This window comes from Isoptericola sp. NPDC058082, from assembly GCF_042885055.1.
Classification (GTDB): domain Bacteria; phylum Actinomycetota; class Actinomycetes; order Actinomycetales; family Cellulomonadaceae; genus Isoptericola.
The window spans coordinates 1-57,671 of the sequence record NZ_JBHVSQ010000007.1 but is presented as its reverse complement, the minus strand read 5'-3'; the positions used below and the strand labels follow the sequence as shown (position 1 = coordinate 57,671).

At 74.7% G+C, this 57,671-nt stretch carries 48 protein-coding genes; 21 read left to right on the top strand and 27 right to left on the bottom strand.

The genetic code is table 11. The features are described 5' to 3' along the window. Positions 1-15: 15 nt before the first annotated feature. Positions 16-600: a hypothetical protein gene (locus ACFVS0_RS11510; protein WP_430551559.1), complete on the bottom strand. Its 585-nt coding sequence runs from the start codon at positions 598-600 to the stop codon at positions 16-18. Positions 601-837: 237 nt separating this feature from the next. Here ACFVS0_RS11510 and ACFVS0_RS11505 point away from each other — a divergent pair, with 237 nt between their 5' ends. Further along, positions 838-2,577 (top strand): pyruvate dehydrogenase, encoded by a 1,740-nt coding sequence (locus tag ACFVS0_RS11505; RefSeq protein ID WP_430551558.1) that lies wholly within the window; start codon positions 838-840, stop codon positions 2,575-2,577. Here the strand turns inward: ACFVS0_RS11505 and hisC are convergent, their stop codons facing one another. Both hisC and ACFVS0_RS11495 read right to left on the bottom strand, forming a co-directional pair. Further along, positions 2,578-3,666, bottom strand: a complete 1,089-nt coding sequence (gene hisC / locus ACFVS0_RS11500; RefSeq protein WP_430588040.1) for a histidinol-phosphate transaminase — start codon at positions 3,664-3,666, stop codon at positions 2,578-2,580. It lies immediately after the preceding gene. 21 nt (positions 3,667-3,687) lie between these two features. Then, entirely contained in the window at positions 3,688-4,644 is a 957-nt protein-coding gene (locus ACFVS0_RS11495) for a RimK family alpha-L-glutamate ligase (RefSeq protein WP_430588039.1), read from the bottom strand. A 107-nt stretch (positions 4,645-4,751) separates the two neighbouring features. Between ACFVS0_RS11495 and ACFVS0_RS11490 the strand changes: the two genes are divergently transcribed. Further along, positions 4,752-5,150 carry a phage holin family protein gene (locus ACFVS0_RS11490; RefSeq protein ID WP_429765549.1) on the top strand — a complete coding sequence of 133 codons (399 nt, stop codon included), beginning with the start codon at positions 4,752-4,754 and terminating at the stop codon, positions 5,148-5,150. Between the two features lie 26 nt (positions 5,151-5,176). On the opposite strand, the gene ACFVS0_RS11485 is transcribed toward ACFVS0_RS11490, so the two are convergent. From ACFVS0_RS11485 to ACFVS0_RS11475, 3 genes are all read right to left on the bottom strand, one after another. Beyond that, positions 5,177-6,907 (bottom strand): hypothetical protein, encoded by a 1,731-nt coding sequence (locus tag ACFVS0_RS11485; protein ID WP_430588038.1) that lies wholly within the window; start codon positions 6,905-6,907, stop codon positions 5,177-5,179. Further along, positions 6,904-7,143 carry a hypothetical protein gene (locus tag ACFVS0_RS11480; RefSeq protein WP_430563462.1) on the bottom strand — a complete coding sequence of 80 codons (240 nt, stop codon included), beginning with the start codon at positions 7,141-7,143 and terminating at the stop codon, positions 6,904-6,906. The genes ACFVS0_RS11485 and ACFVS0_RS11480 overlap by 4 nt, the downstream gene beginning before the upstream one ends. A 162-nt stretch (positions 7,144-7,305) precedes the next feature. Next, on the bottom strand, positions 7,306-8,235 hold the full coding sequence (locus tag ACFVS0_RS11475; RefSeq protein WP_430588037.1) for a sigma-70 family RNA polymerase sigma factor: 930 nt from the start codon (positions 8,233-8,235) through the stop codon (positions 7,306-7,308). Positions 8,236-8,340: 105 nt separating this feature from the next. Here ACFVS0_RS11475 and ACFVS0_RS11470 point away from each other — a divergent pair, with 105 nt between their 5' ends. The 3 genes from ACFVS0_RS11470 (at position 8,341) to ACFVS0_RS11460 (ending at position 12,760) form a co-directional block, all read left to right on the top strand. Next, a complete protein-coding gene (locus ACFVS0_RS11470; protein ID WP_430588036.1) occupies positions 8,341-9,705 on the top strand; it encodes an FAD-binding oxidoreductase in 1,365 nt (454 codons plus the stop codon). Between the two features lie 95 nt (positions 9,706-9,800). Beyond that, positions 9,801-11,306, top strand: a complete 1,506-nt coding sequence (purB, locus tag ACFVS0_RS11465) for an adenylosuccinate lyase (RefSeq protein WP_430588035.1) — start codon at positions 9,801-9,803, stop codon at positions 11,304-11,306. Positions 11,307-11,407: 101 nt separating this feature from the next. After that, positions 11,408-12,760 (top strand): glycoside hydrolase family 6 protein, encoded by a 1,353-nt coding sequence (locus tag ACFVS0_RS11460; protein WP_430588034.1) that lies wholly within the window; start codon positions 11,408-11,410, stop codon positions 12,758-12,760. Positions 12,761-12,797: 37 nt separating this feature from the next. On the opposite strand, the gene ACFVS0_RS11455 is transcribed toward ACFVS0_RS11460, so the two are convergent. The 3 genes from ACFVS0_RS11455 to ACFVS0_RS11445 form a co-directional block, all read right to left on the bottom strand. Next, positions 12,798-13,868 (bottom strand): hypothetical protein, encoded by a 1,071-nt coding sequence (locus ACFVS0_RS11455; protein WP_430588033.1) that lies wholly within the window; start codon positions 13,866-13,868, stop codon positions 12,798-12,800. Continuing rightward, positions 13,865-14,251 (bottom strand): PadR family transcriptional regulator, encoded by a 387-nt coding sequence (locus ACFVS0_RS11450; RefSeq protein WP_430551547.1) that lies wholly within the window; start codon positions 14,249-14,251, stop codon positions 13,865-13,867. The genes ACFVS0_RS11455 and ACFVS0_RS11450 overlap by 4 nt, the downstream gene beginning before the upstream one ends. Positions 14,252-14,372: 121 nt before the next feature. Beyond that, entirely contained in the window at positions 14,373-15,242 is an 870-nt protein-coding gene (locus ACFVS0_RS11445) for a helix-turn-helix transcriptional regulator (RefSeq protein WP_430551546.1), read from the bottom strand. A gap of 113 nt (positions 15,243-15,355) precedes the next feature. Here ACFVS0_RS11445 and ACFVS0_RS11440 point away from each other — a divergent pair, with 113 nt between their 5' ends. Beyond that, positions 15,356-16,129, top strand: coding sequence for an SDR family oxidoreductase (locus ACFVS0_RS11440; protein ID WP_430588032.1), 774 nt, complete (start codon positions 15,356-15,358; stop codon positions 16,127-16,129). 9 nt (positions 16,130-16,138) lie between these two features. On the opposite strand, the gene ACFVS0_RS11435 is transcribed toward ACFVS0_RS11440, so the two are convergent. Then, positions 16,139-17,101: a peptidoglycan DD-metalloendopeptidase family protein gene (locus ACFVS0_RS11435; RefSeq protein ID WP_430551544.1), complete on the bottom strand. Its 963-nt coding sequence runs from the start codon at positions 17,099-17,101 to the stop codon at positions 16,139-16,141. A gap of 174 nt (positions 17,102-17,275) precedes the next feature. On the opposite strand from ACFVS0_RS11435, the gene ACFVS0_RS11430 reads away from it, so the two are divergent. Continuing rightward, positions 17,276-18,904, top strand: coding sequence for a family 10 glycosylhydrolase (locus tag ACFVS0_RS11430; protein WP_430588031.1), 1,629 nt, complete (start codon positions 17,276-17,278; stop codon positions 18,902-18,904). Between the two features lie 18 nt (positions 18,905-18,922). Here the strand turns inward: ACFVS0_RS11430 and ACFVS0_RS11425 are convergent, their stop codons facing one another. Further along, entirely contained in the window at positions 18,923-20,485 is a 1,563-nt protein-coding gene (locus ACFVS0_RS11425; RefSeq protein ID WP_430551542.1) for an AbgT family transporter, read from the bottom strand. A gap of 145 nt (positions 20,486-20,630) precedes the next feature. Between ACFVS0_RS11425 and ACFVS0_RS11420 the strand changes: the two genes are divergently transcribed. Beyond that, positions 20,631-22,007: a M20 family metallopeptidase gene (locus tag ACFVS0_RS11420; RefSeq protein ID WP_430588030.1), complete on the top strand. Its 1,377-nt coding sequence runs from the start codon at positions 20,631-20,633 to the stop codon at positions 22,005-22,007. A 19-nt stretch (positions 22,008-22,026) separates the two neighbouring features. On the opposite strand, the gene ACFVS0_RS11415 is transcribed toward ACFVS0_RS11420, so the two are convergent. Continuing rightward, positions 22,027-23,967, bottom strand: a complete 1,941-nt coding sequence (locus ACFVS0_RS11415) for a calcineurin-like phosphoesterase C-terminal domain-containing protein (RefSeq protein WP_430588029.1) — start codon at positions 23,965-23,967, stop codon at positions 22,027-22,029. A gap of 279 nt (positions 23,968-24,246) precedes the next feature. Here ACFVS0_RS11415 and ACFVS0_RS11410 point away from each other — a divergent pair, with 279 nt between their 5' ends. The 6 genes from ACFVS0_RS11410 to ACFVS0_RS11385 all read left to right on the top strand — a co-directional run bounded on the left by ACFVS0_RS11410 (position 24,247) and on the right by ACFVS0_RS11385 (position 32,113). Then, positions 24,247-25,605 carry an acetamidase/formamidase family protein gene (locus tag ACFVS0_RS11410; RefSeq protein WP_430588028.1) on the top strand — a complete coding sequence of 453 codons (1,359 nt, stop codon included), beginning with the start codon at positions 24,247-24,249 and terminating at the stop codon, positions 25,603-25,605. A 53-nt stretch (positions 25,606-25,658) separates the two neighbouring features. Further along, a complete protein-coding gene (pgm, locus tag ACFVS0_RS11405; protein ID WP_430551538.1) occupies positions 25,659-27,350 on the top strand; it encodes a phosphoglucomutase (alpha-D-glucose-1,6-bisphosphate-dependent) in 1,692 nt (563 codons plus the stop codon). Between the two features lie 13 nt (positions 27,351-27,363). Beyond that, positions 27,364-28,215, top strand: a complete 852-nt coding sequence (locus tag ACFVS0_RS11400; RefSeq protein ID WP_430588027.1) for an SDR family oxidoreductase — start codon at positions 27,364-27,366, stop codon at positions 28,213-28,215. 69 nt (positions 28,216-28,284) lie between these two features. Next, entirely contained in the window at positions 28,285-28,749 is a 465-nt protein-coding gene (locus ACFVS0_RS11395; protein ID WP_430551536.1) for a MarR family winged helix-turn-helix transcriptional regulator, read from the top strand. 47 nt (positions 28,750-28,796) lie between these two features. Continuing rightward, positions 28,797-31,292: an MFS transporter gene (locus ACFVS0_RS11390; protein ID WP_430588026.1), complete on the top strand. Its 2,496-nt coding sequence runs from the start codon at positions 28,797-28,799 to the stop codon at positions 31,290-31,292. Between the two features lie 5 nt (positions 31,293-31,297). After that, complete coding sequence (locus tag ACFVS0_RS11385; RefSeq protein ID WP_430588025.1) at positions 31,298-32,113, top strand: YceI family protein; 816 nt, start codon at positions 31,298-31,300, stop codon at positions 32,111-32,113. A 9-nt stretch (positions 32,114-32,122) separates the two neighbouring features. On the opposite strand, the gene ACFVS0_RS11380 is transcribed toward ACFVS0_RS11385, so the two are convergent. The 4 genes from ACFVS0_RS11380 to ACFVS0_RS11365 form a co-directional block, all read right to left on the bottom strand. After that, complete coding sequence (locus ACFVS0_RS11380) at positions 32,123-33,394, bottom strand: glycosyltransferase (protein ID WP_430588024.1); 1,272 nt, start codon at positions 33,392-33,394, stop codon at positions 32,123-32,125. 65 nt (positions 33,395-33,459) lie between these two features. Then, positions 33,460-34,461, bottom strand: a complete 1,002-nt coding sequence (locus ACFVS0_RS11375; protein WP_430588023.1) for a DUF1524 domain-containing protein — start codon at positions 34,459-34,461, stop codon at positions 33,460-33,462. Further along, positions 34,458-34,778 (bottom strand): GNAT family N-acetyltransferase, encoded by a 321-nt coding sequence (locus ACFVS0_RS11370; RefSeq protein ID WP_430551531.1) that lies wholly within the window; start codon positions 34,776-34,778, stop codon positions 34,458-34,460. The genes ACFVS0_RS11375 and ACFVS0_RS11370 overlap by 4 nt, the downstream gene beginning before the upstream one ends. Positions 34,779-34,840: 62 nt before the next feature. Continuing rightward, positions 34,841-35,512: a YitT family protein gene (locus ACFVS0_RS11365; RefSeq protein ID WP_430563479.1), complete on the bottom strand. Its 672-nt coding sequence runs from the start codon at positions 35,510-35,512 to the stop codon at positions 34,841-34,843. 91 nt (positions 35,513-35,603) lie between these two features. Between ACFVS0_RS11365 and ACFVS0_RS11360 the strand changes: the two genes are divergently transcribed. Beyond that, a complete protein-coding gene (locus ACFVS0_RS11360) occupies positions 35,604-36,908 on the top strand; it encodes an MFS transporter (protein WP_430588022.1) in 1,305 nt (434 codons plus the stop codon). A gap of 21 nt (positions 36,909-36,929) precedes the next feature. On the opposite strand, the gene ACFVS0_RS11355 is transcribed toward ACFVS0_RS11360, so the two are convergent. The 5 genes from ACFVS0_RS11355 to ACFVS0_RS11335 form a co-directional block, all read right to left on the bottom strand. Then, on the bottom strand, positions 36,930-37,898 hold the full coding sequence (locus ACFVS0_RS11355; RefSeq protein WP_430588021.1) for an NAD(P)-dependent alcohol dehydrogenase: 969 nt from the start codon (positions 37,896-37,898) through the stop codon (positions 36,930-36,932). A gap of 91 nt (positions 37,899-37,989) precedes the next feature. After that, the gene (locus tag ACFVS0_RS11350; protein ID WP_430551527.1) at positions 37,990-39,312 is read right to left on the bottom strand and encodes an MFS transporter; all 1,323 of its coding nucleotides are present in this window, start codon (positions 39,310-39,312) and stop codon (positions 37,990-37,992) included. Between the two features lie 256 nt (positions 39,313-39,568). Beyond that, positions 39,569-43,315: a beta strand repeat-containing protein gene (locus tag ACFVS0_RS11345; protein WP_430588020.1), complete on the bottom strand. Its 3,747-nt coding sequence runs from the start codon at positions 43,313-43,315 to the stop codon at positions 39,569-39,571. Positions 43,316-43,467: 152 nt separating this feature from the next. Then, entirely contained in the window at positions 43,468-45,291 is a 1,824-nt protein-coding gene (locus ACFVS0_RS11340) for a hypothetical protein (RefSeq protein WP_430588019.1), read from the bottom strand. 150 nt (positions 45,292-45,441) lie between these two features. Continuing rightward, positions 45,442-46,581, bottom strand: coding sequence for a VIT1/CCC1 transporter family protein (locus ACFVS0_RS11335; RefSeq protein ID WP_430551524.1), 1,140 nt, complete (start codon positions 46,579-46,581; stop codon positions 45,442-45,444). Positions 46,582-46,786: 205 nt separating this feature from the next. On the opposite strand from ACFVS0_RS11335, the gene ACFVS0_RS11330 reads away from it, so the two are divergent. Together ACFVS0_RS11330 and ACFVS0_RS11325 are read left to right on the top strand one after the other, a co-directional pair. Further along, the gene (locus ACFVS0_RS11330; RefSeq protein ID WP_430584794.1) at positions 46,787-47,401 is read left to right on the top strand and encodes a ribonuclease H; all 615 of its coding nucleotides are present in this window, start codon (positions 46,787-46,789) and stop codon (positions 47,399-47,401) included. Then, positions 47,394-48,365 carry a DNA-3-methyladenine glycosylase family protein gene (locus ACFVS0_RS11325; RefSeq protein ID WP_430588018.1) on the top strand — a complete coding sequence of 324 codons (972 nt, stop codon included), beginning with the start codon at positions 47,394-47,396 and terminating at the stop codon, positions 48,363-48,365. The genes ACFVS0_RS11330 and ACFVS0_RS11325 overlap by 8 nt, the downstream gene beginning before the upstream one ends. Before the next feature lie 3 nt (positions 48,366-48,368). Here the strand turns inward: ACFVS0_RS11325 and ACFVS0_RS11320 are convergent, their stop codons facing one another. From ACFVS0_RS11320 to ACFVS0_RS11305, 4 genes are all read right to left on the bottom strand, one after another. After that, positions 48,369-48,548, bottom strand: a complete 180-nt coding sequence (locus tag ACFVS0_RS11320) for a hypothetical protein (protein ID WP_380244887.1) — start codon at positions 48,546-48,548, stop codon at positions 48,369-48,371. A 154-nt stretch (positions 48,549-48,702) separates the two neighbouring features. After that, positions 48,703-49,374, bottom strand: a complete 672-nt coding sequence (locus tag ACFVS0_RS11315) for a DsbA family protein (RefSeq protein ID WP_430551521.1) — start codon at positions 49,372-49,374, stop codon at positions 48,703-48,705. A gap of 83 nt (positions 49,375-49,457) precedes the next feature. Further along, positions 49,458-50,927 carry a flotillin family protein gene (locus ACFVS0_RS11310; RefSeq protein WP_430551520.1) on the bottom strand — a complete coding sequence of 490 codons (1,470 nt, stop codon included), beginning with the start codon at positions 50,925-50,927 and terminating at the stop codon, positions 49,458-49,460. A 56-nt stretch (positions 50,928-50,983) separates the two neighbouring features. Continuing rightward, the gene (locus ACFVS0_RS11305; RefSeq protein ID WP_430551519.1) at positions 50,984-51,457 is read right to left on the bottom strand and encodes an NfeD family protein; all 474 of its coding nucleotides are present in this window, start codon (positions 51,455-51,457) and stop codon (positions 50,984-50,986) included. A gap of 146 nt (positions 51,458-51,603) precedes the next feature. Between ACFVS0_RS11305 and ACFVS0_RS11300 the strand changes: the two genes are divergently transcribed. Next, positions 51,604-52,242, top strand: a complete 639-nt coding sequence (locus tag ACFVS0_RS11300; RefSeq protein ID WP_430551518.1) for a histidine phosphatase family protein — start codon at positions 51,604-51,606, stop codon at positions 52,240-52,242. 64 nt (positions 52,243-52,306) lie between these two features. Further along, on the top strand, positions 52,307-52,840 hold the full coding sequence (locus ACFVS0_RS11295) for a PH domain-containing protein (RefSeq protein ID WP_430588017.1): 534 nt from the start codon (positions 52,307-52,309) through the stop codon (positions 52,838-52,840). Between the two features lie 64 nt (positions 52,841-52,904). On the opposite strand, the gene ACFVS0_RS11290 is transcribed toward ACFVS0_RS11295, so the two are convergent. Then, entirely contained in the window at positions 52,905-53,753 is an 849-nt protein-coding gene (locus ACFVS0_RS11290) for a type II CAAX prenyl endopeptidase Rce1 family protein (RefSeq protein ID WP_430584796.1), read from the bottom strand. Positions 53,754-53,921: 168 nt separating this feature from the next. Here ACFVS0_RS11290 and ACFVS0_RS11285 point away from each other — a divergent pair, with 168 nt between their 5' ends. Further along, positions 53,922-55,202, top strand: a complete 1,281-nt coding sequence (locus ACFVS0_RS11285) for a sensor histidine kinase (RefSeq protein WP_430588016.1) — start codon at positions 53,922-53,924, stop codon at positions 55,200-55,202. A gap of 4 nt (positions 55,203-55,206) precedes the next feature. Continuing rightward, positions 55,207-55,896 (top strand): response regulator, encoded by a 690-nt coding sequence (locus ACFVS0_RS11280; protein WP_430563490.1) that lies wholly within the window; start codon positions 55,207-55,209, stop codon positions 55,894-55,896. A 37-nt stretch (positions 55,897-55,933) separates the two neighbouring features. Here the strand turns inward: ACFVS0_RS11280 and ACFVS0_RS11275 are convergent, their stop codons facing one another. Continuing rightward, positions 55,934-57,361 carry a DUF222 domain-containing protein gene (locus ACFVS0_RS11275; RefSeq protein WP_430588015.1) on the bottom strand — a complete coding sequence of 476 codons (1,428 nt, stop codon included), beginning with the start codon at positions 57,359-57,361 and terminating at the stop codon, positions 55,934-55,936. Positions 57,362-57,671: the final 310 nt, after the last annotated feature.

Here is a 57,671-nt window from a genome sequence, read left to right as displayed (position 1 = left end):
ACGCGGCGACCTCGCTCAGGAGGGCTCGGGGGAGATCCGGTCCTGCAGGTCGAACAGCTCGTCGGCCGCGGTCGACGCCTCGGGGTCGGTGTCGACGTCGTACGCGGCGCTGGTGCGCCAGGCGAGGTCGTGCACGCGGGGCTCCTGCGCGGCGTCCGCGGCGACGATCGTGCGGACCGCCTCGACGGTCCCCTGCTGCGGGATGCGGACCAGGGAGCGCTCGGCGATCGCGGCGTCGCGCGCCGCGTCGTCGGCACCCTCGACCCGTGCCTGCCGGCGGGCCACGGAGGCGAGGACGCCGCCGGTGATCGGCCCGAGGACGGCGGCAAGGAGCACGGAGTAGAGCAGCGTCCGGGTCACGGTCAGGTCGGACGCCACGGTGAGCACGGCGAAGGCGAGCACGGCGACGAGCACGTACCAGACGTAGCCCAGTCGGGAGACCGCCCGGTACCAGCCCGGCTGGGGTGGGGCGGTCATGACGGCCGAGACGCCGTCGAGTCGTCCGAGGGCCTCGCGGATCGCGGCGGGGTCGCCGTCGGGGCTGGTGAGGAACGTCAATCCCGACCGCTCACCGGTGACCAGCCACGCGATCTCTGCCATCGGGCCACTCCTCCGTCTCGGGATGCCGCCGTGTCCGCGACAACGGCGCGCGGCGAGGCGGCCGACGGCAGCCCGCCAGGAACCTAGCAGAGCGGGTCGTTCCCCGGACGCGGGCAGGCAGGGGGACGACGCGCGCTCCAGGGACGGTGTGCCACCTCACGCCCCGACGTCCTGCGGAAACACGGCGTCGGAGGCAGGATCGAGACGGACCAGCCGCCGTCATCAGGAGGTCTCGTCATGGCCCGCACCGTCGCCGAACACCTCGTCGACCAGCTCGTCGCCGCCGGCGTGAAGCGCATCTACGGGATCGTCGGGGACTCCCTGAACCCCGTGGTCGACGCCGTCCGCCGCACCGACGGCATCGACTGGGTGCACGTGCGCCACGAGGAGGCGGCGGCGTTCGCGGCCGCCGCCGACGCCGAGGTGACGGGCGAGCTCGCCGTCTGCGCCGGGTCGTGCGGGCCGGGCAACCTGCACCTCATCAACGGCCTCTACGACGCCAACCGGTCGCGGCTGCCCGTGCTCGCCATCGCGTCGCACATCCCGAGCGCGCAGATCGGCACGCAGTTCTTCCAGGAGACGCACCCGGACCGCATCTTCAACGAGGCGTCCGTGTTCTCCGAGCTGATCTCGTCGCCGGCCCAGCTGCCGCGGGTCACACGGTCGGCCATCCAGCACGCGCTCGCCGCCCCGGGCGTCGCCGTGCTCACCCTGCCGGGCGACGTCGCCGACGAGCGCGTGCCCGACGACGACGCCCCGATCCTCGTGCCCGGCGCGTGCCCCGCGCGCGTCGTGCCGAACGACGGCGACGTCGAGGCCCTCGCCGACGCCATCAACCAGGCCAAGAAGGTCACGCTGTTCGTCGGCGCCGGGGCGCGCGACGCCCGCGACGCCGTCCTGGAGCTCGCCGACCTGGCGGCCGCGCCGGTCGGCCACTCGCTGCGCGGCAAGGAGATCATCCAGTACGAGAACCCCCACGACGTCGGCATGTCCGGCCTGCTCGGCTACGGCTCCTGCCACGAGGCGATGCACTCGGCCGACCTGCTGGTCCTGGTGGGTACCGACTTCCCGTACGACTCGTTCCTGCCCGCCGACGTGCGCACCGCGCAGATCGACGTCGACGCCTCCCACCTCGGCCGCCGCACCCGCCTCGACCTGCCCGTGCACGGCGACGTCGGCGAGGCCCTGAAGCTGCTCAACCCGCTGATCAAGCGCAAGAAGGACCGCAAGTTCCTGCGCTCCATGGTCGACAAGCACGCCGGGATCATGACCAAGGTCGTCGGCGCGTACACCCGCAACGTGGAGAAGCACACGCCCATCCACCCCGAGTACGCGGCCGTGCAGCTCGACGAGACGGCGGCCGACGACGCCGTGTTCACCGTCGACACCGGCATGAACAACGTCTGGGCGGCGCGGTACCTCACGCCCAACGGGAAGCGGCGCGTCATCGGGTCGTTCATCCACGGGTCGATGGCGAACGCCCTGCCGCACGCCATCGGCGCCGCGTTCGCGGAGCCCGGCCGGCAGGTCGTGGCCCTCGCCGGCGACGGCGGGCTGTCGATGCTGCTGGGCGAGCTCATCACGGTCCGCACCTACGACCTGCCGGTGAAGGTCGTCGTCTTCAACAACGCGACGCTCGGCATGGTGAAGCTCGAGATGCTGGTCGAGGGACTGCCCTCGTACGGCACCGACTCCCCGCCCGTGGACTACCGCAACATCGGCCTCGCCGTCGGCATCCCGTCCGTCCGCGTGGAGCGCCCCAAGGACCTGCGCCGCGCCCTCGCCGACGGCCTCGACCGCAAGGGCCCGGCGCTCATCGAGGTCGTCACCGACCCCAACGCCCTGTCCATCCCACCGTCCATCACGTCCGGCCAGATCCGCGGCTTCGCCACCGCGATGACGAAGCAGATCTTCGGCGGCGGCATGGGCGAGGTCATGTCCATGGCCCGCTCGAACCTGCGGAACCTGCCCCGCTAGCTAGTCGCGCCAGGTCGCGGCGACGGCGAGGAAGGCGTCGTTCGCCTCGACCTCGCCGATGCTGACCCGCAGGCCGTCGCCGGCGAACGGGCGCACGAGGACGCCGGCGGCGGTGGCCTCGGCGGCGCGGGCCAGGGTCTCCTCGCCGAGGGGGAACCATACGAAGTTGGCGTGCGTCTCGGGCAGGTCCCAGCCCTGCGCGCGCAGGGCGGCGGTGACACGGTCACGCTCGGCGACCAGCGCGTCCACCCGCTCGCGCAGCTCGTCCTGGGCCACGGGCTCGAGGGACGCCAGGGCCGCGCGCTGGGCGACGTGGTTGACCCCGAACGGCGTGGAGACGGCGCGGATCCCTGCGGCGAGGCGCGGCTCCGCGACGGCGTACCCGACGCGCAGGCCCGCCAGCCCGTACGCCTTCGACAGCGTGCGCAGCAGCACGACGTTCGGGTGCCGGCGCAGCAGGTCGACGCCGTCGGGCGCCTGCGGGTCGCGCACGAACTCCAGGTACGCCTCGTCGACGATCACCAGCACGTCGCGCGGGACGGCGGCGAGGAACTCCTCCAGCTCGTCGGCGTGCACCGCCGGCCCGGTCGGGTTGTTCGGCGTGCAGACCATGACCACCCGCGTGCGAGGCGTGACGGCGGCGGCCATGGCCGGCAGGTCGAGGCGGCCGTCCGCGCGCACCGGCACCGTCACGGCGGCGCCGCCCGCGACGGCGACGACGATCGGGTAGGCCTCGAACGACCGCCACGGGAACACGACCTCGTCGCCGTGCTCGACGACGGCCTGCAGCACGTGCCCGAGCACGGCCACCGAGCCGTTGCCCACGACGACCTGGTCGGCCGGGACGCCGACGTGCGTGGCGAGCGCCTCGACCAGCTCCGTGGCGTACATGTCGGGGTAGCGGTTAGTCTCCTCCGCCGCGCGCGTGATCGCCTCGAGGACGGACGGCAGGGGCGGGTACGGGTTCTCGTTCGACGACAGCTTCCACAGCTTCGCGCCCTCGGCGGGCCGCGCGCCCGGCACGTAGGCGGGCAGCGCGGCGACGGCGGCGCGCAGGGGGACGGTCGACGAGTCAGCGGGGGTGGTCACAGCGTTCAAGGATGCCACCGCTCAGCGCGCGCCCGACGCACCCGCCGTCACCGGCTCGCGGACCAGGCCGGCGAAGAACCGGGCGATCGCGTCCGCGGCCGGCACCTCGACGGCCCCCTCGACGTCCGGGCTGTAGTTGGTGTTCGTGTTGATGTCGTACGGCACGGTGCGGCCGTCGACCGTCTCGAAGAACTCGACCCCGGCGATCTCGATCCCCTGCTCGGCGAGCAGCCGCTCGAGCCGCGCGACGAGCGGGTGCTCGGCCGTGATCTCGGGCCGCAGGGCGAAGAGCGGCGGCGGGGCGACGCCGTCGGCGCCCGGCAGCGCGCACGCCTCGGCGGGGCACAGCTCGAACCCGGTCGAGGTGTCCACGCGGACGGCGTAGTGGAACCGGCCGCCGACGAACTCCGCCCGCGTGACGAACGGCTCCGGCGCGACGAGCAGCTCCTGCAGCAGCCACACGCCGTCGACGGGCTCGTCGAGGAGGCCCGCGTCCAGGGCGGCGGCGAACGTCTCGACGTCGTCGAACCGCTGCACCCCGAGGCCCTTGCCGCCGCGGTTGTGCTTGGTGATGAACGGCGCCCCGAACCGCTCGGCCGCCGCGCGCAGCGCGGCGCGGTCCGTGACGGCCGTCGTGCGCGGCACGTCGAGCCCGGCGGCCCGCAGCAGGGCGTACTGCCGCACCTTGCTCACCTCGAGCGCAGCGGCCCGCGTGCCGTTGACGACCCGGCGCCCGGCGGCCTCGGCGCGGGACAGCACCGCCTGCGCGGCCTCCGGCGCGTGCGGCACCCCGCGCGTGTGCGCGGACGCGCTGAGGCGCGACCAGTGCACGGCCCGGGGCGGCTCCTCGGCGAGGTCCAGGGCGACGGCGCCCAGGTGCACCGGTTCCAGCGGCACTCCGGCGCGGTCGAAGGCCCGCTCGAACGGCGGCAGCCAGTCGGGGTTGTCGTGCAGGACGAGGACGGAGGACTCGCTCACCCGGCGAGCCTACGCGCGTCGTCCGCGCGCCGGGACCCGGACGCCGAGCCTCGCGCCGCCGAGCGTCGCGCCAGCCTCGCCGGGGGATGACGTGCCACGATGGCGGCATGAACTTCATCGTCCGCACCCTCGTCACGGCCGTGGCGCTGTGGCTGAGCGACCTGATCTTCACCAACCTCGAGATCCTGCCCCCGTACGACGGCGACAACGTGCTCGAGTACATCCTGGCGGTCCTCGGCGTGGCACTGGTGTTCACCATCATCAGCAGCTTCGTGAAGCCGATCGTCAGCATCATCTCGATCCCGCTGCTCATCCTCACTCTGGGCCTCTTCTACCTGGTCATCAACGCCGGCGTGCTGTGGCTCACCACCTGGATCACGGACCAGGGGTGGTTCGGCGACTGGGGCGTCGACGTCAGCGGCGGCTTCTGGTGGTTCGTGTGGATCGCCCTCATCCTCGCCGTGCTCCAGGCGATCATCGGCGCGTTCGCGCCGAAGAAGGGCTGACGCAAGGCATCCTCAGCACGGCACGCTCAGTGCAGCATCGCCCCCGTCGGGTTCCCCGGCGGGGGCGACGTCGTCCCGAGCACGGTCGTCCCCTGGCCGGGGCCCGGGCCGGGCGCCAGGACGAGGGGCGGCTCCGGGTCCACCCGGCGCACCGCGAAGAACCTGGTGCGCGAGCGGGTGCCGTCGAGCAGCCGTTCCAGCCGGCCCGTCACCCCCGCCACCTGCACGTTCCCGGAGCGCTGCGCGGCCGACAGCGTGCGCAGGTGCGTGGGCATCGCGTGCGCGAGGGAGACGCTCCCGGCCGCCGCGACGTCGACCGGGTCGGCGGAGTCCAGCAACCGGCGCCCCACCGTGACGCGGTCCACCGTGGCCGGCCCCTCCCCGCGGGACCGGCCGTCGACGTTCTCGACCAGGCTCTCCTCGTTCTCCACGTGCAGCGCCGGCACCCCGCCGGGGATCGCGAACGTCGCCGTCGGCGACCCGGCGGTCACCACCCCGCCCACCGGGTGCCTCGCGCGGAACCCCGGTGACGCCGCGAGCGCCGCCGCGGAGATCCCGCCGAGGCTGTGCCCCACCAGCACGACAGGCTCGTCCGGAGCCGCGCCCGCCGCGTCGAGGGCCTGCTCCACGGCCACGGACACGTCCGCCGTCTCGTGGGCCATGAGGCTCAGGTCGGTCGCCGCGTCGAACGGGTTCGAGGACGACAGGAACCGCTGCGTGCCGGGGATGAGCACGGTCCACGACGTCGTGCCGTCGCCGTGCACGACCTCCTCCACCGCGAGCGTCCCGGCGGGGACACCGGCCGCGGGCCGGTCGACGAGGCCGCTGCCCTGGGGGTAGAGGTCCGCGGTGCGGGCGAGCGCCTCCGCGACGGAGCCCGCCGGCCGGTCGGCCCACCGGGGCCGCGGGCCGGCGAGGTCGGTGTCGGTCAGGGCGACCACCTGCGGCACGGAGTCCGGCAGCAGCGCGGCCACCACGTCGGACAGCGAGGCCGCGCCGCGCGTCACGGGGTCCAGCGCGGCGGCCGGGCCCTCCTCGATCCCCCGCCGCAGGTCCTGCCAGGTCAGCGGCCGGGTGGCGCTCAGCCCCGCCGCGAGCCCCGCGACCGCCTCGTCGGAGAGCGGCGCGACGGCCCGCCAGACGTCCGAGGGGCGCCCGCCGGCGTCCGCCGTCACGGGAGCCGTCGGCGGATCGGGGGGCCGGGCCGCCGTCGGCGCGGCCACGGCCGGAGCCGGGGAGCCGTCGCGCGCAGCCGCACCGTCCAGGGCGTCCGCCACGGACGCTACGGCGAGCACCGGCCTCGCCCCGAGCCCGAGCACGACCCCCGCCGCACCCGCCAGCAGCGTGACCGCACCGTCGGTGACACGCTGCGCCAGGCTCTCCGCCTCCCGGTACAGGCCGGCCGCGATGCGCAGCCGGCGGGCGCACCGCTCCGCCGTCGATCCCCGCCCGCGCAGCCGGGCGCCCGCCTCGTCCAGCCGGGCCGCCGCCGTCTCCCGGCGCGCGGCAGCCGCGACGTCGTCCTCCGGGACGCCGGGCAGCGCCAGGGCCGGTCGTGACCACGTGTCGGGGGCCCACACCGCGCCCCGCAGGGCCCCGGCGGCGCCGAGGCACCGGTGGGAGGCCTGCAGCAGCCGGTCCGCCGCGGCGTCGAGCAGCACGGCAGCGCCGTGCACGGCCTCCGCGTCGACCCGGGAGACGGCCCGGCCGCCCCAGACGTCCAGGGTCTCCTCGGGCGGCAGCCCGCGCGTCGTCACCGGGCCAGCACCTCGGCCGCCTCCTCGAGGAGGCGCAGGTCGGCGTCGAGGCCGACGAGCAGGGCGGCGACGTCGTCGCGGAACCGGTCCGCCGCCGTCGACTCCCAGGCCACCGCGAGGCTGCGCCGCGCGCTGGCCGTGGCGTCGAGGACGTCGCGGTGCGCCGTGAGGACGGTGGCACGCGCGGCACCCGTGTCGGGGGCCGGGGACGAGAAGGGCGGAGCCGGTGAGGTCATGCCCGCGACGCTAGGCCGCGCCCTCGCCACGCCCGCCCGCCGCCCCCGACCCTGTGGACGACGTCGGCCTGGGGACAGGCTCCCGACCGCACGACACGTGCCGGCGCCGTCAACCGACGGTCGATGCCGACGGTCGATGCCGACGTCCGATGCCGACGTCCGCTACGACGGCAGCACCCCGACGAGCCGGTCGGCGTCGGACAGGATGTCGATGCCGACCACCCGGCCGCCGCGCACCGTGAACGCGAGCAGCGAGTAGACCGTGCCGTCGTCGAGCACCGTGACCAGCCCCGGCGACCCGGCCACGAGGGCGAGCCGCGAGAACCGCGCGGTGCCGAAGTGCAGACGGGCCTGCTCCGCCACGGCCCGCGCGCCGCGCAGCACGCGGGACAGGTCCCCCGGCCCGTAGTCGAGACGCACCACGACCTCGGGGTCGAGCAGCGCCACGAGGCGGTCGAAGTCGCCCGTCTGCGACGCCGCGAGATAGGCGGCGACGACCTCCCGCCGACGCGCGACGTCGTCCTGCGCGGGTACCGCGTCACGCACCTTGCGGCGCGCGCGGCTGGCGAGCTGGCGCGTGGCGGGGAGCGACCGGTCCAGGAGCGGCGCGATCTCCTCGAAGGGGACCGCGAACTGGTCGTGCAGCACGAACGCGACGCGCTCGGCCGGCGCCAGCGTGTCCAGCACGACCATCAGCGCGGCGCCGACCTCGTCCTGCTCGACCGCCCGCCGCTCGGGGTCCTCCGGCCCGTCGACCGGCGCCACCTGCAGGTCCGGCAGGCGCCCGTCCCACGCCGGCCCTTCCCCCGCCGATCCGTCCCACGCCGTCTCCCGGCGCGTGGCCCGCGAGCGCAGCAGGTTGAGCGCGACTCGCCCGACGATGGTGGTGAGCCAGCCGCCGAGGTTCTCCACCCCCGCGCTGCCCGCCGCGTGCGCGCGCACCCAGGCGTCCTGCACGGCGTCCTCGGCGTCCGCCGTCGAACCCAGCACGCGGTAGGCGACCGAGCGCAGGTGCGGCCGGAACGCCTCGAACTGGTCCGCCGTGAACTGGCCTGCCGCGAACTGGCCTGCCGCGAACTGATCCGTGCTCACCGGTCACACTCCTTCGTCGGGCCGTGTCAGAGAGGTGACAGCGCACGCTGCCGGTGACACCGAACCACGAGAGTGCGACACCGGCCCGACGGACCAGGAGCCCGCATGACCTCCCTGACCTCGAACGATCTGGCCTCGACCGACACCTTCTCCCACGCCCTCGCGAGCGACCTCGGGGGCCGGCTGCTCCTGCCCGGCGACGAGGGCTTCGACGCCGCCGCCACGCCCTGGAACCTCGCCGTCCGGCAGCCCGTCGCGGCCGTCGTCGAGGCGGCCGACGCCGACGACGTCGCCGCCACCGTGCGGCACGCGCGCGCCGCCGGGCTCACCGTCGCCGCGCAGTCCACGGGGCACGGCGCGTCGGGCGACGTGGCGGGCACGGTCCTGCTGCGCACCCGGGCGCTCGACGCCGTCGAGGTGGACCCGGCACGCCGCACCGCCCGCGTCGGCGCGGGGGCGTCGTGGGGCGCGGTGCAGGCCGCCGCCGCGCCGCACGGCCTCACCACCCTGCTCGGCAGCGCGCCCGGCGTCGGCGCCGTCGGCTACACCCTCGGCGGCGGGCTCGGCTGGTTCAGCCGCGCCCACGGCCTGGCGGCCGACCACGTGCGGTCGTTCGACGTCGTCTCCCCCGCGGGCGAGCAGGTCACCGTCACCGCGGCCGACGACCCCGAGCTGTTCTGGGCGCTGCGCGGCGGGGGCGGCGACCTGGCCGTCGTGACGGCGATGGAGATCGACCTGGTCGAGCTGCCCGCATTCTCGGGCGGCAAGGTCGCCTGGCCGGCCGCGCGCGCCGCCGAGCTGCTCGCGGTGTTCCGCGAGGTCACGGCCGCCGCACCGCCCGAGCTCAGCGTCTGGCTGTCCCGGGTGGAGGCGCCCGGCGCCCCGGCCGTCGTCGTCGTGCACGCCGCCCACCTCGGCGACGCGGCCGAGGCCCGGACCCTGCTCGCACCGTTCGCCGCCGTCCCCGACGTCCTCGGGCCAGGCGTCCACGCCGCGATCGGCCCGGTCGCGTTGGCCGACGTCGGCGACATCGCCGCCGACCCGACCGACCCCGCGGCGGGGAAGGGGCGCGCCGAGCTGCTGCGCGGCATCGACGACGAGGCGGTGGAGCGCCTGTTCACGACGTCGGTCGCGCCGCTGCTCATGCTCCAGCTGCGGCACCTGGGCGGCGCCCTGGCCGCGCCGGCGGACGACGCGGGCGCCCTCGGCGCGATCTCGGAGCCGTACCTGCTGTACGCGTTCGGCCTGGCGTTCGAGCCCGGCCTGGCGACCGCCGTCGGGCACCGGCTGGAGGCGCTGCCGGCCGAGCTCGCGGGGAACGCCACGATGCGCAAGCCCGCCACGTTCCTCGCCCCGGGCGAGAGCGCGGCGGCCGCGTACGACGGCGCCGCGCTCGCCCGCCTGCGCGACCTCAAGCGGTCCCGCGACCCGCTCGGCACGGTCCGCGGGAACTACCCGCTCCTCGGCTGACCACCCCGACCGCTGCGAGCACGAAGACGGCCCGGTTCGCGGACTCGGACCGGGCCGTCTTCGTGCTCACAGCACCTCGGTGGGCCCGTGGGAGAATGTGGGCCGTGACCTCCCCCGCGCCGCAGACCTCGCCGTCCGACGTCCAGACCCGCGTCAACCTCGCGGACGTCACCCCGCCGATCGCCCTCGGGCCGCTCGACGGCCGCTACCGCGGCGCCGTCGCGCCGCTGGTGGACCACCTCAGCGAGGCCGCGCTCAACCGGGCGCGCATCCACGTCGAGGTCGAGTGGCTGGTCACGCTGTGCAACGGCCCGTCGACGAACGAGGGCACGGCCCCCGGCGCCGTCGTCCCCGGCGCCCCGACGCTGACCGACGCCGAGATCGCCTACCTGCGCCGGATCCCCGCCACGTTCGGCGCGGACGAGATCGCCGAGCTCGCCGCCATCGAGCGCGAGACCGTGCACGACGTCAAGGCCGTCGAGTACTTCATCAAGCGCCGCATCGCCGCCGCGCCCGAGGCCCTCGGCGAGACCAGCCTCCCGGCCGCGAGCGAGCTGGTGCACTTCGCGTGCACGTCCGAGGACATCAACAACCTGTCGTACGCGCTCATGGTGCAGGGCGGGGTGCGCGACGTGTGGCTGCCCGCCGCGACCGCGCTGACCGACCAGCTCGCCGACATGGCGCGCGAGCACGCCGCGGTCCCGATGCTGAGCCGCACGCACGGGCAGCCGGCCACCCCGACGACGATGGGCAAGGAGCTCGCCGTCCTCGCGCACCGCCTGCGCCGCCAGCTGCGCCGCGTCGAGGGCGCCGAGTACCTGGGCAAGCTCAACGGCGCGACCGGCACCTACGGCGCGCACGTCGTCGCCGTCCCCGGCGCCGACTGGCCCGCGGTCTCGAAGGCGTTCGTCGAGCACCTGGGCCTGGTGTGGAACCCGCTGACCACGCAGATCGAGTCGCACGACTGGCAGGCGGAGGTCTACGCCGACGTCGCCCGCTTCAACCGCATCCTGCACAACCTCGCGACCGACGTGTGGACGTACATCTCGCTGGGCTTCTTCACGCAGATCCCGGTCGCGGGTGCCACGGGCTCGTCGACGATGCCGCACAAGGTCAACCCGATCCGGTTCGAGAACGCCGAGGCGAACCTCGAGATCTCGTGCTCGCTGCTCGACACCCTGTCGGCCACGCTCGTGACGTCCCGCCTGCAGCGCGACCTCACCGACTCCACCACGCAGCGCAACATCGGTCCCGCGTTCGGCCACTCGCTGCTCGCGATCGACAACGTCCGCCGCGGCCTCAAGGCGCTCAACGTCAACGCCGCGCTCATGGCCGACGACCTCGACCACAACTGGGAGGTGCTCGGCGAGCCCGTCCAGTCGGCCATGCGCGCCGCGTCCGTCGCCGGTGTCGAGGGCATGGAGAACCCGTACGAGCGGCTCAAGGAGCTCACCCGCGGCCAGCGCGTCGACGCCGCCCGGATGCGCGAGTTCGTCGCGGGCCTCGGCCTGCCCGACGACGTCGCCGCCCGCCTCGCGGACCTCACGCCCGCGTCGTACACCGGCGTCGCCGCGCGGCTGGTCGAGGACTACCTCGCCTGACGCGGCGTCCTGCGCCGTCCGAAGCGTTTAGGAGCTCCCAGGCCGCGCCGGCGCGCTCCTAGCGTGGCCCCGTCCGCACCCACGACGCGACGGAGCCTCGCATGCGCACCGAACGACGCCCTCGACCGACCTCCCGGGTCGCCGCCCTCACCGCGGCCGTGCTGGCGGGCGGCGCCGGCCTCACCGCCGGCGCCGTCACCCTCGCCACGTCCGCCGCGGGCGCGACGACGGCCTGCGAGGTGGACTACGCCGTCACGAGCTCGTGGCAGGGCGGGTTCCAGGCCGACGTCACGCTGACCAACCTGGGCGACGCCCGCTCGGGGTGGGAGGTCTCGTGGCAGCAGGCCGACGGCGACCACGTCTCCCAGGTCTGGAACGGCCGGCTCGCGCAGGACGGCGCGCAGGTGCGCGTGGCCGACGCCGGTTGGAACGGCACGCTGGCGACGGGCGCGACGGCGTCCTTCGGGCTGATCGCGACGTCGGCGGGGGCGGCGAAGGTGCCGGCGAGCTTCAGCCTCGACGGCGTCGCCTGCACGGGCGACGTCCCCACGACGGACCCCTCGGACCCGCCCACGGAGCCGACCGACCCGCCCACCGACGAGCCCGGCGGGCCCGCCGACGCGACGTTCTTCGTCGACGAGGGCACGCAGGCGTGGGACGCCTGGCAGGCGGCGTCCGGCACCGACCGCGCGCTGCTGGAGAAGATCGCCACCACGCCGCAGGCGTCCTGGGTCACCGACGCCGACCCCGCCGAGGCGAGTGCCGGCGTGGCCGACTACACGGGCCGGGCCGCCGCGGCGGGCGCGACGCCGCTGCTGGCGGTGTACGCGATCCCGGGCCGCGACTGCGGCTCGCACTCCGGCGGCGGCACGGACGAGGCCGCGTACCGCGCCTGGGTCGAGCAGGTCGCGGGCGCGATGGTCGGCGAGCCGTGGGTGGTGCTGGAGCCGGACGCCCTCCCGCAGCTCGGCGACTGCGACGGCCAGGGCGACCGCGTCGGGATGCTGGCCGACGCCGCCCGCATCCTCGACGAGGCCGGCGCCCGCGTGTACCTCGACGTCGGCCACTCGGCCTGGCTGCCCGCCGCGGAGGCGGCGTCGCGGCTCCAGCGGGTGGGGCTGGAGCACGTCGCGGGCTTCGCGCTCAACGTGTCCAACTACCGCACCACCGACGAGTCGCGCGCCTACGGCGAGGAGGTGTCCGCCCTGCTCGGCGGTGTCCCGTTCGTCGTCGACACGTCGCGCAACGGCAACGGCTCGAACGGCGAGTGGTGCAACCCGCGCGGCCGTGCCCTGGGTGAGCGGCCCGCCGTCGTCGACGACGACAGCCACCTCGACGCGCTGCTGTGGGTCAAGCTGCCCGGCGAGAGCGACGGCGCCTGCAACGGCGGCCCCGCCGCCGGCGCGTGGTGGCAGGAGATCGCCCTGGAGCTCGCCCGCAACGCGAGCTGGTAGCAGCCCCGCCCTCTCGCCGAACAGGCGGTCGACACCGTTATGGGCCTCCGACGACGCCCGTTCCGGGACCGACCGCCTGTTCGGCGTCGAGCTGGAGGCGGGCCCGCACCTCCGCGAGCTCACCGATCCGGTTCACGACCCACCGGGCCGAGCACGCCGCCCCGAGCGAGAGCGCGAGCAGACCGAGGACGTTGCCCAGGTCCACGGTGCTCGGGTCGACGGAGCCCGACCAGAAGAACTGCGACCTGCCCAGCACGATCCCGGTGAGAACCCCCGCCATCAGCGGCACGGCCTGCCGAGTCCGCGCCCAGAGCGTCGCGGCCAGGCCCAGGACCATGAGCGGCGCGACGAGGGCCTCGGTCGACCACGTCGTCGAGGCGACCGACGACCACCACGGCAGGCCGAGGTGCGCCGCGTCCGAGACCGTGGCCAGGACGTAGGCCACCACGGCGAGCGCCATGCCCGCCGCGGTGATCACGGCGAGCCGACGGTCGTGCTCGGACGCTCGGCAGCGCGCGTGCTCGACGACCACCAGGGCATGCGCGGCGAGCCCGACCGCCCATCCCGTCTCCAGGAACGCCGCGTGCGCCTGGCCGACGGCGAGGAGCGCACCGACGGTGAGGGCCGCGACCACGGCGGCCGCGGCCACGAGCGTCCGGCCTGCCCGGCCCGCACCCGTCAGCAGCGCGACGACCCCGAGGGCCCAGATCGCCCAGGCCACCACCATGGGCACGGTCGACAAGAGCGGCGGTGCCCCGTCCTGGGGGACCAGCGAGGCCGCGTGGCCGCCTGCCCTGACGGCCGGGACCGCGAGCAGCGCCGGGAGCGCGACGCACAGCAGCCCGGTCCCGGCACGCCGCTCCGGCGCCGTCGACCCCAGGGGCGCGAGCGCCCATTCCCGCGCGGCAGCGCGCAGCAGGTCGACGACGTCCCCGCGCGCGGGCCGCGACTGCCCGGGCGCGGCGGCGTCGAGCAGGTGCCCGAGCATCTCGGCGCCGTGCGCGCGCCGGTACGCGAAGGGGAACAGCCGCAGCAGCCGCCGGTAGTCGCGCACCAGCGCGGGGACGGCGGCGGTCGCCTCCGCCTTCTCGGGACGGTCGGCGCTCATGCCGGCACCTCCCCCAGCCCGCCGGCGACGGCGCGACCCGGTCGCGACGTCCGCCGCGCCGCGAGCCTGTCGAGCGCCTGGCGGGCCTGCGCCTCCGACCGGCGGGCCTCGGCGTCGAGCCGGGCGCCGCCCTCGACGGTCAGGCGGTAGTAGCGCCGCAGCCGGGAGTCGACCACCTCCTCGTGGTCCACCTCGACCAGGCCGGCGGCGACGAGCCGGTCGATCGCGCCGTAGAGGGTGCCGGCGCGCAGGGTGACACGGCCGCCGGAGCTCTCCTCGACGTCCTTGGAGATGCCGTACCCGTGGGCCGGCCCCTGCGCCAGGGCGGACAGGACGAGGAACGCGGGTTCCTGCAGCGGTCTGGGTGCGGGCTTCGATGCCATGCCGAGGACCATACTCTCGTCACAAGGGTATGCACCACGACGCGCCGGTCGCCGAACATGCGATGTCGCACCGAATACCCGTCGACTCCGTGCGCAACCGCCGTTCGGCGACGGGCCGGGGTCAGCGCGCCATGGCCTGCTGCCCGACGACGGCGAGCAGGGCGAGCTTCTCCTCCGCCTCGGAGCGCGGCGGCGCGGTGAGCACCAGCAGCGCCTGGGTCTGGTCCTCGGTGAACAGCACCTGGCAGTCCAGCTCGATCGGCCCGACCTGCGGGTGCACGAGCGTCTTGTGGTCGGCGAACCGCTGGTGCACCTCGTGCCGGTCCCACAGCTCGGCGAACTCGGCGCTGCGCGCCCGCAGCTCGCGCACCAGCTCGCCCGCGCGCGAGCGCGGCCCGAGCATCCCGTGCGCCACGCGGAGCGTGGAGACGAGCGAGCGCCCCTGCCGGTCGCGGTCGTCCTCGGGGTACAGAAGCCGCTCGGAGGGGTCGGTGAACCAGCGGTAGACGTCGCTGCGCGCCCACCCCGTCAGCGCCGACCGGTCGCCCAGCAGCGCCACGGCGAGGTCGTTGGCCACGAGCGTCTCGCCGAGCGCGGACAGCACGAGGGCGGGCGTGTCGGACAGGCGGTCGAGCACGCGCAGCAGCGCGGGCGACACGTGGGACGACATCGTCACCCGGTCCGGCGTCCCCCGACCGGCCACGCGGAACAGGTAGTCGCGCTCGTCGTCGGTGAGCCGGAGCGCCCGAGCCAGCGACGCGAGCATCTGCTCGCTCGGCTGCGGGCCGCGCTGCTGCTCCAGCCGCGTGTAGTAGTCGGCGGACATCGCCGCGAGCGCCGCGACCTCCTCCCGCCGCAGCCCCGCGGTCCGACGTCGCGCCCCGGCGGGCAGGCCGACGTCGGCGGGCTGCACCGCCTCCCGACGACGTCGCAGGAACTCGGCCAGCTCTCGACGGTCGGCGGCACGCTCGGTGCGTCCTTCATGAGCCATGCGCCCATCGTCCGCCGACGACGCCGGTCGAGCCAGGCCGTAGCCAGGGATCGCCGGTCCCCCGACGACCGCTCCTCTCCCGCCCGGGCGGCGGCCCGCGCAGGGTGGTGGCCATGGACCTCACCCGCAGCACCGTCTTCGTCCCCGGCGCGACCAGCGGCATCGGCCTCGCGCTCGCCCTCCGGCTCCAGGCCCACGGCAGCACCGTGATCGTGGGCGGCCGCCGCACCGCCCTGCTCGACGAGATCGTCGCCGCCCACCCCGGGATCGACGCCGTCCGCATCGACACCGCCGACCCGGACAGCATCGAAGCCGCACGACGCGAGGTGCTCGGGCGCCACCCCGACCTGGACGCCGTCGTCGCGATGGCCGGCATCATGCAGGCCGAGGACTGGACCTCCGAGGACTTCCTCGCCACCGCCGAGCGCACCGTGACGACCAACCTGCTCGGCCCGATCCGCCTGGCCGCCGCGTTCCTGCCGCACCTGCGCGCCCGCGCGGGCTCGGGCGCGGGCGCCGCGTTCGTCACGGTCTCCTCCGGGCTGGCGCACGTGCCGCTCGCCGTGACGCCCACCTACAACGCGACGAAGGCCGCGATCCACCGGCTGAGCGAGGGCATCCGGCTCCAGCTCGAGCCGGCGGGGGTGCGGGTGATCGAGATCGTGCCGCCCGCGGTCCGGACGGCCCTCATGCCGGGGCAGGAGGACAACCCGGTCGCCATGCCGCTGGACGCGTTCGCGGACGAGGTGGTCGAGCTCCTCGCGGCCCGGCCCGACGCCCACGAGATCCTCGTCGAGGGCGTGAAGCCCCTCCGCTTCGCGGAGACCTCGGGCGCGTACGACGCGACGGTCGCGCGGCTCAACGCCACCGACCGTCACGCCGCCTGACGCCCGCGCTCAGGGCTTCGTCGACCCGACGTACTTCGACGCGACGTAGCCCTGGTGGCCGTTGACGAAGACCTTGACCCACCCGCCGGAGGAGTCCCAGATCTTCTTGACAGCCTTGCCCTTGTTGAGCGTGTCGATCGCCTTGTAGCCGGTGCCGGGGCCCGAGCGCAGCCGCAGGCCGTCGACCTTGACGTAGCGGGTGCCCAGCGAGGTGAGCCCCGGCGAGACGTAGTTCGCGTGCATCCAGCCGGTGGTGCCGCCGTAGGTGACCTTGCGCCACACGCCCGAGCCGGCGCCGGGCTTGGCGGTGAGCCAGCGGTTGACCTTGACGGTCTTGAGCGTGCGGTAGCCGGTGCCCGGGCCCGAGCGCAGGTTGACGCTGGTGGTCGTGTAGTAGGTGCACGACTTGGGCACGACGCGCTTGTTGGCCCACGCCGCGCCCGTGCTGAGGTTCGCGCCGTGGTTCTTCATCCACGGCAGCGGGTCGGTGGTGCTGCCCGACCCCTTGTACGCGCCCTTCCAGATCTCCAGGTGCAGGTGCGGCGCGGTGGAGGTGCCAGAGCTGCCGACGTCGGCGATGCGCTGGCCGCGCTTCACGTACTTGCCGGCCTTCACGTACTTGTCGCCGTCGACGACGTGGCCGTAGACGGCGAAGACCTTGCCGCCGTCGGCGTTGGAGCGCACCACGACGACCTGGCCGAAGCCCGGCGCCGAGCCCGCCTTGATGACGGTGCCCGGCGCGACGGACTTGATCGCGGTGCCCTTCTTGGCGCTCATGTCCTGACCGAGGTGGTACGTGGACGCCGCCTTGATCGGCATGCATCTCGGCCCGTAGTAGGACGAGAGCCCGTAGCTCTTGTCAGGGAGCGGCCGGACGGCGGCCGTCGCCGCCCCCGCTCCCGCGATTCCGGTCGTGAGCGCCACGGCCGTGGCGATCCCCATGGTGACTCCGGTCGTGATGATGCGTCGCACGGTGCGCATGGTGGTGCCCTCTCAGCGTCAGGGTCCTGAGGCATCGTTGCCCAGCCGCACGGTAAGCACAGGGTGCGGGGTGGCGCGCGCGGTGCCGCATCCGCGACACTCGTCTTCACAGGTACCCGTGAGCGTGAAACTCTCTTACCCACGCCTGACCACCGGAGGTCTGCAATGACGCACCCCGATCCGACCGGCCGAGCCGACCACAGTGCGAGTTCCCGCGCCCTCGGCCGCCGCGGCTTCCTCTCCCTCGCGACGGCAGGTGTCGCCGGCTCGGCGCTGTCCGTGACCGTCGGCTCGATGGCCCCCGCCGCCGCGGCGACGGCGGAGGCGGCCGGTCCCACGGCCCGCAAGCGCGAGCTGCGCGCGATGTGGATCTCGTCGGTCGTCAACATCGACTGGCCCTCGCGCACCGGACTGACCGCCGACGAGCTGAAGGCCGAGTACCTCCACTGGCTCGACGTCGCGGTGGGCATGAACCTCAACGCCGTCTTCGTCCAGGTCCGGCCGACGGCGGACGCCTTCTGGCCCAGCCCGTACGAGCCCTGGTCGCAGTACCTCACCGGCACGCAGGGCGGCGACCCGGGCTTCGACCCGCTCGCGTTCGTCGTCGCGGAGACGCACGCCCGCAACCTCGAGCTGCACACCTGGTACAACCCCTACCGGGTCTCCATGCAGGCCGACCCGACGAAGCTCCTGCCCGAGCACCCGGCCCGCCAGCACCCGGACTGGGTGTGGCCGTACGGCGGCAAGCTCTACTTCGACCCGGGCCTGCCGGAGGCGCGCGAGCACATCTACGCCGCGATCCTGCACAGCGTCGAGCACTACGACATCGACGGCGTGCACTTCGACGACTACTTCTACCCGTACCCCGTGGCGGGCCAGACCCTGCCCGACGCCGCCACGTACGCCGAGCACGGCGGCGGTTTCGCGACGATCGAGGACTGGCGGCGGCACAACGTCGACGAGTTCGTCCGGACGGTCTCGGAGCGCATCAAGGAGCTCAAGCCCTGGGTCAAGTTCGGCATCAGCCCGTTCGGCATCTGGCGCAACGCGTCGACCGACCCGCGCGGCTCCGACACGGGCGGCTCGCAGAGCTACGACCTGCAGTTCGCCGACACGCGCAAGTGGGTGCTGGAGGGCTGGCTCGACTACATCAACCCGCAGATCTACTGGCAGTTCGGGCTCGCCGTCGCGGACTACCGCAAGCTCGTGCCGTGGTGGGCCGAGGTCGCGGCGACGTCCGGCACCCACCTGTACATCGGGGAGGCGCTCTACAAGGTGACGTCCGGCGTGTTCACCGACCCGGCGGAGCTGAGCAACCACCTCACGTTCTGCGCGGAGGTGACGGCGCAGGGCACGCCGGTGCTCGGCAACGTGTACTTCTCCGCCGTGCACGTGCCGCAGGACCCGCAGGGCTCCATGTCGCGCGTGCGCGCCGACCACTACGCGCACCCCGCGCTGGTCCCGACGATGCCGCACCTGCCCGGCACCCGCGTCCAGCCGCCGGTGCTCACGCACGCCCGCCCGGGCGGCGACGGCGTGGAGCTGCGCTGGGTGGACGCGGCACCGCACCGTCGTCGCGCGACGTCGTTCGCCGTCTACCGGGCCGCCGGGAAGGGCGCCCGGGTGGACGTCGAGGACGCCACGCAGCTCCTCGGCACGGTCCGCTCCGACGGCGGCGTGCTGCACGGCTTCACCGACGCGACCGCGGTACGCGGCGAGCGCTACGCCTACGCCGTCACCGCCCTCGACCGGCTGTGGAACGAGTCGGCCCCGAGCCGCACGCAGCGCGCGTGAACCGTCCCGGCGACGGGATCATCCGTCCAGGAAGATCCCGTTGCCGGGCCCCACGGGCAGGTCGAGGAAGAAGAACACGCTGAGGATGGCCGCCCACACCAGCCAGAAGCAGACGGTGAACGGCAGCAGCCGGGCCATCACGGTGCCGAGCCCGGCGCTCGGCTCCCACCGGCGCAGGTAGGCGAGCAGCACGATCATGTACGGGTTGAGCGGCGTGATGATCTGCGTCGCGGAGTCGCCCACGCGGAACGCGGCCTGCACGAACGCGGGCTCGTACCCGATGAGAGCGAACATCGGCACGAAGACGGCGGCCATGAGCGTCCACAGCGCCGAGCCCGAGATGATGAACAGATTGAGCAGCGACGCGACGACGAGGAAGCCGAGGATCGCGCCGTAGCCGGTGAGCCCGATCGACTCGAGCGCGGAGGCCCCGGACACCGCGATCCACTGCCCGACGCCGGACCAGTTGAACAGCGCGATGAACTGGCCGAGCACGAACGCCAGCACGACGAACCCGATCATGTCCTTGAGCGCCTGGCCGAACATGATCGGCACGTCCTCGATGCGACGCACCGTCCCGACCGCGCGCCCGTAGACGATCGCCGGCACCAGGAACATCGTGAAGACGATGAAGACGATCGAGCTGAGCAGCGGCGACTCGGGCAGGAACGCCCCGTCCTCGTTGCGCCACGGCGACGCCGGCACGAGCACGGCGGCGACCATCACGGCGGCCACGCCGAGGGCCACGACCAGGGCGTTCCGCAGCCCGCGCCGCTCGTCGTCCGTGGTGGCGGCGGACGCGTTCGCGAGCGGGTCCTCCCCGTCCTCCACGACCTGCTCCATGGGCACGCCCTGCCGGCGGATGCGCGGCTCGAGCACCTTGTCGATGAGGAAGCCCGCCAGCAGGGCCAGGGCGATCGACGAGACGGCGTTGAAGAACCAGTTCGACAGCGGGTTCACGGGCGAGCCCGGGTCGGGCAGGATCTGCGCGACCGAGCTGGTGATGCCCGCGAAGAGGGCGTCGAGGCTGGTGACGAGGATGTTCGTCGAGTACCCCGCGCCGGCCGCCGCGAACCCGCCGAGCAGGCCCGCGACCGGGTGCCGACCCGCGGCGCGGAACACCATCGCCGCCAGCGGCGGGATGATGATGAACGCGGTGTCCGACATGATGCTGCCCATCACGCCGACGAAGCCGACGGCGTAGGCGAGCGCCCACCGCGGCGCGGACCCGAACGCGTACCGCACGGCGGCCCCGAGCAGCCCCGACTTCTCCGCCACGCCCACCGCCATGAGGATCGGCAGCACCGTGACGAGCGGCGGGAAGCCGAGGAAGTTCTCGCCGAGGTTCTCGGTGAGCCAGGTCATCCCCTCGGCGGTGAACAGGCCCTTGACCTCGACGACCTCGTCGCTGCCGGGCATCTGCACGGTGACCCCCGCGAGCGCCATGCCCGTGGACGCCAGCGCGATGACGCCGAACAGGATGAGGAACAGGGTGAACGGCTCGGGCAGCTTGTTGCCGACCCGTTCGACGAACGCCAGGAACCGGTCGGTGCGGGATCGTGCGTCGACGGAGGTGGTCACGCGGTCTCCTCGGGTCGGCCCGCCACCGCGGGCGTGTCCGCCCGAACGTAGTGGCCCCGGTCATCCGTCGCGAGGCATTCGTCCGCATCGTGAGATTCGCGTCGTTCCTCCCGTCCGCCGCGACCGCATCCCTACGATGCCTGACATGACCGTGCCCGACGCCGTGCCCCACGAGGACCACGTTCCCCCCGCCCGCCCGAGCACCGCCTACCTCGACCACCTGTTCCACGAGAGCGAGGAACGCCGGCGGGCGGCCCCGCCGTCCGACGTCGCCCCCTCCCTGCTGCCCGACGCCGTGGCCGACGCCGTCGAGCGCGCGGCCGAGGCGCTCGAGCCCGACCTGCGCGACGTCGTCGAGCGCCTGCACGCCGACCCGGAGCCGGCCTGGGAGGAGCACCGCAGCGCCGCCCTGCTGGTCGACGTCCTGGCCCGGCACGGCGTCGAGGCCGAGCTGGGCGCGCACGGCGTGCCGACGGCCTTCCGGGCGGAGCTCCGGGGGGCCGCCGACGGGCCGACGATCGCGATCTGCGCGGAGTACGACGCGCTGCCCGTCATCGGGCACGCCTGCGGGCACAACGTCATCGCCGCCGCGGGCGTGGGCGCGTTCCTCGCGCTGCGCGACGTGCTGTCGGGCGAGGGCCCCTCGGGCGCGGCGCCCGCCGGCCGCGTCGTCCTGCTCGGCACGCCCGCCGAGGAGGGCCACTCCGGCAAGGAGGTCCTGGCACGCGCCGGCGCCTTCGACGACGTGGACGCGGCGATCATGGTGCACCCGTACGGGCAGGACGTCGCCGAGCAGGTGTGGCTCGGCCGGCGCCTGCTCACCTGGACGTTCACGGGCCGCCCGGCCCACGCGTCCGCCCAGCCGTTCATGGGGCGCAACGCGCTCGACGCCGCGAACCTCGCCTACCAGGGCATCGGCCTGCTGCGGCAGCAGCTCCCGCCGGTGGACCGCGTGCACGCGACGGTCGTCGAGGGCGGCACCCGGCCCAGCATCATCACCGAGCGCGCCGTCATGCGGCTCTACGCCCGGTCGAAGTACCCGGACACCCTGCGCGACCTGTCCGCGCGGCTCGACGACGTCGCGCGCGGCGCGGCGCTCATGACCGGCACCGAGGTCGAGATCGTGTGGGACGACGGCGCCCTGCCGAGCCTGCCGGTACGCACCAACGCGGCGCTCACGGAGCGCTGGGTGGCGGCGCAGCGGCGACGCGGGCGCGACCCGCTGCCGCCCGGCGTGGTGTCCGAGACGCTCGCGGCGTCCACCGACTTCGGCAACGTGTCGTTCCGCGTGCCCGGCATGCACCCGCTGATCCAGGTCTCGACGCCCGACGTGGCGCTGCACACCGCCGAGTTCGCCGACGCCGCCGGCGGACCCGCCGCCGTGCCGGCCGCCGTCGACGGCGCCGTCGGGCTGGCGCTCACCGCGCTGGAGTACCTGTCCGACGACGCGCTGCGGACCGCCGTGCACGACGAGTTCGTCGCGCACGGCGGCCCGCTGGACGTGCCGACCTACTTCGACTGAGGAGGTCGGCGGGTGCCGGTCAGCGTGCGCTGAGCTCCGCCGGGTCGGCGGGGCCCTGCGGCGCCGGCTGCACCGGCGCGTCGTCGCTCGGCACGTCGCCGCGCAGCACGGTCGCGGTGGCGGCGGGCCGGTCGTCGGTCACCGTGAACCGCAGGGTGTCGGTGAACTCCCGGCCGTGGTTGTCGGTGGCCGTCACCGTCGCGGCGTGCGTGCCCGCCCCGAGGTCCTCGGGGAGCGGCAGCCGCCACAGGTGCGCGTTCGACCGCGTCGCGTTCCCGCTGGTGAGCAGGTTGCGCGTGGCCGCCGTCGGGTCCGAGTACTCCCAGCCGGTGCGCAGCGACTCGCCCGTCATCGGCTGCGTGTGCTCGGCCTCGACCGCGGCGCCGTCGTCGATCGACACCTCGACGTGCGCCGCCGACGAGCCGGCGTAGAAGTTCGCGGTGAGCCAGCTGTCGCCCGCGAGGTCCTCGGCGCTCACCAGACGCTCGTCGCCGAGCGCGGGCGCGTCGCCCTCCTTGCCGCCGTCACGCCACGCGAGCGCCTCGCCGGCCCAGTCCCGCCAGTGCGGCGTGTTGACGCCGAGCGCGAGCTGGAGGTCGTCCGGCTCGCCGCGGACCGTGTACCGCTCCGCGAACGCGTTGCCGTCCAGGTCCAGGGTGAGGACGCCCGGGCGGGCGCCGTCGGCCATGTACGCGAACGGCAGGCCCTGCTCGTCCAGCCCGCCGGAGTACCAGTCGCCCGAGACGGCGCCGGCCACGAGCTGGGTGTGCTCGAGCTCCTCGACGCCGCCCGCCTGCCACTCGGCGCGGGTGTCGCCCGGCAGCAGGTTCTCCAGCATGTGCGTGTGCCCGCCGACGGTCACCGCGTTGCGCCCGCGGAGCACGTCGTACAGCTCCGGCGCGTTGTCCGTGATGACCTGGCGGTGGTCGACGATCGGGGCGTGGGCCGCGACGACGACGAGCTTGTTCCTCGGCACGTCCGCGAGGTCCGCCTCGAGCCAGGCGAGCTGCTGCTCGTCGACCTTCTCGAGGTAGCCGCCGTTCTTGCCGTCCGGCTTGGCGCCGTTGTAGACGATGTTGTCGAGGACGACGACGTGCGCCTGCCCGACGTCGTAGGAGAAGTAGCCGGGCCCGACCTCCTGGCGGAACGTGTCCAGGGACCGGGAGTCGTCGGCGGCGTCGTAGTCCATGTCGTGGTTGCCGGGCGCCATGCGGACCGGGCCGTTCGCGGCGGCGTAGATGTCCTTGAGCTCGGGGTAGAGGCTCAGGTCGTCGCCCACGTTGTCGCCGAGCAGCAGGATGCCGCAGCTCGCGTAGTCGTCGCGGGCCATGAGGTCCGCGACGGCCCCGTCCCGGGCGTAGCCGACCTGGGTGAGGTCGTACGTCTGGGTGTCGGCCGCGATCGGGCAGCTCTGCTTCGCCCTGCCGGTCGCCTTCGACTTCCCGAGCGGGAAGTTGACCGCCTTCGGCAGCGGCCCGGTGGGCTCGAGGCCGCCGTACCTCAGGTCGGGCGACCCCTCGGGCAGGTGGTTGTAGCTGAACTGGGCGATGGCGTTCTCGTCCACCGGCACCTGGTAGCCCGCGGGCTGGGTGACGAAGACGGTCATGTCGTCGAAGGCCGGGATGCTGTAGCGCCCCTTGCCGTCGGTCGTGACGACGTCGCGGCCGTTGGACACCTGGACGCCGGCGACACCCTTCTCGCCCTTGTCCTGGGTGGAGTCCTCGTCCTTGTCGTGGAACACGGTGCCGGTGAGCACCTCGGGGTCGGCGGCCTCGCCGCGCACGACCTCGACGTGGCCGGTGTACAGGCCGGCCTGGGCGCGCTGGGCGGCCGCGGCCGCCTTGACCTCGGCCGGGTCGGGCGACGGCGCGGCCGCGGCGCCGGGCGCCACGAGGACGAGCCCGACGAGCGAGGCGGCGCCGGCGGCGGCACAGGCCTGGCGGATGCTGCGGGGGTTCATGTACTTCCTCCGGGGTCGTGAGAGAGCGGATCGAGTACACGCCCTCGTCAGGGCGCTCCGGCATGCCGATGGCGACGACGGTAGGCGGCCGAGGCAACCGTCCGGTGTCGCCGAGACGCCGGGCAGCGGAACGCCAGGGCGTCCTCGGCGAACTCCCAGCGAACGCGGCCCGTCCGTTACCCGGCGGACACCGGCGGCGAACACGCCCGTCATGCGCGCTCCCTACCGTCGGGCGCACCCGGACGACGGGGCCCTGCCGCACGAGCACGAGGAGCGCACATGCACGACGGACGAGACGCTGCCGAGACCCTCACCGCCGGCCTCGGCCGCCGACGCTTCCTCCAGGCCGCGGCCGGCGTGGGCGCCGGGGCCGCGCTGACCGTCGGGGCGGCGGCCCCCGCCGCCGCCACCTCGGGCGGCACCACCGCCGCGGGCCGGGGCGGGGCGGCGGGCTTCGGCGGCATCCTGCAGCCGGGCCGGGGCCGCATCCGCGGGGACCACTACCTGCGCTCCGACGTCGACGACGTGCTGTGGGGCTACGTCCCGTCGGTGCACGCGACCGCCGTGGCGCGCGTCCGGTCCGGCCGCACGATCACGATCGACTCGGTGTCGCACGAGGGCATCCTCGAGGACCAGGGCCGCGACCCGGTCGCCTGGTTCGGCGAGCGTGGCATCCACCGCCGCGAGGTGCTGGACGACGCCGTCGCCATCGCCGGCGGCTACGACCGCACCGCGCGCAACTTCGACGCCGACGGCCCCCACGTCATCACCGGCCCCGTGCACGTCGAGGGCGCCGAGCCCGGCGACGTGCTGAAGATCGAGACGCTCGACGTCGTCCCGCGCGTGCCGTACGGCGTCATCTCGTCGCGGCACGGCAAGGGCGCGCTGGCCCTCACCGCCTCCGGCGCACCCGCCGGCATCACGCTCGACGAGGTCATGCCGCCCGTCGCGACGGACGGCCGCGGCACCGGCGTCCCCACCGAGTACGGCAACGTGTCGGTGCTCGCGCAGATCCGGGGCGGCAAGGCGGCGATCGGCGAGGGGCGGTCGCGCGTGTCGTTCCCCCTGCGGTACTTCTTCGGCACGATGGGGGTCGCGTTCTCGGAGAACACCGGCCTCACCGCCCCCGAGGCCAACTCGATCCCGCCGACGCTCGGCGGCGGCAACATCGACATCAGCCGCCTGGGCGCGGGCTCCACGTTCTACCTCCCGGTGCGCGCGCCGGGCGCGCTGTTCTACGTGGGCGACCCGCACATGGCGATGGGCGACGGCGAGGTGGCGCTCACCGCGATGGAGGGCTCCCTGCGCGGCACGTTCCGCCTCACGGTGTGCAAGCCGGGCTCGGGCGACGCGCCGTCCGTCGCGTACTCGTACCCCTTCGCGGAGACGAAGGACGCCTGGATCCCCATCGGCCTGTCCGACCCGGACGGCGCCGTCGGCGGCAACGGCAGCGACCTCGACGTCGCGATGCGGCGCGCCGTCGTCAACGCCCTCGACTTCCTCGAGCACGACCAGGGCCTGGACCGCGCGATCGCGTACGCCTACCTGTCCGCGGCGGCCGACTTCGCGGTCTCGCAGGTCGTCGACCGGACCGTCGGCGTGCACGGCCTGGTCCGCAAGGCCGACTTCCGACGCTGACGGCGCGCGGGACCGCCCTGACGCCCGACGGCGACGACTGGCAAGATCGACCCATGCACGAGCGCGCAGGGAAGCCGGCCCAGGACATCGACCTCATCGACGTCGACCAGGTGGTGGGGGCGTACTACGACCTCGTGCCCGACGTCTCCGACCCGGCGCAGCAGGTGGTGTTCGGCACGTCCGGGCACCGCGGCTCCAGCCTGGACACGGCGTTCAACGAGGCGCACATCGCGGCGATCACGCAGGCGATCGTCGAGTACCGCGCGTCGCAGGGCACGGACGGCCCGCTGTTCATCGGCCGGGACACGCACGCGCTGTCGCTGCCGGCGTGGCAGACGGCGCTGGAGGTGCTGGCCGCGGCGGGCGTCACGGTGATGGTCGACGCGCGGGACTCGTTCACGCCGACGCCCGCCGTGTCGCAGTCGATCCTCATCCACAACGGGGCGACGACGGGCGACGGCGTGCGCACGCAGGGCCCCGGCCTGGCGGACGGCATCGTCGTCACGCCGTCGCACAACCCGCCGCGCGACGGCGGCTTCAAGTACAACCCTCCGCACGGCGGCCCCGCCGGGTCGGAGGCGACCGGCTGGATCGCCGACCGCGCCAACGAGATCCTGCGCACCGGCGGGCTCGCGTCCGTGCGCCGGGTCGCGCTCGAGGACGCGCTCGGCGCCGACACCACGCACAAGCACGACTTCCTCACCACGTACGTCGACGACCTGCCGAACGTCGTCGACCTCGAGGCGATCCGCACGGCCGGCGTGCGCATCGGCGCGGACCCGCTGGGCGGCGCGTCGGTGGAGTACTGGGGCGCGATCGGCGAGCGGTACGACCTCGACCTCACCGTGGTGAACCCGCAGGTCGACCCGCGCTGGTCGTTCATGACGCTCGACTGGGACGGCAAGATCCGCATGGACTGCAGCTCCCCGTACGCGATGGCGTCGCTGGTGGAGCGCATGGCCGGTCGTGACGGCGGCGACGCGCCGTTCGACGTCGCGACCGGCAACGACGCCGACTCGGACCGGCACGGCATCGTCACCCCCGACGCCGGGCTGATGAACCCGAACCACTACCTGGCCGTCGCGATCGAGTACCTGTACGGCGGCGCGCGGCCGGGCTGGCCGGACGGCACCGCGGTCGGCAAGACGCTCGTGTCGTCGGCGCTGATCGACCGCGTCGTGGCGGGCCTGGGCCGGCAGCTGGTCGAGGTGCCGGTGGGCTTCAAGTGGTTCGTGCCCGGCCTGCTGACCGGCGAGGTCGGCTTCGGGGGCGAGGAGTCGGCCGGGGCGTCGTTCCTGCGCCGCGACGGCCGCGTCTGGTCCACGGACAAGGACGGCCTGCTGCTGGCGCTGCTCGCCTCCGAGATCATCGCGACCACGGGCCGCACGCCGTCCGAGCACCACGCCGACCTCGTCGACCGTTACGGCGAGTCCTGGTACGCCCGCGTGGACGCGCCGGCCACGCGCGCGCAGAAGTCGCGCCTGTCGGCGCTCTCCCCCGACGAGGTCAGCTCCACGACACTCGCCGGGCAGGACATCACGGCGACGCTCACCGAGGCGCCGGGGAACGGCGCGAAGGTCGGCGGCCTCAAGGTGACCACCGCCGACGCGTGGTTCGCCGCGCGCCCGTCGGGCACGGAGGACGTGTACAAGATCTACGCCGAGTCGTTCGTGTCCGCCGACCACCTCGCGGAGGTGCAGGCGGCCGCGAAGGAGCTGGTCGACGGCGCGCTCGGCGACGCCTGACCGGCCGCCCGCCGTGCCGGCTCCCCGCACCTACGTCGTCACCGGCGCCGACTCCGGCCTCGGCCGGGCGGTCGCGGACCTGCTCGCCACGCGCGGGCAGGTGATCACCTGCGGGCTGGCCGACGACGTGGACGTGCGCGCCGACCTCACGACCGCCGCGGGCCGGGCCGACCTCGTCGCGCAGGTGCGGTCGCTCGGCGGCGGCCGGGTCGACGGCCTCGTCGCGGCGGCGGGAGCCGGCGCGCCCCGGCCGGAGACGGTGGCGCTGAACTACTTCGGCGCCACCGCCGTGCTGGAAGGGCTGCGCGGGTGCCTGGCGGCGTCGGACGCCCCGGCCGCGGTCGTCGTCTCGTCGTCGTCGACCCTGAACCGCGGCAGCGGCGCGCTGGTCCGCGCCTGCCTCGGCGGCGACGAGGAGCGCGCGCTCGCCGTCGCACGCCGACTGGTCCGCACCGGGCGCGGGAGCCAGCTCTACCGCTCGAGCAAGGCGGCGCTGAACCTGTGGGCACGGTCCACGGCCGTGTCGCCGGCGTGGACGCGCGCGGGCATCGTGCTCAACGCCGTGGCCCCGGGGATCGTCGCCACGGACGTCGTGACCCGCACCTGGGCGCGCGACCGGCTGCTGCTGGAGACGGCGCTCCCCCAGCCCCTCGGCGCGCCCGGGCCGGTCGCGCCGGTCGCCGACCTGCTCGCGTTCCTGGTCTCGCCGGAGAACCGCTTCATGACCGGCCAGGTCGTCTACTGCGACGGGGGCACCGACGCCCTCACGCGCGGCGGTCGCCCGCAGCGGGTGTACCTGCGGTACGGCGTCCGTGAGATGGCGACGATGTGGCGCGAGGCGCGGAGGCGCACGACCACTCCCTGACACCCATTTGATTTCAGCAGGCAACCTTTTTATGTTTGCTCCCCGCAACCAATATGGGGGTGGGCAAGCATGCCTGAGCACGTGCGGTACGAGGAGCTCCAGCGCCAGCTGCGCGCCGTCGGCGCGGTCAAGCGGACCATCGTGCGGAACCTGCCGCAGGACTGCGCCGTCGGGCCGACGGCCGTCATGTCGACCCTGCGCCGCCAGGGGCCGATGCGGCTGAGCCGCCTCGCCGACCAGCTCTGGCTCGACCTGTCCGTCACCAGCCGGCACGCGTCGCACGCCGTCGAGCAGGGCTGGGTCGAGCGCACGCACGACCCCGACGACCGGCGGTCCTGGATCCTCAGCCTCACCCCGGCGGGACGGCACAAGCTCGAGCAGATATCCGAGCGCACCACCGGCCTGTTCGCCGAGCGGATGGGCGACTGGGACGACGCCGAGATCGACCGGCTGACCGAGCTCATGGCGCGCCTGCACGGCAGCTTCGCCGAGTGCCCGACGTCGGCCCGCGCCGCCGTCCCCGCCCGGGCCTGACGGCCCCCGCCCCCACCTCGACCCCGCAGCACCTCGAGAGGACCTTCATGGCATCGACCACAGCGGCGGCGCCCGCGCACGCCAAGCGCGGCGCGCGCACCGACCACCAGCCCGGGGTCTCGATGAGCCACCGGCAGATCCTGGAGGCCCTGTCGGGCCTCATGCTGGGCATGTTCGTCGCGATCCTGTCCTCCACGATCGTCTCGAACGCCCTGCCGGAGATCATCGCCGAGCTCGGCGGCGGCCAGTCGGCCTACACCTGGGTCGTCACGGCCTCGCTGCTGTCGATGACCGCCACCACCCCGCTGTGGGGCAAGCTCGCCGACCTGTTCAGCAAGAAGGTGCTGGTGCAGGTCGCGCTGGTGATCTTCGTGCTCGCCTCGGCGGCCGCGGGGCTCGCGCAGTCCGCGGAGTGGCTCATCGTCTGCCGCGTGTTCCAGGGCATCGGCACCGGCGGCCTGTCCGCCCTGGCGCAGATCGTCATGGCGACGATGATCGCGCCGCGCGAGCGCGGCCGGTACTCCGGCTACCTGGGCGCCACCTTCGCCGTCGCCACCGTCGGCGGCCCGCTGCTCGGCGGCGTCATCACGGACACCGACTGGCTGGGCTGGCGCTGGTGCTTCTACGTGGGCGTCCCGTTCGCGCTCGTCGCGCTGATCGTGCTGCAGAAGACGCTGCACCTGCCCGTCGTGAAGCGCGACAACGTGAGGATCGACTGGGGCGGCGCGTTCCTCTCGACCGCCGCCGTCTGCCTGCTGCTCCTGTGGGTCACGTTCGCGGGCGACAAGTACGACTGGAACTCGTGGCAGACGTACGCGATGACGGGCGGCGCGCTCGTCCTCGTGCTGCTGTTCGTGCTGGTCGAGTCGAAGGTCTCCCAGCCGATCATCCCCATGCGGCTGTTCCGCAACCGCACCGTGGCGCTCTCGTCGGTGGCCTCGCTCTTCGTGGGCGTGGCGATGTTCGCCGGCACCATCTTCTTCAGCCAGTACTTCCAGCTGGCGCGCGACAAGTCGCCGACGATGGCCGGCGTCATGACGATCCCCATGATCGGCGGCCTGTTCGTCTCGTCGACCCTCTCCGGCCTCATCATCACCAGGACCGGCCGCTGGAAGGGCTGGCTGGTCTCCGGTGCCCTGCTGCTCACCGCCGGGCTCGGCCTGCTGGGCACCATCCGGTACGACACCGAGTACTGGCACGTCGCCGTCTTCATGGCGGTGATGGGCGTCGGCGTCGGCATGATGATGCAGAACCTCGTGCTCTGCACGCAGAACCAGGTGGCCCCCGCCGACCTGGGGTCCGCCAGCTCGCTGGTCACGTTCTTCCGCTCGCTCGGCGGCGCGATCGGCGTCTCCGCGCTCGGCGCCGTCCTGGCCCACCGGATCCCCGACTACGTCGCGGACGGCCTGGCGAACCTGGGCCCGAAGGGCGCCGAGCTCGCCCAGGGCGCGGCGGGCGGCTCGGGCGAGATCCCCGACATGGACCAGGTGCCCGAGCCCCTGCGCGGCGTCCTCGAGAGCGCGTACGGGCACGGCATCGCCGACGTCTTCCTCATCGGCGCGTGCGCCGCCCTCGTCGCCTTCCTGCTCGTCGCCTTCATCAAGGAGGTCCCGCTGCAGACCAAGGGCGCGATGGAGCAGTCCGCCGCCGAGGAGGCCGGCTCCGCGGCCCCGGAGGCCCTCGAGGACACCGAGGCCTACGCCCCTGAGCTCGTCGCGGTCGGCGCCGGGCCGACCGCTCGGCGCGCCGCTCCGGCGGCGGACGTCCTGCCCGACGGCGGCACGGACGGCATCACCGTGCACGGCCTGGTCCGCGGCGCCGAGGGCGCCCCGCTGCCGCAGGCGGCGATCACGCTCATCTCGCTGGGCGGGCGACAGCTCGGCCTCGCGATCGCGCGGTCCGACGGCGCGTACGCGGTCGACGCGCCGGGCGCCGGCACGTACGTGCTCATCGCCTCGGCCGACGGCTTCCAGCCGCAGGCCTCGACGATCGTCGTCGGCGCGACGCCGCTGGCCCACGACGTGCTGCTCAGCGGCACCAGCGGCCTGCGCGGCGTGGTGCGCGGCCCGGACCTGCACCCCGTCGCGGGCGCGATGGTGCTGGTCACGGACGTGCGCGGCGACCTGCAGGCGAGCACGGTCACGGCGGAGGACGGCGCGTTCGCCCTCGAGGAGCTCGTGCCGGGGCCCGTCACGGTGGCCGTCAACGCCGCCGGGTTCCGGCCCCGCGCGCTGCCCGTCGAGGTCGGCGCCGCCGGCGTCACGCGCGTCGAGGTGGAGCTCGCGGCGGGCGCCCGGGTGACCGGCGTCGTGCGCGCCCCGCACGGGCCGCTCGCGGACGCCCGGGTGACGCTCGTCGACGCGGCGGGCAACGTGGCCGGGACGGCGACGACCGGCGCGGACGGCGCCTACGCGTTCACCGACCTGGACGGCGGCGAGTACACGGTGATCGCGACGGGCTACCCGCCTGCCGCGACGGCCGTGAGCCTCGCCGGCGCGGGCGTCGACGGGCACGACCTCACCCTCGCCCACCCCGCGGAGTGAGCGGCGTGCTGACCGCCACGGTCCGGACGCGCGACGGGTGGGCCGTGCCGCACGCCGTCGTCACCCTCACGGACGCCGCCGGCGCGCAGGTGCTGCGCGCGGACGCGGACGACGACGGCGCGGTCCGCGGCGAGGCCGCGCTGGCCCCGGGCGCGTACGTCGCGATCGTCACGGCGGTGGGCTACGCGCCCGCCGCGACGTCGGCGATCGTCACCGCCGCGGGCCGCGCCGCCCTGGGGGCCGTGACGCTGGCCCGGCAGGGCGGCACGGAGCTGCCGCCGCCGGGCCCGTGGACGATCGACCCCGCGCACTCGTCGGTGGCGGCGGTGGCCCAGCACCTGGGCATCTCCAGCGTGCGGGGCCGGTTCACCGAGCTCGCCGGCCGGATCGACGTCGCGCCCGGCGACGTCTCCCGGTCCGGCGTCGCCGCCGTGATCGCCGCGGCGTCCATCGACACCGGCAACGCCTCTCGGGATGCCCACCTGCGGTCCCCGGACTTCCTCGACGTGGAGCGGTACGAGCACATCACGTACCGCTCGACGGGGATGACGCCTGTCGCCGACGGTCGCTGGACGGTGCACGGCGACCTCACCCTGCACGGGCTGGCGCACCCGGTCGACCTGGACCTGACCTACCTGGGCACCGGCGCCGACGCGCAGGGCGTCGTGCGCGCGGCGTTCCGCGCCACCACGGAGCTGCGCCGCGACGCCTTCGCCATCCGGTACAACGAGGTCGCCGCGGCCGGCGTCGCGATCGTGGGAACGACCCTCAAGGTCGAGCTGGAGATCCAGGCCGCGCAGGGCGCCGCGCTGCCCGCGTGACCGCGCGCCCTACGCGCGGCCGGCGCCGTCCAGGTCCTCCAGCTCTGCGACGAGCGTGCTGTGCTCGGCGTCCCGCCGGATCGCCGCCCCGAGGGCGCTCGCCGAGCGCGCGTACGACGGGTCGTCGAGCACGCGCCGGACGGCGTCCGCGAACCGCGCCGACGACGCCGTGCGCGGCAGCCGGACGGCCGCCCTCCGCAGGGTGACGCGGACGGCGTTGTCCGCCTGGTCGCGCCCGTGCGGGACGACGACGGCGGGGAGGTCGGCGGCGAGCGCCTTGAGCAGGGTCCCGTGCCCGCCGTGGGTCACGACGGCCGCGGCCTCCCGCATCGCCCTCCCGTGCGGCGCCGAGGCGACGACCGTGACGTCCGGCGTGCCGCGGACCGCCGCCGGCGACACGGCGGGGCCGGTCGTGACCAGGCCACGCACGGGCAGCGTCGCGAGCCCGTCGACGACCCGCTGCAGGACGCCGACGTGGTCCTGGAACGTCGACGACATGGCGACGAGGACGAGCGGGGCGTCACCGGGCGGCGGCGACCAGTCGCCGTCGTCCGCCCAGGACGGGTCGTCGAGCACCGGACCGACGTACCGCGCCGCGGGGGGCAGCGTCGCGGGGAGGTCGAACGCCGGGCTGGTCATGACCAGGTGGCGCCGCGCGCGGTGCACCTGCTCCCACGAGTGCGCGATCGGCCCGACGCCGAGCTCGGCGCGCAGGGCGTTGAGCCGCTCCAGCGTGTAGCGGTCGAGCCCGGCGACCGTCAGCCGACGCATGGCCGCGTCCCGCGCCCTGCCGAGCGGGCCGCGCGCAGGCACCAGGCCCATCCCGACCGGCGTCGCGCCCGGGGTGGGCGGGACGTAGACGTTGGGCATGAGGACGTCGAACGGGATGCCGCGCGACTCGGCCGCCATCATGGCGCCGAACGCGAAGATCGACGAGACGACGAGGTCCGGCCGGTCGTCGTCGATCGCCGCGGCGACGTCGCGCGCGTGCCCGGGCGCGGGCCCCGCGATCGCACGGTCGCCCATGAGGCGCGCCTGCGCGAGCGGGCTGGTGCGCTCCCAGTCGCGGAACGGGTCGTGCGCCGGGTCGCGGTCCGGGCGGTTCGGCCCGTGCTCCCAGCGCACGACGCGCGCCCCGGTGGCGCTCGCCTCCGGGAGCATCGAGTCCTCCACCAGCACCGTCACGCGGTGGCCGCGCTCCACGAGCCGTCGCGCGGCGCCGAGCTCGGGCGGTACCGTGCCGCCCCCGTCGGTCAGCGCGAAGAGGTAGGTGTGCGGCATCGCGGCCCCTCGGAGGTCGACTCACGGTGTTCGGCGTGCTCGGCTCCACGGTAGGCCGGACACGCTCACTCGCAGGCGGTCCCGTCCCCGTCGCGGTCCAGCCGGGAGGAGTAGCCGGGGTCGCCGCGGTGCACCGGCGCCGCGCCGGCCGCCCGCGCCGCGTCGCAGTTCGCGAACGGCTCCTGCGTGGGACCCGTGTCGTCCGAGCTCGTGTCGTCCGGGCTGGTGTCGTCCGAGCCGGCGTCGTCCGGGCCGGCGTCCACCCGCGGCGCCGGCCCGCCGGACGGCAGCGGTTCGTCGGGGCACCGGGACAGGATGCCCGCGATGGCGTCGTGCTCGGCCTGCGTGACCCACAGCGCGTACGCCTGCTTCACCGCGACCTGCCGCGCCACGTACTGGCAGCGGAACGCCTTGGACGGCGGCAGCCAGGTCGCGGCGTCGCCGTCCCCCTTGCCCGAGTTGGTCGGGCCGTCGACCGCGAGCAGGTTCAGCGGGTCGTTGGCGAGCTGCCGGCGCGCCACGCCGTCGAGCTGCTGCGCCCCCTTCTGCCACGCGTCGGACAGCGCGACCACGTGGTCGATCTGCACCGCCGTGGACGTCGCCTGCCCGCGCAGGAAGTCGATCCGCGTGGCGGTGTACGGGTCGGCGAGCACGCCGCTCAGCACGATGCAGTCGTGCGTGTCCGGGTCGGTGACGGTGCGGGTCAGGTCGCGCGCGAGGACGTCGTTGCGGGTGTCGCACCCGTTGTGGTCGACGTCGGCCCACGCCGGGCCGAACTGGTCGCGGGAGTAGCCCGTCTTGGGCGCGCGACCCTTGACCGGCAGGCCCTCCAGCGCCGCGAGCGCGGTCCCCGCTGGTGACGTGCCCGGCGACACGGGCGGGTCCGAGGGCGCCGGCTCGTCCGACGGAGCGGGCAGGTCGGACGGCGCTGCCAGGTCGGAGGGCGCGACGTCGTCGACACCGGGGGTCGCGGGCTCGAGGCCGCCGGCGCACGCGCCGAGCAGGAGCGCGACGGAGACCCCCAGCGCCGCGATGCCGCCGCGCCGGGTGGTGGTCGCCGCCCTCACCGGGCGGGGTGCGCGAGCAGGTCGGCGTACTCGGGGTGGCGCTGCACGTAGGCCTTGATGAACGGGCACAGCGGCACGATCTTCTCCCCCGCGGCGCGCACCTGGTCGAGCGCGCCGGCGGCGAGCTGCGACCCGATCCCCTGCCCCTCGAACGCCGGGTCCACCTCGGTGTGCGTGAAGACGACCACGGCCGACCCCTCGTCAGCCTTCCGCTCGTAGTACGCGCCGCCGGCGCGGCGGCCGTCGTCGAGCCGGGCGAGGAAGACCTGGTGGTCGCGGTCGTCGACGACCGTCACGGGGGTGGGGGTGGCGTTCATGGCCCCCATCCTGGCCGCTGACCCCGACATCTGTCGCCCCCCGTGCCGGGGCGAGACGGACCTCACGGCGCCTGGTGGACCGGCTCCTCGTCGCCGGGCAGCAGGCGGTGCAGCAGCGGCGTGTTGACCCGCACGGTGAAGAAGTCGATGAGGGGCCCGGCGAAGAACGCCGTCATGACGGTCCCCACCCCCACCGGGCCGCCGAACAGGATCGCGAGGCCGACGAACGCCAGGTCCTGCACCACCCGCACCACCCGGTAGCGCCACCCGGTGCGGTCGACGACGATCGGCGCGATCGCGTCGTACGGCGCCGTCCCGATCCCCGCGGTCATGTAGGCCGACGCGCCGGCGGTGAACAGCACGATCCCCACCCCGAAGAGCACGGCCTGCAGCAGGTGGCTGGGCGGGTCGGGCACCAGGGGGGCCAGCAGCGCGCCGAACCACTGGACGAAGAACCCCGTCATCACCATGTTGATGACCGTGCCCAGCCCGACGTAGCGGCGCGCCCACACCACGACGGGCACGAGCAGGACGGCGTTCACGGCGAGCTGGTACGCCCCGAGCCCGATGCCGAGGTGCCCGCTGACCCCGATGTTCGCCGCCGTGAACGGGTCCACGCCGACGTGCGCGGACAGCAGCACGGCCGACCCGAGGGCGAGCACGGCGACGCCGCCGAGCGCCCAGAGCGCACGCGGCACGAGCTGCGCCGCGCGCACGCGGTCCCTGGCGGTCATGGTCCGTCACGCTAGAGGCCCCCGGCCGGGCGCGCGCGGTGGGGCTGCGCCGCACCAAGCCCCACACCCGCGGGGGTGGGAGAATCCGGCAGTGACCGAGCCCGTCCCCGAGGGCCCCGACACGGCGTCGGGCGCCCGGAAGCGCAACCCCTATCTCGACGTCCTCCAGGTGCCGGGGGCGCTCCCGTTCTCCGCCGCCGGCGTGATCGCCCGGCTGCCGATGTCGATGGTCGGCATCGGCACGGTGCTCATGGTGCAGGCCCTGTACGGCTCGTACGCGATGGCGGGCCGGGTGTCGGCGGTGCTGGTGGTGGCGCAGGCGCTGGTGGCGCCGCAGATCGCCCGCCTCGTGGACCGGTCGGGCCAGGCCCGCGTGATGACCCCGATGCTGGTCGCGACGACCGTGGGGCTGCTGGGGCTGGTGGTGGCCGCGACCCTGGGCGCCGCGGAGTGGGTGCTGTGGGTGTGCGCCGCGGTGGGCGGGGCGAGCCAGGGCTCGTACGGGTCGCTCGCCCGGGCCCGCTGGTCCCACGTGCTCCCGGAGGCGCGGCGCGTGCACACCGCCTACTCCCTGGAGTCGGCCCTCGACGAGCTGGTGTTCATCGTGGGCCCGGTGCTGGCGACGACGCTCGCGACGACGGTCATCCCCTCGGGCGGCCTGCTGGTCGCGGCCGTCGTGGGCGGCGGGGGCGCCGCCTGGTTCCTCACGCAGCGGCGCACCGAGCCGCCCGCCCGGGGCGCGGCCGTACCCGCGGACGGCGAGCGCGTCGGCTCGGTGACGCACCCCGACGCCGTCCGCCTCGAGCGCCGCTCGGCGATCCGCATGCCCGGGATGCCGGTGCTCTCCGTCGTCTTCGTCGGCATGGGCGTCATGTTCGGGTCGAGCGACGTCGCCACCGTGGCGTTCGCGGAGGAGCAGGGGGTCAAGGGCCTCGCCGGGCTGGTGCTCGCCTGCTTCGCGCTGGGCTCGATGGTCTCGGGCCTGGCGTACGGGGCCCGGCACTGGGTGTCCCCGCTGTCGGTCCGGTTCACCGTCACGGCCTGCGGGATCGCCGTCGGGGTCTCCCTGTTCTTCTTCGTCCAGAACCTCGTGGTCCTGGGCGTGGTGATGTTCGTGGCCGGGTTCGCCATCGCCCCGACGCTCATCAACGGCAACGCCCTGGTGCAGGCGCTCGTCGCGCCGCACCAGCTCACCGAGGGCCTCACGTGGGTGGGCACGTCGCTGGGCGTCGGCGTCTCGCTCGGCTCGTGGCTGGCCGGCGTCGCGGTGGACGCCGTGGACTCGCACGCCGGGTTCCTCGTCACGATGTCGGGCGGCTGGGCGTGCGCCGTCCTCGCGGTCGTCGCCCTGCCGGGGATGCGCAGACGGAAGCCCTACACGGCCGCGACGCCCTGACGCTCGCGTCCCCGGGTCCGGTCAGGGGACGACGACGGTCTTGCCCCGGGAATGGCCGAGCCCGAGCTCGTGCACCGCGTCGGGCACCTCGGCGAGCGGGCGCACGGCCTCGACGGCGGGGGCGAGCCGCCCCTCGACGACCATCGTCGCCAAGGTCTGCAGGTCGTCCGGCTGGGTGATGCCGACGAACCCTCGCAGCCGTTGCCGCAGGAACGGCGACCACAGCAGCCCGCGGAGCTGGCGCTCCGCCCCGCCGAGGAGCCCGCTGGTGGTCACCCCGGCACCCAGCAGCACGAGCGTGCCGCGGGGCGTCAGGGCGCGGCGCAGGTCGCGCAGCGGCCGGTTGCCCGCGACGTCGACGACGACGTCGTGCAGCCCGGCCGCGGTGATCGGTTCGCGGGTGTAGTCGAGAACGCGCTCGGCGCCGAGCCGCGTGACCAGCTCCGCCTTGCCGGGGCCCGCGACCCCGGTGACGGCGGCACCTCGCGCCACCGCGAGCCCGACGACGAACGTCCCGACGCCGCCACCCGCGCCGGTGACGAGCACCCGCTGGCCGGCGCGCACCCCGCCGATGTCGCGCACGGCCTGGAGCGCCGTGGTGCCGGACACGCCGAGGGTGGCGGCCGCCTCGGGAGCGAGGTCCGGCGGGCGCGCGGCGAGCTTGTTCTCCGGCGCGAGCGCCAGCTCGGCGAACGTGCCGGCGCCCGTGCCGAACACCTCGTCCCCGACGGCGAACCGTCGCGCCCCGGGGCCCACGGCCTCGACCGTGCCGGCGAGCTCCTGACCCGCGACGCGCGCCTTCGGGCGGCGGAGCCCGAACGCGAGGCGCGCCACCGGTGGCCGTCCCGTCGTCAGGTACCAGACGCCGGCGTCGAGCGCCGCGGCCCGCACGCGGACCAGCAGCTCGCGGCCGGTCGGCTCCGGCGGGTCGACCTCGGCGAGCCGGAGCACCTCGGCCGTGCCGTAGCGGTCGTGCACGATCGCTCGCATCGTTCCTCCCGCGGGCCGGCGAGGGCTGCTGGTCGGGGTTCCTCGACGATACGCACGCCCGCGGGAGCACGCCGTGGCGCGCACTCGGGGCTCAGGGCTCAGGGTGGTGCGCGTCGTACCGCCAGAACCGGGGTTGCAGCCGCACGACCAGCCACAGCACGGCGACGCACGCGAGCCCGCCGACGACGGCCGCCCAGCCCTCGCCGAACCACGTGGCCTCCGAGCCCAGCACCATCTCCCCGAGCCGCGGCCCGCCCGCGACGACCACGATGAACACGCCCTGGAGGCGGCCGCGCATGTGGTCCGGCGTCGCGGTCTGCAGGATCGACTGGCGGAACACGGACGAGATCGCGTCCGACCCGCCCGCGAGCAGCAGCGCCACGCCCGCGAGCACGACGGCGCCCCACAGCACGCCGTCCGGCGCGTCCGGCCCGACGGCGACCAGCACCGCGCCGAAGGCCGTGACGCTCAGCCCCCACGCCGTGATTGCCCACACGATGATCCGGCCCTGCCACCGCACGCGGACCAGCGCGCCGGAGAACACGCTCGCGAGGATGCCGCCGACGGCGAACCCGGCGGCGAGCACGCCCGTCGTCGTCTCCCCGCCGCCCAGGTAGAGCGCGCCCGCCGCGGGCCACAGCACGCGGGGGAAGGCGAGGACCATCGCGGCCAGGTCGACGACGAACGTCGTGCGCACGTTCGGCCGCGTCGCGAGGTAGCGCAGCCCGTCGAGCACCGAGCTCAGCCCGACGACGCGCCGCCGGGCGGGCGCGGCGCCGGTCACGTCGTCGTCCCTCTGGTCGTCCAGGGTCAGCTCGGGCGGGACGGCGGGCAGCCGCCACACCGCCCACAGCGCGGCGGTGAACAGCAGCGCGTCGAGGGTGTACGCCCAGGCATACCCCAGCCGGGCCACGAGGAGCGCGCCCACGAGGGGGCCGCAGGTGAGGGCCACGTTGAACGACAGCGTCTGGAGCGCGTTGGCCGCCGGCATGAGCTGCGGCTCCAGCAGGCGCGGCACGATCGACGTGCGCGCGGGGTTGTTGATGGCGAACGCCGCGGACTGCAGCGCCACGAGCCCGTACAGCAGGTTCACCGAGCCGACGTCGAGCCACGCCTGCGCCGCGATGGCCGCCGTCACCAGCCACAGCACCGAGGACGCGAGCAGCGAGACGCGGCGCCGGTCGTAGTGGTCCACCAGCGCCCCGCCGTACAGCCCGAGGGCGACCAGCGGCACCAGCGCGGCGATCCCCAGCGTGCCCACCGCGAGCGTGGACCCCGTCAGGGCGTACACCTGCAGGCCCACCGCGACCACGGTGACCTGCGTGCCGATGTTCGAGACGCCGAGGCCCCACCACAGGCGACGGAACGCCGGGGAGACGCGCAGCGGCGTGAGGTCGGCGATCAGGCGGGGCACGGTGTCCCAGGGTAGGCGTGTTCCGCGGGCAGCCCCGGGCGGGTCTGCCGAGACCCTCCCCCGAGGGCCCGGTGATCGTCCGCCCGGGGCCGCCACGCGTACCCCGCGTCGCCGGTGCGTCGTGGGTGCGGCCCGGCCCCCTGCGCCGTGCCGCACCCCGCCGACCCCAGCCGGGGCGGAGCTGCCACGGGACACTCCCCAGTGATCCCCCGTGACAGCGCCGCCCCGTCCGGAGCCGGTACCGGCTCCGACGGGGTCAGCGGGTCTCGACCGCGACGACCTCCCTCCGGCGGCGGAGCACCAGCGCGACGCCCGTCAGCATCAGCAGCAGCGCCGGGCCCAGCAGCCGCAGGTCGCCGCCCGTCGTCGGCAGCGACTGCATCGCGCCGGTCCCGCTGGCACCGTCAGCGCCGGACGCCGCCGTGGCGCCGTCGGACCCGGTACCGATCAGCCGTCCCGAACCGTCCGAGCCGGTGGCCTCGGCGACCGGTCCGCCCACCGGGGTGGTCGAGCCGTCGCCGGACCCGTCGTCACCCGGGTTGGCGGTGCCACCGTCGCCCGGGTCGGTCCCGTCGCCCGGGTCCGTGCCGTCACCCGGGTCAGTGCCGTCACCCGGATCCGTCCCGTCGCCAGGATCGGTGCCGTCACCAGGATCCGTGCCGTCGCCCGGGTCCGTGCCGTCACCCGGATCGGTGCCGTCACCCGGATCGGTAGCGGTGGTGCCGTCCTCCAGGACGTCGTCGACCAGACCGTCCTCGGCGAGGACGTCGTCGGTGACGGCCCCGAGGTCGCCCTCGAGCAGGTCGTTCACCGTGTCGTTGACGTCCTCGACGACGTGCTCGACGAGCTCGTCCGTGACGCCGTCCTGCGGCTCGTCGGCGCCGATGATGTCGTCCACGGTGCCGTCCTCACCGAGCAGGCCGTCCACGGTGTCCTCGACGAGGTCACCCGTGCCGAGCACGTCGTCCACGGTGCCGGTCGAGTCGACGACATCGTTCAGCACCGGGTCCAGACCCTGGTCCTCCAGCACGTCGTCGACCAGGCCGTCCTCGGCGGTCAGGTCGTCGACGACGCCCGGCAGGTCGCCGGCCGTCACCGAGTCCACCGTCGAGTCGACGTCGTCCACCACGGCCTCCACGACGCCGTCCGTGACGCCGTCCTGCGGCTCGTCGGCGCCGACGACGTCGTCGACCACGCCGTCCTCACCGAGCAGGCCGTCCGCGGTGTCCTCGACGAGGTCACCCGTGCCGAGCGCGTCGTCCACCGCACCGGTGGAGTCCACGACGTCGTTCAGCACCGGGTCCAGACCCTGGTCCTCCAGCACGTCGTCGACCAGGCCGTCCTCGGCCGTGAGGTCGTCGGCCACCGCGCCGAGGTCGCCCTCGGTGAGGTCTCCCACGACCTGCTCGACGTCGTCGAGCGCGTGCTCGACGAGCTCGTCCGTGACGCCGTCCTCGGGCTCGTCGGCACCGACGACGTCGTCCACGACACCGTCGTCGCCGGCGAGGCCGTCCACGACGTCCTGCACCAGCGACCCGGTCCCGACGGTGTCGTCGACCGTGCCCGCCAGGTCGGAGACCTGGTCGACCACGTCGTCCGCGGCCGCGTCCACGCCGCCGTCCTCCAGCGCGTCGTCCAGCAGCCCGTCGTCGGCGGCGACGTCGTCGACCACGCCCGGCAGGTCGCCGGCCGTCACCGAGTCGAGCGTCGAGTCGACGTCGTCCACCACGGCCTCCACGAGACCGTCGGTGACGCCGTCCTGCGGCTCGTCGGCGCCGAGGACGTCATCCAGCACGCCCTCCTCACCGGCGATCCCGCCGACCACGTCCTGCACCGCCGACCCCGTGCCCAGCAGGTCGTCCACCGCACCGGTGGAGCCCACGACGTCGTTGAGCACCGGGTCCAGGCCCTGGTCCTCCAGCACGTCGTCGACCAGGCCGTCCTCGCCGGTCACGTCGTCGACCACGCCCGGCAGGTCGCCGGCCGTCACCGAGTCGAGCGTCGAGTCGACGTCGTCCACCACGGCCTCCACGAGACCGTCCGTGACGCCGTCCTGCGCCTCGTCCGGGCCGAGGACGTCGTCCAGCACGCCGTCAGCACCGAGGAGGCCGCTCACCGTGGACCGCAGCAGCGACCGCGTGCCCAGCACGCCGTCGACCGTGCCCGCGGCGTCCGCCACCGACACGGTCAGGTCGTCCACCGCGCCGTCCAGGCTCGGCAGCGCGCCGGTCAGGTCACCCAGCCCGGCCGAGTCGCCCGTGCCGGGCAGCGAACCGAGGTCACCGAGGTCACCGAGGTCACCGAGGTCACCGAGGTCACCGAGGTCACCGAGGTCACCGAGGTCACCGAGGATGGTGTCGGTCGCGCTGTCCTCCAGCGCGTCGTCCAGCACCCCGTCGTCGGCGACGACGGAGTCCACGACGCCGTCCAGGTCACCGGCGGTCAGACCGCCCAGCGCGGCGTCGACGTCGTCGAGCAGGTGCCCCGCGACCTCGTCCGTCACACCGGCCTCGGGCTCGTCGGCACCCAGGACGTCGTCCACGACGCCGTCCTCACCGACCAGCCCGTCCACCGTGCCCTGCACCACCGGCTCGGTACCCAGCGCAGCGTCCAGCGAGCCCGCCGCGTCCGAGACCCCGGCCAGCACACCCTCGACCGTGGCATCGACATCCGTCAGCGCACCAAGGCCACCCAGCGACCCCAGATCACCGAGGTCACCCGGTCCAGCACCCGGCAGCTCACCGCCACCGAGACCAGGCAGACCATCCACGACACCGGTCAGGTCACCGACATCACCGAGGTCACCGAGGCCACCGAGGCCACCGAGGTCACCCAGGCCGTCGACCGACCCCAGGTCGTCCATCCCGGGAAGACCGTCGGTCGCGTCTCCCTCGAGCGCGTCGTCGACGAGGCCGTCGTCCGCGACGACGGAGTCCACGACGCCCTCCAGGTCACCGGCGGTGACGCCGTCGAGCGTGCCGTCGACGTCGTCGAGCGCGTGCTCCACGACCTCGTCGGTCACACCGGACTCGGGCTCGTCGGCACCGAGGACGTCGTCGACGGCGCCGTCCTCACCGGCCACCGCGTCGACGGCGCCGTCGGCGACCCCGCCCACGGTGTCCTGCACCGCGGTGCCGGTACCGAGGACGCCGTCCACCGCACCGGTCGCCGTGTCGACGGTCTCGCCGACCTGCTCGAGCGCCGCGTCGACGCCCTGGTCCTCGAGCGCGTCGTCCACGACACCGCCGTCGGCGGCGACGTCGTCCACGACGCCCTCGACGTCACCGGCGGCGAGGTGTCCCGTCGCCTGCTCGACGTCGTCGACCACATGCTCGGTGACCTGGTCGGTCACGCCGGACTCGGGCTCGTCGGCGCCGAGGACGTCGTCCACGACACCACCGTCGCCGGTGACCCCGTCGACGGTGTCCCGGACGTCCGAACCGGTCCCGAGCGCCTCACCGGCGGCTCCCGCCACGTCCGACACCACGTCGGACGCACGGTCCACGGTCTCGTCGACCGCGCCCCCGGCTCCTCGGTCCGCGGGCTGCGGCGTGCCGCCGTCGCCCCGGTCGTCGCCGGCCGAGCCGCCGTCGGCGCCGTCGTTCCCGGAGTCGCCACCCGCCGGTTCGGCGGGCTGGTCCTCGATCGCGTCGTCGACGACGCCGTCGTCCCCGGCGACGTCCTCGACGACGCCCTGGACGTCGCCCGACTGCACGTCGTCCGCCGTCTGGTGCACGTCCTCGGCGACGGCGTCCACGAGGTCGTCGGTCGTCGTGTCGGACTCCTCGTCCGGCCCGGCGACGTCGTCGACCGCGCCGTCGTCGCCGGCGACGGCATCGACCACCGCCTCGACGCCCTCCGTGTCGACCTCGGGGAGGTCCACGGGCGTGTCGAGCTCGGCATCGTTCGTCTCCTCGGAGACCTCGCTCAGGTGGAGGTCGACCGAGGTGTCCGCACCGACGGTGGCGTCGACGACGTCATCGTCCGCGGCTTGGGCCGTCACGGCCCCGGCGACCACGAGGCCGCCTGCGACGAGCGCGACTTTCAGCGCTCGTCGGACATGGGTATGCATGATCCGCTCCTGACTGGCGTGGTGCGCGGGAGGCGGATGCCGCCCGCGGTCGCAGTCGCGCGTGAGGGCGCGACGCGGCCACGTCAGGCAGGAGAGACGGGGATGTCGATGGCGACCGCCGGGAGGCGGTCGAGCTGGTCGCCCGCGGGGGCGATCCACGCCCGCGCGGTGAAAGGGTCGCTGCCCGCGAGGTCGGCCGCGGCGTCGCCGCCCGACGCCCCGCGGACGCTCGAGGAGGGGCCCGACGGCGCGCTGCTGGCGGCGGGCGCCGACGGCGTGGCCGGCGCGGGCTCACGGTCGGCGGGGACGAGCGCCTGGTCGGCGGCGTCCAGCACGCTGCCGACGTCGGAGAGGAACGCCCCCGGCGCAGGCTCGAGGACGGCCGTGCTCACGACCGCGGGCTCGGACCCCGAGGTGTGGCGCGCACCCGGGGCGGCGGCGTCGACGTTCGTCGCGCGGTCGGCGGGAGCGGCCGGTCCCGGCGCCGGCTCGGCGGGGTCTTCCGCGGCGGGCAGCCCGAGCACGGGCTCCAGGGCCGGCAGCAGGACGGGCTCGACCACCGGAGCGACGGCGTCCACGACCGGCTCGACAACGGGCTGCAGCGTCCCGCCGACGGGCTCGACCACGGGAGCGAGCGCATCCACCACCGGGGCCGCCACGTCGAGGACCGGGTCGACGACAGGCTTCAGCGAACCCGTCACGGGGGACACCAGTCCGACGACGGGCTCGAGCACCGGGTCGAGCGTCCTCACGACCGGAGCGACGACGTCACCCACCCCGTCGGTGACGGGCGCGAGCGGACGCGTCACGTCGTGCACCACGTGGCCGACCGGCTCGAGCACCGGGGACAGCGACCGGGTCACGGGGGCCAGCGTCTCCGCGGCCGCGTCCGTCACGGGCTCGAGCGCCCCGCCGACCGGTCCGGTGATCTCCTCGACGACGCCCGCCACCGGGTCCACGACCGGCGACAGCGGGCTGAGGACCCCCTCGACCAGCGCCCCCACCGGCTCGGTCACCGCGCCGACGGGCGCCGTCACCGCCTCGACCGTGCGAGCGACGGGCTCCAGCACGGTGCCGCGCTCCGCGTGCTCGGCCGGTGCTTCGGTCGGCTCCGGCGCGGCCTCCGGCCGTGCCGCCTCGGCGGGGGCTGGCTGCTCGGACTGCTCAGGCAGCTCGGACGGCTCGGGCTGCGGTTCGTCCGCCGGCTGCTCCTCGACGGCCAGTTCGCGAGCCAGGTCCTCGGCTGCCTGCTCGGCGGGCGCCACGACCTCGTCGTGCACCGCCGTGCGCAGCCGCTCGGCCTTCTCACGGACCGGCGCCACGGCATCGTCGACCGCGTCACGCACACGTTCGGCCCGGCGGTCGGCCGACCGCTCACCGTCGTCGGCGGCAGGCTCGTCGACGGCAGGCTCGGCGGCCTCCGGCTCGGCGGCCGCAGGCTCGGCGGCCTCCGGCTCGGCGGCCTCCGGCTCGGCGGCCTCCGGCTCGACGGCGACGGGCGCCTCCGCCTCGTGCTTCTCCACCGAGCTCTTGTCCACCGCGGGCTTCTCCACCGCGGGCTTCGCGGGAGCAGCCTCCTCGGCCGGGGACTGCGCGGCACGCTCACTCTCGACGGGCTCCTGAGCAGCCCGCTCGTGGCGCGGCTTCGGAGCGTCCGCGGCCTTCTCCTGCCCCCGCTCCGAGGGTCGAGACTCGCGGTCTCCCCGGTCGCCGTCGTCGTGGTCGGTCAGCGACCGGACCACGGACGTCAACGGGCCCTCGTGGCCGCCGTCGTCGGCGGACGCGGTGCCGGCGAGGGTGACGCTCAGCGCGGCGGCCCCGGCGAGCCCGACGGCGGCCCCGGCCACGCGCGCGACCCAGCGCCGGCGGCGTCCTGCCGCCGGAGCACGGTCCACGCTGCGTGTCACTCGGCCCCCTTCGATGCCACGCCGGGTCAGGCGCTGCTCCGTCATGACCCAGCTCACACTGTGACGCCCGAGCAACGGTCACGCAACAACAGCGGGTGAGACTTCACCCGGCGGCGGGTCCGACCACCCAGGCGTGACGCCGGTCGCGGGTCAGGCCACCGACGTGCCGAACAGCAGCCCCAGCGCGTAGGTGACGGCGGCGGCACCGAACCCGATGGCGAGCTGGCGCAGCGCGCGCGTCCACGGCGACGTGCCGGACAGCAGCCCGGTGATCGCGCCCGTGATCAGCAGCGACACGCCCACGAGCGCGGCGGCGACGGCGATCGCCGGGAAGCCGGTGAGCCCCAGCAGGTAGGGCAGCACGGGGATGATCGCGCCGGACGCGAAGAAGCAGAAGCTCGAGATCGCCGCCCCCCACGCGGTGCCGTGGGTCTCGAGGTCCGCCTGCTCGTCGACGGCCGGCGCGTCGTCATCGAGGTCCGACGCCACCGCTCCCGTGGCGGCCAGCCCGGCCAGCACGTGGTCGGCCCGGCCCTGCGCCTCGTCGGACGACATGCCCCGGGCGCGGTAGACGAGCGCCAGCTCGTTGGCGTCGACGTCGAGGTGCGGCAGCACGGTGGCGCTCTTCGGGTCGGGGGTGGACGCCTCGAGCAGCTCGCGCTGCGAGCGCACGGACACGAACTCGCCGGCGCCCATGGACAGCGCGCCGGCGAGCAGCCCGGCGACGCCGGTGAGGAGCACGGTCTGCGACGAGACGCCGGAGGCGCCGATGCCGAGCACGAGCGCGAGGTTGGAGACCAGGCCGTCGTTGGCGCCGAAGACGGCGGCGCGGAACGTGCCGGACATCCGGTTGCGTCCGCGCGAGGCGAGCGCACGCACCACCTCCTCGTGGATCTGCTCGTCCGCCGCCATCGTGGCGGTCGCGTGCTCGTCGGCGTCGTACGACGAGCGGGCCTCCGCCCGCTGCGCGAGCGCGAGCACGAAGACGCCGCCGAACCGCCGGGCGAGGAGACCGAGCATGCGGGTGCGCAGGTCACCGCGCAGCGGCCGGCCGACGTCGTCGCCCAGGAGGTCGAGCCAGTGCTGCTCGTGCCGCTTCTCGGCGTCGGCGAGCGCGAGGAGGATGGCGCGCTCCTCGCCGGTGCGCCGGCGGGCGAGGTCGCGGTAGGTGGCGGCCTCGGCGCGCTCGTCGGCCAGGTAGCGGCGCCACTTGCGGATGTCGGCCGGGCGGCGCGCGGGGCGGTCGGGCGCGGGCGGGTCGGTTTCGGGCATGGCGGAGCCGTCGGTCATGTCGTCATGATCATCGCTGGAGACGCCTCCTGGGTTCCGGGCGGAGCCGCCGCGTCTTCCGGGGCCGCGCGCCCGAGTTTTCGGCCATCCGCAGCCCGCCCGCCCCTCGCTCTTCGGGCGGCGGCGTGGACAGGGCCCCGAGTGTCACCGGCACGGGGCACAATGGGGGCGGCAACCAGGGGCTCGGACACTGGGAGACTCCGGCGTGATCATTGTCAGCACTGACGGCTCGTGCCTCCGCAATCCCGGGGGCGCGATCGGCTGGGCGTGGATCGCCCACGAGGGCGGCCGCTTCGACTCGGGCGGCGCCGCGTCCGGCACCAACCAGGTCGCGGAGCTCACCGCGCTCCTGCGCGCGATCGAGGCGCATCCCGGGGCAGAGCCGCTCCTCATCGAGTCGGACTCGCAGTACGCGATCCGGTGCGCGTCCGAGTGGATCCACGGGTGGAAGCGGAAGGGCTGGCGCACCGCGTCCGGCGACCCCGTGAAGAACCTCGAGCTGATCCGCACCATCGACGCCGCGATCACCGGCCGGGAGGGCCCCGTCCGGTTCCGGTGGGTACGCGGCCACGTGGGCAACCCGTTCAACGAGCGCGCCGACCAGCTCGCCGGCCTCGCCGCGCAGGACTGGGCCGCCGGCCGCGGCGGCGTCGACGAGCTGCTGCTCACGGAGGACGCCGGCGCGGGCACCTCCCCGCGCGAGGACGGCGCGGAGCGCCCCGCCGCACGGCCCGCGCGCGACGCGGATCCCCTTCGCGACGTCACGCCCGTCGGTGCGCGCGGCGACACCGGCTGGGAGCTCGGAACGCTCTTTGACTAGCGCACCCCCTCTGACCAGCGCGGCGACCGTGCCGTCGCCGGCCGCACGACCGACGGCCGACGTCACGGTGGAGCACGCGTCGGAGCGGCCGCTCGACCTCGGGCTGACGCTCAGCCCGCTGCGGCACGGCGCCTACGACCCGACGTTCCGACGCACCCCCGACGGCGCGTTGTGGCGCACCACCCTGATGCGTACCGGGCCGGTCACGCAGCGGTTCGTCGCGACGGGCGCGCGCACCGTCGTCGTGCAGCACTGGGGGCCGGGCTCAGGGGAGGCCGCCGACGCCGTGCCGGAGCTGCTCGGCGAGGGCGACGACATCTCGGCCTTCAGCCCACCACCGCAGGCCCACGACGCCGCGCGCCGCACCCCCGGGCTGCGGATGTGCCGCAGCGGACGGGTGCTGGAGGCTCTGGTGCCCGCCGTCCTCGAGCAGAAGGTGCAGGTCGTGACGGCGCACCGCGCATGGCGGTGGCTCGTCGCCCGGCACGGCTCGCCCGCGCCGGGGCCCGCCCCGGAGGGGCTGCGCGTGGTGCCGTCCGCGCGCGGCTGGGCCGCCGTCCCGACCTGGGACTGGCACCGCGCCGGGGTCGACCCGCGTCGGGCGGCGACGGCCGTGCGGTGCGCCCAGGTCGCGGCGCGGCTCGAGGACGCGGCCGGGATGCCTGCCGACGAGGCGCGCGCCCGGATCGAGAAGGTGCCCGGCGTCGGGGTGTGGACGTCCGCCGAGGTGGCGCAACGCGCGTTCGGCGACGCGGACGCCGTGTCCGTGGGCGACTTCCACCTCGCCGGCGCGGTCGGCTGGGCGCTCACCGGCGAGCGCACCGACGACGAGGGGATGCTGCGCCTCCTCGCACCGTATGCCCCCCACCGGCACCGGGTGGTGCGGCTGCTGTTCCTCGACCGCAGGCCGCAGGCTCCGCGTCGGGGCCCGCGGCTGTCGATCGCGGACCACCGCGCGATATAGCGGTCAGTCCGGCAGGCTGCACACGCCGTCCACGCAGACCGCGCCGTCGTCGCCCAGCAGCTGAAGCGGGCGTTCGTCCGCGCCGTGGTGGGGTGCCGCCGCCTCGGCCGCGCTGACGGTCATCAGCGTGGTGCGGCGCGGGTTGGCGATCGAGCGGTACGAGCTCTCGGTGGCGTCGTTCATGTTTCTCCTCCAACGGAACCACTGCCGCGGGACGACCGGGCGGGGTGGGCCCGAGACCGCGGCGCCCGCGACGGTGCGGGCTGGCCTCGATTCTCGGTGATACTGCGTCTCACAGCCAGGGCTGGCGGTGTGAGATGCGCCTCGCTCGCCCGGCTCAGGCCTCCGCGAGCACCTGGTCGAGCACCTGGACGAAGACGTCCGGGTCCTGCGCGCCGGACACGCCGTAGCGGCCACCGAGCACGAAGAACGGGACGCCGTTGATGCCGTACGCGCGGGCGCGGGCGATGTCGTCCGCGACGGCCTCGGCGTAGGTGCCGGCGTTCAGCGCGACCACGACGGCCTCGCGCTCCAGGCCGACCTCGACGGCCAGGTCGGCGAGGTCCTCGACGTGGCCCACGTGCTCGCCCTCGGTGAAGTACGCGCGCAGCAGGCGCTCCTTCATCTCGTCCTGCTTGCCGAACGCCTTGGCGAGGTGCAGCAGTTCGTGCGCCTTGAGCGTCTTCGTGTGCTTGACCTGGTCCATCCGGTAGGTGAGGCCCTCGGCGGCGGCGAGCGCCGTCACCTGGTCCTGCATCTGCTGGGCGGTCTCCAGCGGGATGCCCTTGTGGTCGGCGAGGAACTCGGTGGCCGTGCCCTCGAAGTCGACGGGGGTGTCGGGCGAGAGCTCGAACGAGTGGTACTCGACCTCCACCTCGGGGGCGGCGCCGTCGCGCTCCGCCATCCGCTGCAGCGCGGACTCGAAGCGGCGCTTGCCGATGTAGCACCAGGGGCACGCGACGTCCGACCAGACGTCGACCTTGAGGGGGGTGTTCTCGATAGCGGTCACGGACGTACGAACGCCCCGCCGCGGGAGGCGATTCCCGCGGCGGGGCGTGTCGTGCGTCGCAGACGCCGACGAACGACGGCGCGTCAGTTGAGCGGCGCGGCCTCGTCCGACTTCGTCGGCAGCTGCCCGCCGGCGATGCCCGCGATGAGCTGGTGGATGTCCACGCCCGTCAGCTGCTTGACGACGCCCTGACCCTCGCCGAGCACGGACGCGACCGTCTTGGTCACCGCCGACGCGCCGTCCGTGGAGACGACGGTCATGCCCTGGATCGAGCCGATCGGCTCGGCCGCGGCGCGGACGATCTCGGGCAGGCGCTCGATGAGCTCCTGCACGAGCGCGGCCTCGCCGTACTTCTTCAGCGCCTCGGCCTTGGCGTCCGTGGCGACGGCCTCGGCGCGCCCCTCGGCCTCGACCGCGAACGCCTTCGCCTCACCCTCGGCCTTGATGCCGGCGGCCAGCGCGATCTGCCGGTCACGCTCTGCCTCACCGGCCCGGCGCACGGCCGCGGCGGAGGCCTCGGCGTCCTGGATGGCGGCCGTCTTGTTCGCCTCGGCGATGGTGGTGCGCTTGAACGCGTCGGCCTCGGTGGCGGCGTTCGCGGCGTCACGACGGGCCGTGGCCTCCTGGACCTCGGCGTACGCCTTGGCCTCGGCGGGCTTGCGGATCTCGATGTCGAGGCGCTCCTGCGTCACGCGGGCCTGCTCGGCCAGCGCCTCGCGCTCCTGCTGCGCCACGAGCCGGTCCTGCTCCGCACGCGCGAGCTGGCCCGCGGCGTCGGCGTTGGCGTTGGCGCGGTCCGTGTCGGCCTTGATCGCGGCCTTCTTGAGGTCGAGCGCCTTCTGCCGCTCGGCGATCTGCTCGGCCGCCTCGATGACGGCGAACTCGGACACCCGCCGGGCCTCCGCCTCGGAGACCTCCGCGACCTGGAGCGCGCGGGCGCCCTCGGCGCGACCCAGGTTGGACAGGTAGTCCGACCCCGGCGTCGAGATGTCGGAGATGTTGAGCAGGTCGACCTGCAGGCCCTGCTCCGCCAAGTCGGTCTTGGTCGACTCGACGACGCGGTCCGACAGACCCTTGCGGTCGGAGATGATCTGCTCGATCGTCATGTCGCCGACGATGGAGCGCAGCGAGCCCTCGAGGGACTCCTTGATGATCTCGGTGAGCATCTCCTGCTGGGAGAGGAAGCGCTGCGCCGCGCGCCGCACGCCCTCGTCGTCGCCCCGCACCTTGAAGTTGATCGACGCCTTGATGGCGATCTTGATGCGGTTCTTGTCGACGCCCTCGACGGTGATGCCGATCTGCCGCTGCTCGAGCGAGATCGCGAAGCCCTGCTGGAGGATCGGCCAGACGAACGTGCGGCCGCCGATGACGACGCGCTGGCTCTGGGCGGCGGACTCCTTCTTGCCGGCGCCGCGGCCGACGATGACGAGGGCCTGGTTCGGCGGGACCCGGCGGATCCGCTGGGCGACGAAGATGCCCACCGCGAGGAACGCCACCACGAGGGCGAGCACCGCGATCGTGGTGATGAAGCTGCTGTCGGTCGAGTCGAACATGGTGCGCGCCGGAGCGCGTCTCCTTCCGGTCGGTGCTGCGGGGTCCTAGGGAGAGGTCAGCGGGCCTGCGGGCCGGGGACCCCGACGCGCACGGTGGAGCCGGAGTGCTCGAGCACCACGACGCGGGACCCGGCCGCGATGGGCTCGTCGGAGCGGGCCAGGCGACGCTCGAGCTCGCTCGGGACGTCGAGCGAGACCTCGCCCGACGTCGCCGTCACGGCCGTCGTCGCCGTACCGTGCGCACCCACGAGCGAGACGACGACGCCGTCGTCGCTCGACGCGAGCCGCCGGACCAGCACCTGCGCCAGGACGACGGCCAGGAGGCCGACGACCGCGGAGGCCACGTACGCGATCCACGAGGCGAGGTCGTTGGCGACGACGATCGTGCCCACGGCGCCGAAGACGACCGCGCCGACCCCGAGCGACGTGCCCGACAGCGCCCCGTCGCCGAGGTCGACCAGCTCGCCGACGAGGAGCGACACGAGCAGCAGGACCATCCCTGCGGCGCCGATGAGAACGAAGACGAGCACGGGTGGCCTCCCCGAGTGGCGAGTGATGAAGATGTGACGGTCCTGTGACGGCGACGACACCCTAGCGAACTCTGGGCGGTTCCTGGAAAGCCTGTCCACAGCGCCGTCCGGGTGCCGTCGCCGCAGGTCTGCGTGATGCTCGGAGCATGCCTCTCGTGCCGAGCAAGGACCCGCAGCTCGTGCTCCTGCGCCACGGCGAGACGGAGTGGAGCGTGAGCGGCCAGCACACCGGTCGCACCGACATCGCGCTCACCCCGGCCGGCGAGGAACAGGCCCGGACCGCCGGACGGGCGGTGGCAGGCATCGCGTTCTCCGCCGTCTACGCGTCGCCGCTCGAGCGCGCCCGCCGCACGGCCGCGCTGGCCGGCCACCCGGACGCCGTCGTCGACCCCGACCTCGCCGAGTGGGACTACGGGCCCGTGGACGGCCGCACCAGCGCCGACGTCGGCGCCCTCCTCGGCCACCCGTTCCAGATCTTCGACGACGGCGTGCGCGTGCTGCCGCCCGACCCGGAGCACGGCGACGGGCGGCCCGGGGAGCTCCTGGAGGACGTCGCGGCCCGCGCCCGGCGCTTCGTGGAGCGCGCCGACGCGACCCTGCGCGACGGCGGGAACGTGCTGGCCGTGGCCCACGGCCACCTGCTGCGCGTGCTGGCGACCGCGTGGCTCGGCATCGACCCGCGCTTCGGGTCCCGCCTGGAGCTCGGCACCGCCGCGATCTGCCAGCTCGGGTACGGCCACGACCTGCGCACCATCGAGGGCTGGAACCTGCCGCCGCACGTCTGAACGGCCCTGCACCGCGCTGAGCAGCGACGTCGCGCCCCGACCGGCGTCTGGCACGATGTGCGCCATGGCGCTGAACGACGACGACCTCATCGACGGCGAGCGCGTGGTCATGGACCTGCACGAGCACGCGAAGGCCGTGGTGTGGCCGTTCCTGCTCCTGCTCGTGCTCCTCGTCGCCGCCGCGTTCTCCTTCGTCGTCCCGATGGACGACGTGGTCCGGTGGATCGTGCTCGGCCTGCTGCTCGTCGTCGCCGTCGTGTGGGTGCTCGTGCCGTGGCTCAGGTGGCGCACCACCTCGTGGACCGTCACCACCAAGCGCATCGCCATGCGCTCCGGCATCGTCACCCGCGTGGGCCGCGACATCCCGCTCTACCGCATCAACGACGTCGCGCTCGAGAAGGACCTCCTGGACCGGCTGCTCGGCTGCGGCACCCTGCAGGTCTCCGACGCCACCGAGAAGGCGGGCATGGTGCTGCGCGACGTCCCCCGCGTCGAGCGCGTGCAGGTGCAGCTGCAGGAGCTGCTGCACGGCGCCGACGACGGCTCGGACGACGGCGAGTGGCCGCCGACCGAGCCGCCGCGCGGACACCGTCGCTGAGTGACGGAGCAGCGTCCCCGGCCGATGCCTTCGGGAAGCTCCTCATCCAGGCGCCCGTGCGGCGCTACCCGCTGAGACCGCGCCTCCCGTACCGCGGGCGGACCAGCGTGATCCACGCACAGGCGACACCCATCGGGAGCAGGGTCAACGCTGTCACCGCGATGCCGTCCAGCGTGCCTCCCTCGTCGGCGGCCAGGGTCGTCGCGGTCAGCAACGACAGCACCATGTTGTTGCCCGCGTGGGCCAGGCTCGACGTCCAGACCGTCCCCGAACGCAGGCGCAGCCAGGTCAGCAGGATCTCTTGGAGCACGAAGGAGGCCGTCCACACCGCCAGGCCCAGAAGGACGTGCGAGAACTCGACGTACCCGAGAAAGGCCAGCGGGTAGTGCCACACCGCCCAGATCAGACCGGTCAGCAGGGTGGACGCCCAGGGCCGGTGCGGCACCAGCCGCAACCGTAGGTACGAGGTCCAGCCGAACTCCTCGCCCCAGTACAGCGGGGTGATCACGAGGGCGAGCGCCTGGAGGCCGACGACCGTCACCCACCAGGGGGTTCCGCCCTCGCCGACCATGCTCGTCGACGGTGCCCAGAGGCCGAGCACCGCGGCGGCGGCCAGGGTCCCGGCGGTGAGCGCGAGCGGGCCCCACCAGGCGATGAGGTAGTGCGGCCAGGCCTTGCGCCACCGCGGCCTGAGTCCCGCGTCCGCGAAGCCCTCGCGGGTCACCCACCGTCGCACGACGACGGCCGCCACAGCGGGGGCGAAGGCGAACGGGAGCTGGACCAGCGGGTCCACCACGGACCAGCCCAGCACCAGGCGAGCGACGAGGACGTACCCCCACGCCGGGACGAAGGCGAGCACCAGGAACCAGACGAGTCCGCCGGTCGGCGACGTCGTGCGAGGGGACGAGGGCATGGGGAGACGTGGTCCTTTCCGGAGGGCTGAGGGCACCGATCGATCGTCGCGTCCACGCGCGCGTCCGGAATCCCCACCGAGAGCGAGATCTCGCTCGCACGAAGGGGTGGACCGCACCTCCCTCCCCTGGGGGAGGTACGCCCGGTCGTCGACGGCGAGACTTGGCGCGTGCCGACCCTGACCCACCGCCTCTTCGGGCCCACAGCGCTCCACGCTGCGGGCTACACCGTCGCCGGCCTCGCCCTCGCCATGCTGCCGACACCGTTCGCGCTCGTCGCAGGGCTCGCCGTCCCGATGCCCCCGTCCGGCCGTGTCCTCATCTTCGTGGGCGTCTGGGCCACCCTGCTCGTCGCCGTCGGCCTGATCCCGGTGGTGCACGACGCCTACGTCCGCGTCACCGACCGGCTGCTCGGCACGAACCTGGGCGCGGTGCGGCCGGCCGGCGGCAGGCGGGTGGGGACAGGTCTGTGGACCCTCGTGCACGCCGTTGCCGCCTGTCTCGCCTGCGGGGTGTGCTTGCTGCTCGTCCTGACCGCCGTCGCTCCTCTCGTCGTGTGGCTCGACGGCGGCGGGAGCATGGCCCTCCTCCGCGGGCAGGTGACCGTCCCGGCGGGGCCGGCCGGTGCATGGACGGTCGTGCTGGCGCTGCTCTGCGGCCTCCTCGCCGCCGCCGCGAACGCACTCGTCGGCGCGGCCCTGCGCACCTGGGCGCCGCTCCTGCTCGGCCCGCACCAGGACGACCTGGTCACCGCGGCCGAGGAGCGCGCGGCGGTGCTTGCCGAGCGCAACCGTCTCGCGCGCGAGCTGCACGACTCGATCGGGCACACCCTGACCGCGTCGACGATCCAGGCGGCCGTGGCCTCGCGCCTGGTGGACGTCGAGCCACACGCGGCGCGGGCGGCGATGGCGAGCATCGAGCAGAGCTCGCGGGTGGCGCTGGAGGACCTCGATCACGCGCTCGGGCTGCTGCGCGACGAGTCGGCCGCCCCACGGCGCCCACAGAGGACTCTCGCCGACCTCCCGGAGCTCCTCGATCACGTGCGGCGCGCCGGGACCCCGGTGAGCGCAGAGCTCGGGCCCGACGCGACCTCCGTCCCGGCCACGATCTCGCGGGAGGCGTACCGGATCGTCCAGGAGGGGTTGACGAACGCGATGCGGCACGCGAGACGGGCTCCGGTCCGCGTGTCGGTCGAGGTGACGGCCACCGCCCCGGGCGGACAGCTGACGATCGAGGTGGCGAACCCGATGCCGGCAGGGTCAGCACGGGCTGGACGCGTCGGAGCGGGGCCACGAGAGGAGGCACGCCACGGTGGCGGCCACGGTCTTCGCGGCGTGGCGGAGCGGGCGCGCACGCTGCGAGGAGCAGCGACCTTCGGCCCGGTCGACAGGCCGGAGGGACCGGAATGGCGCCTCTCGGCCCGACTGCCCCTGTCGACAGGGCGGGGGTGACGGCGTGCGCGTGCTGATCGTGGACGACGAGGAGCTCACCCGGAGAGGGTTGCGGGCCCTGTTGTCGCTGGAGCCCGACATCGAGGTGGTGGGAGAGGGCGCGGACGGCGCGGAGGTCGTACCGCTGGTGCTGAGCCTCCGCCCGGACGTGGTCCTGATGGACGTGCGGATGCCGGTGATGGACGGGATCGCGGCGACGGTCGCGCTCCGTGATGCCGTGCTGCGCGAGACGGCACCGCGCCAGGATGCGCCGGGGCCGCCGAGGGTCGTCGTGGTGACGACGTTCGAGAACGACGAGTACGTCTACGACGCGCTGCGCGCGGGCGCCGACGGGTTCCTGCTGAAGCGGGCACCGGCGGAGCGGATCGCGGCCGCCCTCCGTCTCGTGGTCTCCGGCGAGACCCTGCTGTTCCCCGAGGCCGTGCGTCGCCTGGCACTGGCACGCCCCGCCGCGGTGGAGACCGTTCCCGAGGGAACGCTGACGGCCAGGGAGCTGGACGTGCTGCGACTCATGGCGGGCGGGCTGTCCAACCAGGACATCGGCGCTCGGTTGTACGTGACCGTGGAGACCGTGAAGACGCACGTGGGGAACGTTCTGGCCAAGCTCCGTGCGACCAACCGGACGCAGGCAGTGGTCATGGCCTACGAGTCGGGCCTCGTGGAGCCCGGGAGAGCAGGGAACGTCCTGCCCTGATCCACCGCCGAGGTCGGTCCCGGAGCACGCGGTCTGTTCAGAACGGCGGCAACGGTCCCTCACCAGGCCGGCCGCACGCGTCGAGGCCCCCGGCCGGCGGGTCCTGGTCGCGTGAGATCTGGTGAGGCGGGATCTCGCCAGGTGGTCCATGGACGACGGGCGGCCGGTCGAACCGGTGACCGGTAGGGGCTGTCCACGTGGTGCGCCCGTCGACCGGGTCGCGTTCGACCCGCCACCCGCCGACCGTCTTGGCGCGGTGGTGGGTGCGGCACAGCGCGTGCAGGTTGCCGCCGTGGGTCTGCGGGGCGTCGGACGCGGGGTCGAAGGGTTCGACGTGGTCGAGGTCGGAGCTCGCGGCGGGCACCCGGCAGCCGGGGAACGTGCACGTGACGTCCCGCGCGACGACGGCCGCCCGCAGCGCCGCGCTCGGCCGGTAGGCGCGGGACGACAGATCCGTGAGCACCCCGCTGCCCGGGTCGGTGAAGAGGCGCTGCCAGACGGCGTCCGGGTCGGACGCGAGCGTCCGCGCCATCTCTGCCGGGATCGGCCCGTGCCCCGCCAGGATCGCGGGCAGGTCGTCCGAGCCGAGCAGCGTCGACGCCGCGACCGTCACCCGGATGCCCGCGCGCGAGCGCGACGCGAGCACCGGCCCGCCCACGTCCCCGCCCGGCGAGGTGCCGCCGCCGGCGGCCCGTCCAGATGCAGCCAGCTCGGTCGCGGACTGCCCCGTCGCGGTCTGCCCCGTCGCGGGCTGCCCGGTCGCGAGCTGCCCGGTGACGAGCGCGGTGAGGGCGTCGGCCCGGCACTCGTCGAGCCGTCGCGCCTCTCCCGGCGCGCGGCGCATCGCGAGCCCGGCGTCGTCGATGGCGGCGAACGCGCGGGCGGCGTCGTCCGCCGGGAGGTACGCGGTGAGGTAGGCCATCGCGTCGTCCACGGGCTCGAGCCGGACGAAGCGCTCGGCGCGCGCGGCGCGGTGCCGGGCGTCCGAGCCCTCCGGGTCGGCCTCGATCTCGGCCCGCCGCAGCCGCGCGCGGATCTGCGGCACGGTGAGGTGCTCGGCGTCGGGCAGCAGGCTGGTGACCACCTCGCGACGGACGTCGTCGGACAGCCGCCCCGCCTCGATCAGCGCTTCGGCCTTGCGCCGGTCGACGACGCCCGCGGCGAGCGCGTCCGCGACCTCGGGCAGCCGGGAGGTCCCGTGCGCCACCGTGACGTGCTGCGCAGCCGCGTGCCGGGTCAGCCCGAGCCGCGCCGCGACGGCGTCCACCACGAACTCGTGCCGCGAGGACCCGCTCGTGCGCTCCAGCATCTCCGCCAGCACCCGTGCCGACCCCGCCTGCGCCCACGCGGCGACCCGCTCCCAGGCGGCCAGCACCTCGAGGATCGTGAAGTCGTCCAGCTCGGCCTCGTCCAGCGCAGCCAGCGTGCCCGCGAGGTCCGGGCCCGGGCGGGCGTCGTCCAGCACGGCGAGCAGCGGACGATCCCGACCGACGCGAGGCCCCACCGCGTCGGCGGCCTCGCCGGCACCCGGACGGTCGGGCGCTGCGCCAGGAACCGATCCGCCGAAAATCGGACCGCCCGGGGCGGTCCCACCGGGGAGCACCAGGCCGGTCGGCGCCCACCGCACGTCGATGACGTGGTCACCGATCGGATCGGCACGGCCCACCGATGCGGCGTCGTCCAACCTGACGTCATCCCCTCTGAGCTCGTCCAACCCGGCGTCGAGCAATCCGGCGAGGACGTGTTCGAGGACCGTCGCGCGCGCCGCCGTGACG

Bases quoted from the DNA above. Each gene is read 5' to 3' on its own strand.
- ACFVS0_RS11510 (WP_430551559.1), bottom strand. From the start codon at position 600: ATGGCAGAGATCGCGTGGCTGGTCACCGGTGAGCGGTCGGGATTGACG.
- ACFVS0_RS11505 (WP_430551558.1), top strand. From the start codon at position 838: ATGGCCCGCACCGTCGCCGAACACCTCGTCGACCAGCTCGTCGCCGCC.
- ACFVS0_RS11490 (WP_429765549.1), top strand. From the start codon at position 4,752: ATGAACTTCATCGTCCGCACCCTCGTCACGGCCGTGGCGCTGTGGCTG.
- ACFVS0_RS11480 (WP_430563462.1), bottom strand. From the start codon at position 7,143: ATGACCTCACCGGCTCCGCCCTTCTCGTCCCCGGCCCCCGACACGGGT.
- ACFVS0_RS11470 (WP_430588036.1), top strand. From the start codon at position 8,341: ATGACCTCCCTGACCTCGAACGATCTGGCCTCGACCGACACCTTCTCC.
- purB (WP_430588035.1), top strand. From the start codon at position 9,801: ATGTGGGCCGTGACCTCCCCCGCGCCGCAGACCTCGCCGTCCGACGTC.
- ACFVS0_RS11460 (WP_430588034.1), top strand. From the start codon at position 11,408: ATGCGCACCGAACGACGCCCTCGACCGACCTCCCGGGTCGCCGCCCTC.
- ACFVS0_RS11455 (WP_430588033.1), bottom strand. From the start codon at position 13,868: ATGAGCGCCGACCGTCCCGAGAAGGCGGAGGCGACCGCCGCCGTCCCC.
- ACFVS0_RS11450 (WP_430551547.1), bottom strand. From the start codon at position 14,251: ATGGCATCGAAGCCCGCACCCAGACCGCTGCAGGAACCCGCGTTCCTC.
- ACFVS0_RS11445 (WP_430551546.1), bottom strand. From the start codon at position 15,242: ATGGCTCATGAAGGACGCACCGAGCGTGCCGCCGACCGTCGAGAGCTG.
- ACFVS0_RS11440 (WP_430588032.1), top strand. From the start codon at position 15,356: ATGGACCTCACCCGCAGCACCGTCTTCGTCCCCGGCGCGACCAGCGGC.
- ACFVS0_RS11430 (WP_430588031.1), top strand. From the start codon at position 17,276: ATGACGCACCCCGATCCGACCGGCCGAGCCGACCACAGTGCGAGTTCC.
- ACFVS0_RS11420 (WP_430588030.1), top strand. From the start codon at position 20,631: ATGACCGTGCCCGACGCCGTGCCCCACGAGGACCACGTTCCCCCCGCC.
- ACFVS0_RS11415 (WP_430588029.1), bottom strand. From the start codon at position 23,967: ATGAACCCCCGCAGCATCCGCCAGGCCTGTGCCGCCGCCGGCGCCGCC.
- ACFVS0_RS11410 (WP_430588028.1), top strand. From the start codon at position 24,247: ATGCACGACGGACGAGACGCTGCCGAGACCCTCACCGCCGGCCTCGGC.
- pgm (WP_430551538.1), top strand. From the start codon at position 25,659: ATGCACGAGCGCGCAGGGAAGCCGGCCCAGGACATCGACCTCATCGAC.
- ACFVS0_RS11395 (WP_430551536.1), top strand. From the start codon at position 28,285: ATGCCTGAGCACGTGCGGTACGAGGAGCTCCAGCGCCAGCTGCGCGCC.
- ACFVS0_RS11390 (WP_430588026.1), top strand. From the start codon at position 28,797: ATGGCATCGACCACAGCGGCGGCGCCCGCGCACGCCAAGCGCGGCGCG.
- ACFVS0_RS11380 (WP_430588024.1), bottom strand. From the start codon at position 33,394: ATGCCGCACACCTACCTCTTCGCGCTGACCGACGGGGGCGGCACGGTA.
- ACFVS0_RS11370 (WP_430551531.1), bottom strand. From the start codon at position 34,778: ATGAACGCCACCCCCACCCCCGTGACGGTCGTCGACGACCGCGACCAC.
- ACFVS0_RS11365 (WP_430563479.1), bottom strand. From the start codon at position 35,512: ATGACCGCCAGGGACCGCGTGCGCGCGGCGCAGCTCGTGCCGCGTGCG.
- ACFVS0_RS11355 (WP_430588021.1), bottom strand. From the start codon at position 37,898: ATGCGAGCGATCGTGCACGACCGCTACGGCACGGCCGAGGTGCTCCGG.
- ACFVS0_RS11335 (WP_430551524.1), bottom strand. From the start codon at position 46,581: ATGACCGACGGCTCCGCCATGCCCGAAACCGACCCGCCCGCGCCCGAC.
- ACFVS0_RS11320 (WP_380244887.1), bottom strand. From the start codon at position 48,548: ATGAACGACGCCACCGAGAGCTCGTACCGCTCGATCGCCAACCCGCGC.
- ACFVS0_RS11310 (WP_430551520.1), bottom strand. From the start codon at position 50,927: ATGTTCGACTCGACCGACAGCAGCTTCATCACCACGATCGCGGTGCTC.
- ACFVS0_RS11300 (WP_430551518.1), top strand. From the start codon at position 51,604: ATGCCTCTCGTGCCGAGCAAGGACCCGCAGCTCGTGCTCCTGCGCCAC.
- ACFVS0_RS11295 (WP_430588017.1), top strand. From the start codon at position 52,307: ATGGCGCTGAACGACGACGACCTCATCGACGGCGAGCGCGTGGTCATG.
- ACFVS0_RS11290 (WP_430584796.1), bottom strand. From the start codon at position 53,753: ATGCCCTCGTCCCCTCGCACGACGTCGCCGACCGGCGGACTCGTCTGG.